The sequence below is a fragment of the Allobosea massiliensis genome (assembly GCF_042655245.1).
GTDB lineage: Bacteria > Pseudomonadota > Alphaproteobacteria > Rhizobiales > Beijerinckiaceae > Allobosea > Allobosea massiliensis.
Genome location: NZ_JBHSLU010000127.1, coordinates 1 through 56,320, shown reverse-complemented (window position 1 = coordinate 56,320; position 56,320 = coordinate 1). Strand labels below are relative to the sequence as shown.

General features: G+C 68.7%; 47 protein-coding genes, 1 tRNA gene and 4 pseudogenes (1 of these 52 cut by a window edge). 30 read left to right on the top strand and 22 right to left on the bottom strand.

The window, feature by feature from the left end:
- The 3 genes in view from ACFPN9_RS27090 to ACFPN9_RS27080 are tightly spaced (at most 4 nt apart) and all read left to right on the top strand, a layout consistent with a single transcriptional unit that may run on beyond the window.
- A protein-coding gene (locus ACFPN9_RS27090; RefSeq protein ID WP_066724017.1) for a rod-binding protein crosses the window boundary here: on the top strand, nt 1-226 show its 3' portion. Its footprint begins 395 nt before the window's first position; only the last 226 of its 621 coding nucleotides appear in the window; its start codon lies beyond the left edge, outside the window; the stop codon is at nt 224-226.
- Between the two features lie 4 nt (nt 227-230).
- Nucleotides 231-710, top strand: coding sequence for a hypothetical protein (locus ACFPN9_RS27085; RefSeq protein ID WP_066724020.1), 480 nt, complete (start codon nt 231-233; stop codon nt 708-710).
- A complete protein-coding gene (locus ACFPN9_RS27080) occupies nt 707-1,162 on the top strand; it encodes a hypothetical protein (protein WP_066724023.1) in 456 nt (151 codons plus the stop codon). The genes ACFPN9_RS27085 and ACFPN9_RS27080 overlap by 4 nt, the downstream gene beginning before the upstream one ends.
- Before the next feature lie 188 nt (nt 1,163-1,350).
- On the opposite strand, the gene fliI is transcribed toward ACFPN9_RS27080, so the two are convergent.
- The 3 genes from fliI to ACFPN9_RS27065 are packed head-to-tail and all read right to left on the bottom strand — an operon-like array spanning nt 1,351 to nt 4,203.
- Complete coding sequence (gene fliI, locus ACFPN9_RS27075) at nt 1,351-2,673, bottom strand: flagellar protein export ATPase FliI (protein ID WP_066724028.1); 1,323 nt, start codon at nt 2,671-2,673, stop codon at nt 1,351-1,353.
- 19 nt (nt 2,674-2,692) lie between these two features.
- Nucleotides 2,693-3,415 (bottom strand): flagellar basal-body rod protein FlgF, encoded by a 723-nt coding sequence (flgF, locus tag ACFPN9_RS27070; protein ID WP_066724030.1) that lies wholly within the window; start codon nt 3,413-3,415, stop codon nt 2,693-2,695.
- A gap of 2 nt (nt 3,416-3,417) precedes the next feature.
- On the bottom strand, nt 3,418-4,203 hold the full coding sequence (locus tag ACFPN9_RS27065; RefSeq protein WP_066724033.1) for a DUF1217 domain-containing protein: 786 nt from the start codon (nt 4,201-4,203) through the stop codon (nt 3,418-3,420).
- A 169-nt stretch (nt 4,204-4,372) separates the two neighbouring features.
- Between ACFPN9_RS27065 and motA the strand changes: the two genes are divergently transcribed.
- The 13 genes from motA (at nt 4,373) to ACFPN9_RS27000 (ending at nt 17,217) form a co-directional block, all read left to right on the top strand.
- The gene (gene motA / locus ACFPN9_RS27060) at nt 4,373-5,275 is read left to right on the top strand and encodes a flagellar motor stator protein MotA (protein ID WP_066724035.1); all 903 of its coding nucleotides are present in this window, start codon (nt 4,373-4,375) and stop codon (nt 5,273-5,275) included.
- Nucleotides 5,275-6,222 (top strand): flagellar motor switch protein FliM, encoded by a 948-nt coding sequence (locus tag ACFPN9_RS27055; protein WP_066724038.1) that lies wholly within the window; start codon nt 5,275-5,277, stop codon nt 6,220-6,222. The genes motA and ACFPN9_RS27055 overlap by 1 nt, the downstream gene beginning before the upstream one ends.
- A complete protein-coding gene (locus ACFPN9_RS27050) occupies nt 6,203-6,517 on the top strand; it encodes a hypothetical protein (protein WP_066724041.1) in 315 nt (104 codons plus the stop codon). Before ACFPN9_RS27055 ends, ACFPN9_RS27050 begins: the two co-directional genes overlap by 20 nt.
- 36 nt (nt 6,518-6,553) lie before the next feature.
- On the top strand, nt 6,554-6,949 hold the full coding sequence (fliN, locus tag ACFPN9_RS27045; RefSeq protein ID WP_245282308.1) for a flagellar motor switch protein FliN: 396 nt from the start codon (nt 6,554-6,556) through the stop codon (nt 6,947-6,949).
- Between the two features lie 13 nt (nt 6,950-6,962).
- Complete coding sequence (locus ACFPN9_RS27040; protein WP_082735390.1) at nt 6,963-8,024, top strand: flagellar motor switch protein FliG; 1,062 nt, start codon at nt 6,963-6,965, stop codon at nt 8,022-8,024.
- 32 nt (nt 8,025-8,056) lie between these two features.
- The gene (gene flhB / locus ACFPN9_RS27035; RefSeq protein ID WP_066724045.1) at nt 8,057-9,121 is read left to right on the top strand and encodes a flagellar biosynthesis protein FlhB; all 1,065 of its coding nucleotides are present in this window, start codon (nt 8,057-8,059) and stop codon (nt 9,119-9,121) included.
- Nucleotides 9,122-9,291: 170 nt separating this feature from the next.
- Nucleotides 9,292-10,545, top strand: coding sequence for a flagellin N-terminal helical domain-containing protein (locus tag ACFPN9_RS27030; RefSeq protein WP_066724048.1), 1,254 nt, complete (start codon nt 9,292-9,294; stop codon nt 10,543-10,545).
- Between the two features lie 162 nt (nt 10,546-10,707).
- Complete coding sequence (fliF, locus tag ACFPN9_RS27025; RefSeq protein ID WP_066724051.1) at nt 10,708-12,333, top strand: flagellar basal-body MS-ring/collar protein FliF; 1,626 nt, start codon at nt 10,708-10,710, stop codon at nt 12,331-12,333.
- The gene (locus ACFPN9_RS27020; protein WP_066724054.1) at nt 12,330-12,995 is read left to right on the top strand and encodes a hypothetical protein; all 666 of its coding nucleotides are present in this window, start codon (nt 12,330-12,332) and stop codon (nt 12,993-12,995) included. Before fliF ends, ACFPN9_RS27020 begins: the two co-directional genes overlap by 4 nt.
- A 29-nt stretch (nt 12,996-13,024) precedes the next feature.
- A complete protein-coding gene (locus ACFPN9_RS27015; RefSeq protein WP_066724057.1) occupies nt 13,025-14,269 on the top strand; it encodes a MotB family protein in 1,245 nt (414 codons plus the stop codon).
- The gene (locus tag ACFPN9_RS27010) at nt 14,266-15,474 is read left to right on the top strand and encodes a hypothetical protein (RefSeq protein WP_066724058.1); all 1,209 of its coding nucleotides are present in this window, start codon (nt 14,266-14,268) and stop codon (nt 15,472-15,474) included. Before ACFPN9_RS27015 ends, ACFPN9_RS27010 begins: the two co-directional genes overlap by 4 nt.
- Nucleotides 15,471-16,688 carry a flagellar hook-length control protein FliK gene (locus ACFPN9_RS27005; protein WP_066724060.1) on the top strand — a complete coding sequence of 406 codons (1,218 nt, stop codon included), beginning with the start codon at nt 15,471-15,473 and terminating at the stop codon, nt 16,686-16,688. Before ACFPN9_RS27010 ends, ACFPN9_RS27005 begins: the two co-directional genes overlap by 4 nt.
- On the top strand, nt 16,636-17,217 hold the full coding sequence (locus ACFPN9_RS27000) for a transglycosylase SLT domain-containing protein (protein ID WP_066724063.1): 582 nt from the start codon (nt 16,636-16,638) through the stop codon (nt 17,215-17,217). The genes ACFPN9_RS27005 and ACFPN9_RS27000 overlap by 53 nt, the downstream gene beginning before the upstream one ends.
- Before the next feature lie 10 nt (nt 17,218-17,227).
- Here the strand turns inward: ACFPN9_RS27000 and ACFPN9_RS26995 are convergent, their stop codons facing one another.
- The 3 genes from ACFPN9_RS26995 to ACFPN9_RS26985 are packed head-to-tail and all read right to left on the bottom strand — an operon-like array spanning nt 17,228 to nt 22,173.
- Nucleotides 17,228-18,340, bottom strand: a complete 1,113-nt coding sequence (locus ACFPN9_RS26995; RefSeq protein WP_066724066.1) for an ABC transporter permease — start codon at nt 18,338-18,340, stop codon at nt 17,228-17,230.
- 3 nt (nt 18,341-18,343) lie between these two features.
- Nucleotides 18,344-21,106 (bottom strand): ribosome-associated ATPase/putative transporter RbbA, encoded by a 2,763-nt coding sequence (gene rbbA, locus ACFPN9_RS26990; RefSeq protein ID WP_066724069.1) that lies wholly within the window; start codon nt 21,104-21,106, stop codon nt 18,344-18,346.
- Nucleotides 21,103-22,173, bottom strand: a complete 1,071-nt coding sequence (locus ACFPN9_RS26985) for an HlyD family secretion protein (RefSeq protein ID WP_066724072.1) — start codon at nt 22,171-22,173, stop codon at nt 21,103-21,105. Before ACFPN9_RS26985 ends, rbbA begins: the two co-directional genes overlap by 4 nt.
- Nucleotides 22,174-22,452: 279 nt before the next feature.
- On the opposite strand from ACFPN9_RS26985, the gene ACFPN9_RS26980 reads away from it, so the two are divergent.
- The 3 genes from ACFPN9_RS26980 to ACFPN9_RS26970 are packed head-to-tail and all read left to right on the top strand — an operon-like array spanning nt 22,453 to nt 26,844.
- Complete coding sequence (locus tag ACFPN9_RS26980) at nt 22,453-24,231, top strand: PHA/PHB synthase family protein (RefSeq protein WP_066724074.1); 1,779 nt, start codon at nt 22,453-22,455, stop codon at nt 24,229-24,231.
- Between the two features lie 7 nt (nt 24,232-24,238).
- Nucleotides 24,239-25,654, top strand: coding sequence for a bifunctional enoyl-CoA hydratase/phosphate acetyltransferase (locus ACFPN9_RS26975; RefSeq protein ID WP_156446628.1), 1,416 nt, complete (start codon nt 24,239-24,241; stop codon nt 25,652-25,654).
- Nucleotides 25,654-26,844: an acetate/propionate family kinase gene (locus ACFPN9_RS26970; protein WP_066724080.1), complete on the top strand. Its 1,191-nt coding sequence runs from the start codon at nt 25,654-25,656 to the stop codon at nt 26,842-26,844. Before ACFPN9_RS26975 ends, ACFPN9_RS26970 begins: the two co-directional genes overlap by 1 nt.
- A 6-nt stretch (nt 26,845-26,850) precedes the next feature.
- Here the strand turns inward: ACFPN9_RS26970 and aptA are convergent, their stop codons facing one another.
- Entirely contained in the window at nt 26,851-28,200 is a 1,350-nt protein-coding gene (gene aptA / locus ACFPN9_RS26965) for an omega-aminotransferase AptA (RefSeq protein ID WP_066724082.1), read from the bottom strand.
- Nucleotides 28,201-28,336: 136 nt separating this feature from the next.
- Between aptA and ACFPN9_RS26960 the strand changes: the two genes are divergently transcribed.
- From ACFPN9_RS26960 to ACFPN9_RS26930, 7 genes are all read left to right on the top strand, one after another.
- Nucleotides 28,337-28,888: a cupin domain-containing protein gene (locus ACFPN9_RS26960; protein ID WP_066724085.1), complete on the top strand. Its 552-nt coding sequence runs from the start codon at nt 28,337-28,339 to the stop codon at nt 28,886-28,888.
- Nucleotides 28,889-28,959: 71 nt separating this feature from the next.
- Nucleotides 28,960-29,403 carry a MerR family transcriptional regulator gene (locus ACFPN9_RS26955; RefSeq protein ID WP_156446629.1) on the top strand — a complete coding sequence of 148 codons (444 nt, stop codon included), beginning with the start codon at nt 28,960-28,962 and terminating at the stop codon, nt 29,401-29,403.
- A gap of 143 nt (nt 29,404-29,546) precedes the next feature.
- On the top strand, nt 29,547-30,434 hold the full coding sequence (locus ACFPN9_RS26950; protein WP_377817931.1) for an alpha/beta fold hydrolase: 888 nt from the start codon (nt 29,547-29,549) through the stop codon (nt 30,432-30,434).
- 306 nt (nt 30,435-30,740) lie between these two features.
- Nucleotides 30,741-34,070 (top strand): helicase-related protein, encoded by a 3,330-nt coding sequence (locus ACFPN9_RS26945; RefSeq protein WP_066724088.1) that lies wholly within the window; start codon nt 30,741-30,743, stop codon nt 34,068-34,070.
- A 28-nt stretch (nt 34,071-34,098) separates the two neighbouring features.
- Entirely contained in the window at nt 34,099-34,410 is a 312-nt protein-coding gene (locus tag ACFPN9_RS26940) for an RNA-binding S4 domain-containing protein (protein WP_066724090.1), read from the top strand.
- Between the two features lie 169 nt (nt 34,411-34,579).
- A complete protein-coding gene (gene fdxA, locus ACFPN9_RS26935) occupies nt 34,580-34,915 on the top strand; it encodes a ferredoxin FdxA (RefSeq protein WP_066724093.1) in 336 nt (111 codons plus the stop codon).
- Between the two features lie 377 nt (nt 34,916-35,292).
- Complete coding sequence (locus ACFPN9_RS26930; protein ID WP_066724096.1) at nt 35,293-35,895, top strand: CarD family transcriptional regulator; 603 nt, start codon at nt 35,293-35,295, stop codon at nt 35,893-35,895.
- 104 nt (nt 35,896-35,999) lie between these two features.
- Here ACFPN9_RS26930 and ACFPN9_RS26925 read toward each other — a convergent pair whose 3' ends face one another.
- From ACFPN9_RS26925 to ACFPN9_RS26915, 3 genes are all read right to left on the bottom strand, one after another.
- Nucleotides 36,000-36,869 carry a dienelactone hydrolase family protein gene (locus tag ACFPN9_RS26925; protein WP_067253714.1) on the bottom strand — a complete coding sequence of 290 codons (870 nt, stop codon included), beginning with the start codon at nt 36,867-36,869 and terminating at the stop codon, nt 36,000-36,002.
- A gap of 123 nt (nt 36,870-36,992) precedes the next feature.
- Entirely contained in the window at nt 36,993-38,432 is a 1,440-nt protein-coding gene (locus ACFPN9_RS26920; protein WP_066716202.1) for a M48 family metalloprotease, read from the bottom strand.
- A 45-nt stretch (nt 38,433-38,477) separates the two neighbouring features.
- Complete coding sequence (locus ACFPN9_RS26915) at nt 38,478-39,278, bottom strand: hypothetical protein (protein WP_066716201.1); 801 nt, start codon at nt 39,276-39,278, stop codon at nt 38,478-38,480.
- Between the two features lie 28 nt (nt 39,279-39,306).
- Here ACFPN9_RS26915 and ACFPN9_RS26910 point away from each other — a divergent pair.
- A tRNA-Arg gene (locus ACFPN9_RS26910) sits at nt 39,307-39,383 on the top strand.
- A gap of 35 nt (nt 39,384-39,418) precedes the next feature.
- On the opposite strand, the gene ACFPN9_RS26905 is transcribed toward ACFPN9_RS26910, so the two are convergent.
- The 3 genes from ACFPN9_RS26905 to ACFPN9_RS26895 form a co-directional block, all read right to left on the bottom strand.
- Nucleotides 39,419-39,691, bottom strand: coding sequence for a DUF6894 family protein (locus ACFPN9_RS26905; RefSeq protein WP_066716198.1), 273 nt, complete (start codon nt 39,689-39,691; stop codon nt 39,419-39,421).
- A gap of 35 nt (nt 39,692-39,726) precedes the next feature.
- A complete protein-coding gene (locus tag ACFPN9_RS26900; protein ID WP_245282307.1) occupies nt 39,727-40,443 on the bottom strand; it encodes a Crp/Fnr family transcriptional regulator in 717 nt (238 codons plus the stop codon).
- 81 nt (nt 40,444-40,524) lie between these two features.
- Entirely contained in the window at nt 40,525-41,139 is a 615-nt protein-coding gene (locus tag ACFPN9_RS26895) for a pyridoxamine 5'-phosphate oxidase family protein (RefSeq protein ID WP_066716196.1), read from the bottom strand.
- A 115-nt stretch (nt 41,140-41,254) separates the two neighbouring features.
- On the opposite strand from ACFPN9_RS26895, the gene ACFPN9_RS26890 reads away from it, so the two are divergent.
- Nucleotides 41,255-42,157, top strand: a complete 903-nt coding sequence (locus ACFPN9_RS26890) for a LysR family transcriptional regulator (RefSeq protein ID WP_066716195.1) — start codon at nt 41,255-41,257, stop codon at nt 42,155-42,157.
- A gap of 20 nt (nt 42,158-42,177) precedes the next feature.
- Here the strand turns inward: ACFPN9_RS26890 and ACFPN9_RS26885 are convergent, their stop codons facing one another.
- From ACFPN9_RS26885 to ACFPN9_RS26865, 5 genes are all read right to left on the bottom strand, one after another.
- Nucleotides 42,178-44,466, bottom strand: a complete 2,289-nt coding sequence (locus ACFPN9_RS26885; protein ID WP_377817930.1) for a glycoside hydrolase family 31 protein — start codon at nt 44,464-44,466, stop codon at nt 42,178-42,180.
- 168 nt (nt 44,467-44,634) lie between these two features.
- Nucleotides 44,635-45,699 (bottom strand): ABC transporter ATP-binding protein, encoded by a 1,065-nt coding sequence (locus ACFPN9_RS26880; protein ID WP_377817929.1) that lies wholly within the window; start codon nt 45,697-45,699, stop codon nt 44,635-44,637.
- Nucleotides 45,700-45,701: 2 nt separating this feature from the next.
- A complete protein-coding gene (locus ACFPN9_RS26875; protein ID WP_066716188.1) occupies nt 45,702-46,754 on the bottom strand; it encodes a carbohydrate ABC transporter permease in 1,053 nt (350 codons plus the stop codon).
- Nucleotides 46,751-47,764 carry a carbohydrate ABC transporter permease gene (locus tag ACFPN9_RS26870; protein ID WP_066716186.1) on the bottom strand — a complete coding sequence of 338 codons (1,014 nt, stop codon included), beginning with the start codon at nt 47,762-47,764 and terminating at the stop codon, nt 46,751-46,753. The genes ACFPN9_RS26875 and ACFPN9_RS26870 overlap by 4 nt, the downstream gene beginning before the upstream one ends.
- Nucleotides 47,765-47,770: 6 nt before the next feature.
- Nucleotides 47,771-49,048, bottom strand: coding sequence for an ABC transporter substrate-binding protein (locus tag ACFPN9_RS26865; RefSeq protein ID WP_066716184.1), 1,278 nt, complete (start codon nt 49,046-49,048; stop codon nt 47,771-47,773).
- A 141-nt stretch (nt 49,049-49,189) separates the two neighbouring features.
- Here ACFPN9_RS26865 and ACFPN9_RS26860 point away from each other — a divergent pair, with 141 nt between their 5' ends.
- On the top strand, nt 49,190-50,218 hold the full coding sequence (locus tag ACFPN9_RS26860; RefSeq protein ID WP_066716182.1) for a LacI family DNA-binding transcriptional regulator: 1,029 nt from the start codon (nt 49,190-49,192) through the stop codon (nt 50,216-50,218).
- A gap of 253 nt (nt 50,219-50,471) precedes the next feature.
- Here ACFPN9_RS26860 and ACFPN9_RS26855 read toward each other — a convergent pair.
- A pseudogene (locus ACFPN9_RS26855) lies at nt 50,472-51,383 on the bottom strand (IS3 family transposase); the annotation flags it as partial.
- Here ACFPN9_RS26855 and ACFPN9_RS26850 point away from each other — a divergent pair.
- A pseudogene (locus ACFPN9_RS26850) lies at nt 51,382-51,975 on the top strand (IS110 family RNA-guided transposase); the annotation flags it as partial. The pseudogenes ACFPN9_RS26855 and ACFPN9_RS26850 overlap by 2 nt on opposite strands.
- A gap of 236 nt (nt 51,976-52,211) precedes the next feature.
- Here the strand turns inward: ACFPN9_RS26850 and ACFPN9_RS26845 are convergent.
- The 3 genes and pseudogenes from ACFPN9_RS26845 to ACFPN9_RS26835 all read right to left on the bottom strand — a co-directional run.
- Nucleotides 52,212-52,565: pseudogene (locus ACFPN9_RS26845) on the bottom strand (transposase); the annotation flags it as partial.
- A 53-nt stretch (nt 52,566-52,618) separates the two neighbouring features.
- Nucleotides 52,619-54,541: a copper resistance system multicopper oxidase gene (locus tag ACFPN9_RS26840; protein ID WP_066722755.1), complete on the bottom strand. Its 1,923-nt coding sequence runs from the start codon at nt 54,539-54,541 to the stop codon at nt 52,619-52,621.
- Nucleotides 54,542-54,608: 67 nt separating this feature from the next.
- Nucleotides 54,609-55,796, bottom strand: a pseudogene (locus ACFPN9_RS26835) (IS3 family transposase).
- Between the last annotated feature and the right edge of the window lie 524 nt (nt 55,797-56,320).

The window sequence follows — 56,320 nt, the reverse complement described above, 5'->3', positions numbered from 1 at the left end:
CGGGCTGGGCCTGCGCGCAAAGGTCGAGGCCGCCATCGCCGCCCGCAACAACACGGGATCCGCCGACGGCGCCGTCGCCGCCGCGCACAAGCTGCTCGACGGCCGCATCGCCGGCGCCAATGCGCGCGACCTCGCCATTCCGCTCTCGGTCGAACAGCGCTTCCTCAACCTGACCAAGCCGGCCAGCTCCGGTGGCGTCGCCCGCTCCAACTTCCGACAGGCCTGACCCCATGACCGAGCTGTCCGATACGCCCCTTTCCGCCGAGGTCGCGGCCCTGCTCCCCGCACTTGTCCCGCCGCCCGTGGCGATGCAGGAGGAGCCCGCGGCCCCCAGCGCCGCCTCGCGCGCCATGTGGGCCGTGCTCGACCGCCTCGAACAGGCGATCGACCACGAGACCGGCGAGCTGATGGCGCTGCGCAGCGCCGACTTCAACCGCCTCAACGAGATCAAGAGCCGGCTGCTGCTCGACGCCAGCCGGGCGCTGCGCGCCATGCGCGACGAGGCCGGCGACGGCCCGCTGATCGCGCGCCTGTCGACGCTGCGGCTGAAGCTGGAGCACAACCGCATGGCGATCGGCATGCATCTCGAGGCGGTGCGCGAGATCGCCTCCGCCATGACGAGCACGCTGATCGACGCCGAGTCGGACGGAACCTATTCCGCCACCTCGCGCCTCGCGGCCACCTCGGTCCCGCGGGCCCGCGCTTCATGACCACGGCGCAGCTGCTCGTTCTCGGCGCCTGGGTCTGCGGGGTCACGCTGGTCTCGGGCCACATGGCCCTGACCTGGCGCGCCGAGACGCCGCCGGCCGCCGAGACGCCGTTCTTCGAAGGCCTCGAATACGAGGAAACCGCGCTGATCCATGTGCCGATCATCGCGAATGGCGATGTGCAGGGCTATGTCGCGGCGCAGTTCGTCTTCACCGCCGATGCCCGCACGCTCCGCCAGATGACCGTGAAACCGCACGCTTACGTCCGCGACGAGGCGCTGCGGGCGATCTACTCCAACGGCAAGGTCGATTTCTCCCGGCTGGAGCGCGTCGACATCGACGCGCTGCTGAAGACGGTCAAGACCGGGGTCAACGCCCGTCTCGGTGGCGAGCTGGTCAAGGACATGCTGGTCAAGGAATTCAACTACGTCCGCAAGGACCAGCTGCGCGGCTGAGAGCGGCTGCGAGGCGCATCGGCGCCACCCCACGCATCCGCTACGCGCGCCGTCATCCCGGCTGGAGCGCCGGGATCCATCGGAGGGCCAGGCGCCCTTCGATGGATCCCGGAGCGGCGCCGCTGGCGCGGCTTGACCGGGATGACGGCGCGGATGGCCCTGATGGCGCAGGAAGGAAACCCCTGCCCTCACCCTTGCAGCGTGCTCGCCAGATCCTTGAAGGCATCCGTGCTGAGCGCTGCGCTCATTTCCTGGTGCAGGGCCTCGTAGATCTTCGGCACCAGCACGATCGCCTTGTCGAGCTCGGCATCGGCACCGGCCTGGTAGCCGCCCATCAGCCGCAGGTCGCGCGTGTCCTCGAAGCGCGAGATCAGCGCCTTCATCCGCGAGGCGAGCCCGCGCTGCTCCGGCGTCCAGACATGGTGGGCGAGGCGCGAGACCGAGCCGAGCACGTTCACCGCCGGATAGCGGCCCTGGTCCGCGATGGCGCGGTCGAGCACGAGATGGCCGTCGAGCGTGCCGCGGATCGAATCCGCGACCGGGTCGTTGTGGTCGTCGCCGTCGATCAGCACGGAGAAGATCCCGGTGATCGTGCCGGTGCCTTCGACGCCGGGCCCCGCCCTCTCAAGCAGTTTCGGCAGCGTGCTGAAGACGCTCGGCGTATAGCCGCGGGCGACCGCGGGCTCGCCGGCCGCCAGCGCGACGTCGCGCGCGGCATGGGCGAGGCGTGTCACGGAATCGAGGATCAGCAGCACGTCCTCGCCCTGGTCGCGGAAGTATTCGGCGACCGCCATGGCGGTGTTGGGCGCGAGACGGCGCATCATCGCGCTCTCGTCGCTGGTCGAGACGACGGCAACCGCCTGGGCGCGCATCGGGCCCAGCGTGTCGTCGAGGAACTCGCGCACCTCGCGGCCGCGCTCGCCGACGAGGCCGATGACGATGGTGGTGAAGCCCGGCGCCCGCGCCAGCATCGAGAGCAGGCTCGACTTGCCGACGCCGGAGCCGGCGAAGATGCCGATGCGCTGGCCGGCGCAGAGCGGCGTGAACAGGTCGACGACCTTGACGCCGGTGCGGATCGGCCGCGTCACCCGCGCCCGCTTCATCGCCTCGGGCGGCGGCCCCTCGGCCGGCATCGCGACGTCGCCGGCCGGCAGCGGCCCGCCCTCGTCGATGGGCTCGCCGAAAGCGTTGACGACGCGGCCCTTCCAGCCCTGGGAAGGGCGCAGCACGAGCGGCCCGGCGAGGCTGGCGCGGGCACCGAGCCCGACGCCGACCGTCGTCGCGAAGGGCTTCACCAGCACGCCGTCGCGGTCGATCCGGATCGCCTCGCCCAGCTCGGCGCGGCCTTGGGTCGAGAGCGCGATGCGCTCACCCAGCCGCACGAAGCGCGAGAGGCCGCCGACGCGCAGCGCCGCCGGCGTGACCTCGCTGACGCTGCCGCTGACCTGGACCAGATCATGCGGCTGCGGCCCGCCGGCCAGGGCCTGTTCGAGACGTGTCAGGGCGTTCATGGGGATGCCGTCCGACCGCTCAGCTCTCGCCGAGCGAGCGGATGGCGCCATCGACCGCCTTCTCGCCCTTGTCGATCGCATTGGCGGCGCTCTCGAAGGCGCGCGTCACCGCGATCAGCTTGGTCATCTCGCGGATCGGGTTGACGTTCGAGCCCTCGACGAAGCCCTGGCGCACGCCGTTGCGGACGAAATCGAGGATCGGCGTCGCCGGGCGATCGGGGATCACGCCGGAATTGTCGTGGCGCTGCAGCTTGGCAGCGGGGTCGATGGAAAAGAGGCCGATCGCGCCGACCTGCTGGTTGCCCTGCCAGATCATGCCGTCGCGCGCGATCACCAGAGGCCCGCCTTCGGGGTCGAGCTGCATCGGCGCGCCGCCGGCATCGAGCACCGGATGGTCCGAGAGCGTGCGCAGTTCGCCCTGCGGCGTCATCTTCATCCGCCCGTCGCGGGTGTAGACCGTGCCCGCGGGCGTATTGATGGCGAGCCAGCCCTCGCCCTCGACGGCGACGTCGAGCGGGTTGCCGGTCTTGTCGAGCCCGCCCTGGAGGCGGCTGATATAGGTCTCCCCCGCCGAGGCGAAGGAGACCGCATCCGGCCCCTTCTTCGACAGGAAGGTGCTGAACTTGACCTCCTCGGCGCGGAAGCCGGCCGTGTTCATGTTGGCGACGTTGCGCGCCAGCGTCTCCATGCGCTTCTCCAGCACGAGCTGGGAGGACAGGCCGACATAGATCGAGGACTGCATGGTCACACGCCTCCGAGGCGGAGATTCTGGATGCTGAACAGGACATCGGTGCTGACGCCCGCCGCGACCGGCGGGCCGACGAGGATGGTCAAAGCGTTGTTGGCCGCGCTCTGGCTGGCGCCGATATCGGCGAGCGAGGTGAAGCGCAGCAGGAAGCGCTGGACGCCCTCGGCGTCCTTCAGCTGGTCGAAATCGAGTTTCTTCGAGATCATCTCCGCCTGCTTGTCGATCGGCATCATCGAGGTCGAGGCGGGGATGCCCAGCGCCGTCTGCACCACCTTCAGCAGCGCCGGATCGGCCAGCACCTCATAGGCGTTCTTGAGGCCAGGCGCCTTGCGTTCGAAATAGAGGGCGAGCCGGACATTCTCGTTCTGGCTGCCCTGCTGCTCCTCGAAGACCTGGCGGACATAGCGCTCGGTCATCGGCTTCTGCGTGCGGTCGAAGCTCGTCGTCGCCGTGCCGTAACGGGCGAAATTGAAGGTCGTCGCCAGCTCCTTGTAGCGCGGGTCGGTCAGCTTGTTGGCGAAGCTGGAGGACGAGTCGACGCCCTCGGTCAGGACCTTGCGGATCAGCCCCTTGGCGTAGGTCATCTCCTCCAGCCCGAAGGCTTTCATCGCGTAACGATAGATCCGGTCGTTGCCGAGGAAGTCGTCGATCGATTTGATCTTGCCGATATTGGCGAGATAGTAGGCGCTCTCATTGGCCGTCTGCGGCACCGCGGCCGCCCGCTCCAGCGATTTGGGCAGGTTCCGCGCCACGGCCTGGAACGCCATCGTCGTCGTGGTCATCGTCGCAATCCCGGCAGTGATCCGGGCCTGCGCCCGGACCTTCGTGAGACGTCACGCTCCCGCGCAAGGCTTGCGCGGACCTGACCTTTGTCCCGCGACAGTCGTTTCAGCCTCGCGCAAGCCAGCTCCTCTAGCGCTTCACTTGCAGATTGCGAGAAGGAGCGGCGTCTTGAGCGTATTGGTCGGACTGTTGATTGCGATCGGCTCGCTCATCGGCGGGTTTGCCGCGATGGGCGGGCATGTCGCCGTGCTCTGGCAGCCCTGGGAACTGGTGATCATCCTCGGCACCGCCATCGGCACCTATTTCGTCGCCAACCCGATGAAGACGGTCACCGACACCGGCGCGGCGGTGATGGAGGCGATGCGCAACACCACGCCGAGCCAGGCGCATTACTTCGAGGTGCTCGGCGTGCTCTATGCGCTGATGCGCGAGCTGCGCAACAAGGGCCGCGCCGAGATCGAGCAGCACATCGAGACGCCTTATGAATCGGCGCTCTTCGCGGCCTATCCCAGCGTCCTCGCCGATGCGCAGCTCACGACGTTCATCTGCGACTATTTCCGCCTGATCATCGTCGGCAAGGCGCAGGCCCATGAGGTCGAGGCGTTGCTGGACGAGGAGATCGGCAGCCAGGTCCAGGACCGGCTGAAGCCCTATTATGCGCTCGGCACCGTCTCCGAGGCCCTGCCCGCGCTCGGCATCGTCGCCGCCGTGCTCGGCGTCATCAAGGCGATGGGCGCGATCGACCAGTCGCCCGCCCTGCTCGGCGGCTTCATCGGCGCGGCCCTGGTCGGCACCTTCGCCGGCATCTTCTTCTCCTACGGGGTGATCGGGCCGATCTCGCTCAAGATCAAGGCAGTGCGCGAAAAGCAGCTGCGCGTCTACATCGTCGTCAAGCAGACCCTGCTCGCCTTCATCAACGGCGCCGCGCCCCAGGTCGCGCTCGAATATGGCCGCAAGGTCATCTCCGCCGCCGAGCGGCCCTCCATCGACGAGGTCGAGGACAAGACCATCAGCGGCGCTGGCCAGCGCGCGGCGCCCGCCAATGACCGCGCCCAGAAGGAAGCCGCCTGATGAGCACCGCCGCCCAGGCCATCCGCGAGGACAAGCTCCTCGAATCGACCGGCATCTCGATCGACCGGCTGCCCATGCTGCGCATGGTCTTCGACCGGCTCGCCACCGGCTGTGCCGACGCCGTGCGCCAGATGTCGACCTCGCCGACCTATTTCTCCGTCGCCAACGTCCAGAGCCAGCGCATCGGCGACGCGCTCAACGCCCACGCCCACAACACCATCGCCGGCATCTTCCACTCGCCGGAATGGGATTCGCGCATCCTGATCGGCTTCGACCGCGACTTCGTCTTCACCCTGATCGAGGTGCTCTTCGGCGCCGACGGCAGCGAGCGCCCCTACAAATACGAGCCCGACTTCCCGGACGACGAGCGGCCCTACACGCCGATCGAGATCCAGGTCGCGCAGGCGCTCTGCGAACTGGCGGCGCAGAACCTCAAGGCCGCCTTCAGCCCGGTCGCCGATGTCAGCTTCATCTTCGAGCAGATCGAGACGCGGATGTATTTCGCCGCCATCGGCAGCCGCAGCAACCTGGCGGTGAAGTCGCAGCTTCTGGTCCAGGGTCTCGACAATTGCGGGCAGATGTTCGTCATCATCCCGCAGACGGCGCTGAACCCGATCCGCCAGAGCCTGACCCGCGTCGTCTCCGGCCACACCACCGTCAAGGACCAGCGCTGGACGCGGCAGATCCAGACCGAGGTCCACAAGACCGAGGTCAGGCTGCAGGCGATCCTCGAGGAGCGCCCGATGACGCTGGGCGAGATCAGCGCCCTCAAGATCGGCCAGGTCATCGAGCTGCAGGCCTCGCCGCGCTCCCCCGTCCGCCTCCAGTGCAACGACGAGACCGTCTTCTGGTGCCAGCTCGGCCAGCGCGACGGGTCCTATGTCCTGCGCGTGCAGGACAGCGCCAACCAGGAACAGGAGTTTTTCGATGATCTTCTATCTCGGTGAAGCCGTCCTCTTCGTGGCCCTGCTGCTGACCAGCCTCCAGGTCTTGCGCATGCGCCGCGAGCTGCAGCGCATGCGCGCCTACCATGCCGAGTTTCAGCAGGTCTTTGGCAAGACCGAGACCGCGCTCTCCGCCATCCAGGCCACCATCCGCGAGCTGCATGCCAGCGGCCGCGACGTCGTCGAGGAACTCGGCCAGCGCATCGATGCCGGCCGCCGCCTCGCCGGCGAGCTCAAGCGGATCGGCGCCGGCCTCGACGCGCCCCATGCCGCCGGCCGCAAGGCCAACGCCGCCTGACGGCCGTTTCCGATCGCTTCCCGCCGGGAGACCACCATGAAGAAGCCGACCAAACCGATGAAGCTCTCCGACCTCGCCCTCTCCGAGGAGCAGGCCGATGTCGCCCTGATGGAGCCGCAGGCCACGGCCGAGCCCGAGGCTGCGGAAGCTCCGCCGCCCGCCGACGACCCGCTCAATCTCGAAGCGGTGATGCGCATTCCCGTCACGATCCAGGTCGTGCTCGGCAGCGCCTCAATGCAGGTCGCCAATCTGATGAAGCTGCGCCGTGGCGCCGTGGTGCCGCTCGACCACCGCGTCGGCGAGCCGGTCGACGTCGTCGTCAACGGGCGCATCGTGGCGCGCGGCGAGGTCGTCATCGTCGAGGACGACAACAGCCGCTTCGGCGTCTCGCTGACCGAGATCGTCGGCGTCCAGGCCAAGTTCGAAGAATGAGGCGAGACGCACGATGACGGCGATCGCGAAGGACAACCGGGCCGCAAGCCCCGCCATGCCCGCCCCGGCGGGCAAGACGGCGGCGCTCGGCGGCGCCGGCAAGGCGGCCGTGCTCGTGCTCGCCATGGGCAAGCCGCTGGCCGGACGGATGCTGAAGCATCTCGACACCGCCGAGGTCCGCGCGCTGATGCGGCGCGCCTCCGAGCTCGGCCCGGTCGCCGCCGACGACATCGCCGATCTCGTCGACGAGTTCAGCGACCAGTTCTCGCGCGGCATGAACCTGGTCGGCTCGCCCAGCGAGGTGCAGAAGCTGCTGACCGGCGTGCTGCCGCCCGAGGAGATCACCGAGATCATCGGCGAGACCGCGGAGGCCGCCAACCGCTCGATCTGGGACCGCATCTCGCAGATGCCCGAGAGCGCGCTCGCCGGCTATCTCGCCAAGGAGCACCCGCAGACCGCGGCCTATGTCCTGTCCAAGCTCAAGCCGGCCTGCGCCTCGCGCGTGATGACGCAGTGGCCGGCCGACAAGCGCCACGAGCTGATGCGCCGCATGCTGAACCTCAAGCCGGTGGCCGAGCAGCCGGCGGCCATCGTCGAGAAGGCGCTCTACGAAGGCTTCACGCTGAACCTCTCGCGCAACAAGGGCGCCGACACCCATGCCCGCATGGCCGACATCCTCAACAAGATGGACAGCCAGGACATGGAGGAGGCGCTGGGCAGCCTGCAGCGGATCCGGCCGGAATCGGCGGAGATGCTGAAGGGCCTGCTCTTCACCTTCGACGATATCGTCAAGCTCTCCGCCCGCGCCCGCATGGCGATCTTCGACCAGGTCCCGACCGACCGGCTCGTGCTCGCGCTCAAGGGCACGGAGGCCGCCTTCCGCGACCAGATCCTGTCCTCGCTCGCGGCCCGCGCGCGCCGCATCGTGCAGCAGGACCTCGAGAACGGCGAGCCGGCGCTGCAGCGCGACGTCGTCGACGCCCGCCGCGCCATCACCGACATCGCGCTGGAGATGGCGAGCCGCGGCGAGATCGAACTCAACCCGGACCGCGAGGAGGGCGCCTATTTCCAATAATCGGCAGGATGCCGACGGGGAGGTGACGATACGTGTCCGAACAGGACCAGGAGAGCAAGACCGAGGAAGCCTCCGAAAAGAAGGTGCGCGATGCCGTCGAGCGCGGCAACACGCCCTCCTCCAAGGAAGCTCCGATCTTCGCCGCCATCGCGGCGACGCTGATCGCCGGCGTCTTCCTGATGCGCGACGGCGCGGCCGCCATGGCGCGCCATCTCTCCGACTTCCTGGCCGACCCCGCCGGTTTCGACATCTCGACCAGCGGCAACACGACCGCGCTTCTGCTCCACGCCGCGATGCAGGCCGGCCTCTTCCTGTGGCCCGTCTTCGCGCTCTTCCTCGTCTTCGGCCTGAGTGCGGCCTTCCTGCAGCATCCGCCCCAGCTCGCCCTCGAACGGATCACGCCGCAATGGTCGCGGCTCTCGCCGTCCAAGGGCTTCACGCGGATCTTCGGCAGCCAGGGCCTCGTTGAATTCGGCAAGTCGTTGGCCAAGTTCGCCGCCATCACGGTGACCGTCTGGCTGATCCTCAAATCGGACAAGAACACGGTGGTGACGGCCATGCTGAGGGACCCCAGCGCCCTTCCGGAACTGATCCTGACCATCGCGATCCGCCTGCTCTCGGCGGCTTGCGTGGCCACGATCGTGATCGTCGCGATCGACCTGGTCTGGACGCAGAAATTCTGGCGCCGCTCGCTGCGCATGACCAAGCAGGAGGTCAAGGACGAGCACAAGCAGGCCGAAGGCGACCCGATCCTGAAGTCGCGCCGGCTCTCGCTCGCCCGCGACCGCGCCCGCAACCGCATGATGGCGGCCGTGCCCCGCGCCACCGTCATCATCGCCAACCCGACCCATTACGCCGTGGCGCTGCGCTATGTGCAGGAGGAGGGCGGCGCTCCCCTCGTTCTCGCCAAGGGCACGGACCTGATCGCGCTCAAGATCCGCGAGATCGCGGAAGCCAACGACATCCCCGTGGTCGAGGATCGCGCGCTCGCCCGCTCGCTCCACGCCGCCGTCCAGCTCGACCAGATGATCCCGCCGGAATTCTACAAGGTCGTCGCCGAGCTGCTCTGCCTCGTCTATGCGAAGAAGGTGGCGTGACGGCGCGCAGCGGCCCACCAGCCCCGCGCAAGCTTCGCCCGCTACACCAGACCCATGGCAGGTTGACCCGATGGGTGCGTCCCCGGCGTCAAAGGCATGAAGCCGCCCTGCCATCCCGGTGCAAACCCGGAATGTTCCCACCAATCCCTTCCAGATTGAGGAACATCATCATGACCAGCCTGCTCACCAACACCTCCGCGATGACTGCGCTGCAGACGCTGACGCAGACGAACAAGAACCTCGCCCAGTCGCAGAACCGCATCGCCACCGGCCAGCGCGTCTCGACCGCCTCCGACAACGCCGCCTACTGGTCGATCGCCACGACGATGCGCTCGGACAACAAGGCGCTCGGCGCGGTGCAGGACGCTCTCGGCCTCGGCGCCGCGACCATCGACACGATGTATACCGGCCTGAACGGCACGGTCGAAGTCGTCTCGGAGATCAAGGCCAAGCTCGTCGCGGCCCGTACCCCCGGCGTCGACCGCGACAAGATCCAGAGCGAGATCAAGGAGCTCCAGAGCCAGCTCAAGAACACGGCGGACTCCGCGGTGTTCAACGGCGAGAACTGGATCTCGGTCGACTCGACGGCGTCGAGCTACAACGCCACGAAGTCGGTCGTCTCGTCCTTCTCCCGCGCCGGCGGCCAGGTCCAGGTCGACACCGTCACCGTCGATCTGAACGCGATCAAGCTCTACGACGCGAACCTCGACACGGCCTATGCGGCGCAGACCTTCCCGACCGCCACCACCGCGGCCCGCGATCCCCTGCTCGACGTCGGCGGCAACATCACCGTCACCGTCGGCGCGGCTCCGGCTCTCAACATCGCGGTGGCCGCCGGCACCTCGCTGAAGGACATCGCGAAGGAGATCAACAAGCTCGGCGTCGAGGGTCTGTCGGTCGGCATCAACGCCGCCGGTGACGCCCTGGCGTTCAAGAGCCGCAACGATGCGAACGTCGTGATCGACGCCAGCGTCGCCGGTCTCGGCGCGGCGGTGACGCTGACGGCGCTGGCTGCCCCGGTCGACAGCAACAAGGGCATCCTGGACAAGACCTACGATGCCTATACCGGCACCGCCTGGGAGACCTTCTCCGTCGCCGACATCGACATCTCCAAGCTGACCGACAATGCCACGGACCTCGCCAAGCTCGAGACCTACATCTCGGCCGTCGACGATGCCCTGGGCACGATCACCGATGCCGCCACCAACCTCGGCGCCATCAAGAACCGCATCGGCCTGCAGCAGGACTTCGTGAAGGCCCTGAAGGACTCGCTCGATCGCGGTATCGGCCAGCTCGTCGATGCGGACATGAACGCCGAATCGACCCGCCTCCAGGCGCTGCAGACGCAGCAGCAGCTCGGCATCCAGGCGCTGTCGATCGCCAACTCCGGCAGCCAGAGCATCCTGTCGCTGTTCCGCGGCTGACGCGAAAGGCACCTCCAAACGACAGACAGGGCCGCGCTCTCCCCCGGGAGCGCGGCCTTTTCCGTCGTCGCCCGGCGGGACGCCGCCTGAACCCGCGCAATGCTCGCGCAAGGCTCGCCCAGCACAGTGGCGTCATCACCTGCCACGCATGAAGGAACGACGATGCCGGGCCGGCAATACGCGGAAGAGATCTGGCTCAACCTCCAGCAACTGGGTCCGAAGCGACTGGCCGCTCTGGCCGCGATCGGCCTCTTCGTCTTTGCCGCGATCGGCATCAGCGCCTATCAGCTGAGCCGGCCCGAGCTGACCGTGCTTTACAGCGGGCTGCAGCGCGAGGACGTCAACCGCATCGGCGCGGCGCTGCAGGAATCCGCCGTCGTCTTCGACGTCAATTCCGAGGGCACGCAGATCCTGGTCAAGCCGTCCCAGGCCGCCCAGGCCCGCATGCTGCTGGCCGAAAAGGGCCTGCCGCGCAGCACCAGCGGCGGCTACGAGCTCTTCGACAAGCTCGGCTCGCTCGGCCTGACCTCCTTCATGCAGGAGGTCACCCGCGTGCGCGCCATGGAGGGCGAGCTCGCCCGCACCATCCAGCTCATGCGCGGGGTCAAGGCGGCGAGCGTGCATCTCGTCCTCGCCGACAAGGGCTCGTTCCGGCGCGACCAGCAGCCGGCCTCCGCCAGCGTCGTCGTGCGGACCGAGACCTCGGGCGCCGGCCATGTCGCGCAGGCGATCCGCCATCTCGTCGCCTCGGCCGTGCCGGGCCTCTCGGCCGAGAAGGTGACTGTGCTCAATACCGACGGCACCCTGCTCGCGACCGGCGGCGAGCCCGGCCAGATGGCCTCCTCCAAGCTCGCGGGCCTGCAGCAGAGCGTCAGCCGCGAGATCCAGGACAATGTCCGCAAGGCGCTGACGCCCTATCTCGGCCTCGAGAATTTCGAGATCAGCGTCGCCACCGAGCTGAACACCGACCGGAAGGAAACCAGCGAAACGGTCTTCAACCCCGATTCCAAGGTCGAGCGCTCGGTCCGGGTCGTGCGCGAGAACGACACCTCCCAGAACGCCGCGACGCAGGAGCCGACCACGGTCGAGCAGAACGTGCCGGAGCGCGCCGTGCGCGCCGATGGCGGCCAGCGCTCCAGCGAGGAGAAGCAGCGCCGCGAGGAGCTGACCAATTACGAGATCTCCTCCAAGCGCATCCAGACCGTCAGCGACGGCTACTCGGTCGCCAAGATGTCGATCGCCGTGCTGATCAACCGGCCGCGCCTCGTCGAATCGCTCGGCGCCTCACCCAGCCCCGAGGCGATCGAGGCCAGGCTGGAGGATGTCCGCCAGGTCGTGGCCTCCGCCGCCGGCGTCAACAACCAGCGCGGCGACGCGGTCAAGGTGCTGGCGGTCGACTTCCTCCAGGGCAGCCGCACGCTGGAGCCGACGCCGCCCGTCGGCGTCGCCGAGGCGCTGCTGCGCCAGTCGGGCACGCTGATCAACGCGGTCACCATCCTCGGCCTCGCCGCGCTGATCATCTGGTTCGGCCTGCGGCCCTCGATCAACGCCATCCTCAAGCGCCCGGCGCCGGCCGCCGTCGCCGCGATCACCGAGGACGCGACCGTCTCGGCCGTCGATCCCCAGCTGCAGATCGCCGGCGGCGAGATCGGCCTCAACCTGATCGGCGACCTCACCAACGCCTCACAGCGCTCGCCGCTGCGCAAGCTGGAGCAGCTGATCGACTTCAACGAGGCCCAGGCCGCCGCGATCCTGAAGCGGTGGATCCATGAGGGAGAGCGCGCGTGAAGCACCGGTCCGCCGCCGACTTCATCCCGAGCTTCGAGATCGACGAAAGCGAGCTCGCCCTCCTGCCGGAGGCCGGCACGGCCGCGCCCGAGCCCGAGATCGAGCTGCCCGCCTTCCTGCCACGCACCCCGCGCGAACCGCCACCGGATCTCGACGCCATCTTCGAGAACGGCCGCCAGGCGGGTCTCGCCGAGGCCCGCGCCGAAGCGCAGGCCGCAGCCGCCCGCCAGACGCAGGCCGCCGAGGCGGCCCTCGAACAGGCGCGGCTCGCCTGGGCCGAGGCGGTGGCGACGCCGCTGGCCGCCGAGCTGCCCCGGGCGCTCGCAGCTCTGGGCGAGAGCCTCGCCGAGACGACCGGGCGGCTGCTGCGGCCCTTCCTCGAGCGTGAACTCAGCGACGCCGCGAGCCGCGCGCTGATCGACCAGATCCGCCCGCTGCTCAGCGGCGGGGACGGGGCCGTGATCCGCGTCAGCGGCCCGGCCGACCTGCTGGCGACCCTGCGCGGCGTCTTTCCCGCCGGGACGGCGGTCGAGTTCGCCGAGACCGAGGCGGTCGATGTGTCGATCGTCCTCGGCGAGACCGTCATCGAAACCCGCATCGCGGCCTGGGTCGCGCGGCTCCGCGGCCAGGGCCCGGATCGCCGCCGCCGGCCCGCCGCCTGAACCCGCACGTCCGCATCGGAGGCCGCTCCATGGACACCGACCGCCAGGATTTCATCATCCTCCGCCGCAGCGCCGGCCGCCCGACGGATCAGATCAAGACCGGCGTCTGGAAGATCGCCCATGCCGACTTCATGACGGCGATGATGGCGCTCTTCCTCGTGCTCTGGCTGGTCAACTCGACCAATCGCGAGACGCGCCAGACGGTCGCCCAGTATTTCAACCCGATCAAGCTTTCCGACACGACCTCGGACCGCAAGGGCGTGCGCAACCCGCAGGACGCCGAGCCCGGCGAGGTCGACAGCACCAGCCGCCATGACGGCGACGAGGTCGGCGCCGCCAAGACCGGCTCCGACCGGCGGCCGAGCGCGACGCTGAAGGATCCACGCCAGGGCAAGGCCGCCTTCGAGGATCCCTATGCCGTTCTCGCCGAGGTCGCCGCCGCCAAGCCCGAACCCGGTTCCGACCGGGCCTCGACGCTGACGCTCGGGGCTACCGGCAAGCCGGGGATGAATGGCGGCGAGGCAATGCGCGACCCCTTCGACCCGAACTTCTGGCGCCAGACGCCCCAGACCGACAGGCCCGAGCGACAGCAGGCCTTCGCGGGAGACGCCGCCCCGGCGCCAGCGGCCGCGAGCGAGTCCGCCCCGAAGCCGCAGCCCTCGGGCGAAGCCATGACAACTGTCGCCGCGAACCCGCCCGTCGCCGACCCACCTTCGGGGGTGGCGGTGGCAACCCCGGCCGTGTCTCCCGCGATGTCGCCGCGCCCGGGGCTCGCGGCCACTGCCACGACCACCACCGCCATGGCGTCGCGCGCCGACGAGGCGATGGCCTCGGCCATTGCCTCGGCCATCGCCAGGGGCGGGCCCCAGCGGGCCGACCAGCCGCAGGTCGATGTCCGCAAGACCGACGAGGGCGTGCTGATCAGCCTGACCGACAACGCCAATTTCGGCATGTTCGGCATCGGCTCGGCCGAGCCGCATCCGCAGACTGTGGCCGCGATGCAGCGCGTCGCCGCCGTGCTGAAGGAGCGCGAGGGCGCCATCGTCATCCGCGGCCATACCGATGCGCGGCCCTTCCGCGATGGCCGCAGCGACAACTGGCGGCTCTCGACCTCGCGCGCCCATACGGCCCAGGACCTGCTGGTTCAGGGCGGCATCAGCCAGTCCCGGATCGAGCATATCGAGGGCCATGCCAGCCGCCGGCCGCGCGCCAGTGACCCCAACGCCGCCGAGAACCGCCGCATCGAGATCCTGATCCGGGAGAAGCGCGCATGAGGCGCCTGTTCCTGCTGGCCGTCGCGCTCGCGCTGGCGACACCGGCCCTGGCGGCTCAGGAGTCCGCGCCGGCGCCGGCCCCGCCCTATCAGCTCGTGCGCACCCTGCAGTCGCTGCAGAACGAGGCGGCCGCCGGCAACCGGGCCGCCCACGCCGCCCAGACCAAGCTGCTGCGCGATCTCGAACAGGCGATGGCGGCGCAGCCTGCCGCGGTCTGGGACGATCCCCGCAACACCCGCGCCGCCGTGCAATATGTGCTGAGCGGCGGCCAGCCCGGTCCCCTGGCCGAGCTGGTCAGGCGCGGCGAGCCGGTTGGGCTGCCCAAGGGCCTGGCCGAGGGCGCGCTCGCCTATGTCATGGGCGATGGCGCCCGGGCGAAGGCGCTGCTGATGCCGCTCGACCCCGCCGGCCTGCATGAATCGCTGGCCGGCCATCTCGCCCTCGTCCAGGCCACGCTGATCCTGCGCGACGACCAGAAGCGGGCGCTGCAGCTGCTCGACCAGGCGAGGCTGGCCTCGCCCGGCTCGCTGGTCGAGGAGGGCGCGCTGCGCCGGGCCGTCTTCATCGCCGCCGAGATCAACGATCTCGACCGGCTGGAGAAGGGCACCGCCCAGTACATGCGGCGCTTCGACCGCTCGGTCTATGCCGAGCATTTCCGCCAGAGCTTCGCCACCGGGCTGGTGCGCTTCGACATCGGCCGCGACCCGGCCAAGTTTCCCAAGCTGGTGGCGACGTTGCGCGCCTTCGACCGCGAGCAGCAGCGCGCCGTGCTCCTGATCATCGCCCGCGACGCACTGGTGCGCGGGCGCTTCGAGCAGGCGCGCCTCGCCGCCGAGGAGGTGGCGCGGATTCCCGGCGCCGATCAGGCCACCGTCACGCGCGCCTCCTTCTACCGCGCCGCCTCGCGCATCGGCCTCGACCGGAGCGGCGGCAGTCTCGACACGCTGAAATCCATCGACGCCAAACGGCTGCCGCCGGACGAGCAGGACATCCTGCGCACCGCCCTGCGCGTCGCCGCCGAGATCGTCGATGCGCCCCCCGGCGGCGCCCAGACTCCCGCCCCGGCCGTCACCGCCGAACCCGCCGGTCTCGACCCACGGATGAAGCGCCTGCTGTCGGGGGCCGAGCGCAGCCTCGCCGAGGCGCAGAAGCTGCTCGCCGACCCCGTCTTCACCCCCGTCCGCTCCGGAGAAGCCCGGCCATGAGCCAGGTCGAGACACCCGTTCTGCCATCCCCCCGCGGCGCCGAGGCTGCGAAGAACCCCAAGACACGCCTGACGGCCGGCGGGCGCGAGGAGCGTGGCCAGGCCTTCCGCTCCCTGCTGCAGACGCTCGACAAGGGCGCCGGCAAGGGCGTTGCCGAGAAGCCCACGGAGCCGGGCCGCGCGGAGCCCGGGGACAAGGCCGAGGCCTTCCCCGCCGAGCGCCTCGCCGATCTCCTGGCCACCGCCCCGACGGAACCGACCATCCCCACCGACGGCGCGGCCGATGCGGCGCGGCTCCTGCTCGGCGCAGCCCAGCCCCCCGCCCCGGAGACGCGGCCCGAACCACGTCGCGAAACCGGCCCGCGCCGCGACGGATTCGCCGCGCTGAACGGCGTTCTCGCCCGGGCCGCCACCGGCGCGGCCGATGCCCTGGAACCGGCCCCGCGGCCCGCGACGGCAGAGGCAGGTATCGCGCTGCCGACGGAGGAAGTCGCCCTGCCCGATCTGCCGGACGCGACGGGCTTGCTCGATCCGAAGCCGGCCGCCGCCGAGGTCACAGCGAAGGACGCAGGCCCGGACAAGCCCTTCACCATCGCCGTTATCCGGCAGGAGACGCATCTGCCGCCGGTCATGCGCCTCTCGCCGCTGCAGCAGGTCGCCGAGCCGATCCGGCAGGCGGCCTCCGAGCTTTCGGCGTCGCGCGCGGAGGAGGTTCCAGATCTCGGGACGGCGAAGCCCGGCGGCATCGCCGAGCCGACGAAGATCCTGCACATCCAGCTCAGCCCGGTCGAACTCGGCAGCATCGTCGTCAAGCTGCGCATCTCGCAGGGCGGCATGGAGGTACGACTGGAGGCCAGCCGCGCCGAGACCGCGCAATTGCTCGCGAATGACCGCGAGGCCCTGCGCGAGATCGTGCGGGCGAGCGGCCATGCGCTCGATCAGGTCTCGGTCGAGACCGTCCATGTCGAATCGGCCGGCGCCGATCCACGCCCGGGCCAGGACGCGCCCCGCGACGGCACGCGCGAGGAGGGGGCCGGCCGCAACGGCCGCGGCTTCGACCCCTCGCGCCAGCAGGACAGGCAGAACGACCGGCAAAATGACCGGCCATCACCGCAACGACAGGACGCCCGCAACGAGGCCCTCATCAGCACGGAGGACACCCATGATCGCCGCGAAAGCCATCGCCCTGGCCGCGACCCTCTTCGCTATCTCTAGCCTGTTCACGCCGGCCGCCGCCCAGACGGTCTGCGAGGAGCATATGATCCGCGTCTCGAAGGCCTATGACATCCCCGTCGGCGTGCTCTATTCGGTCGGCCTGACCGAAAGCGGCAGGCGCAATTCGCTGCAGCCCTATGCGCTCAACATCCATGGCCGCGCCTTCTTCGGCGCGAGCAAGGAGGAGGCGCTGGCCGAATTCCAGGCCTCGCGGGCCCGCGGCAAGAAGCTGATCGACATCGGCTGCATGCAGATCAACCATCATTACCATCGCGACCAGTTCCCCAGCCTCGACGCGATGTTCGACCCGGCGCTGAACGTCGAATACTCGGCCAAGTTCCTGAAGCGGCTGAAGGCCCGCCATACGAGCTGGACCATGGCGGTGGCGCGCTATCACGCCGGGCCGCACAACAACCCGGCCCAGCATCGCTATGTCTGCACCGTCATCCGCAACATGGTCGCCACCGGCTTCGGCCAGTGGACCGACAATGCGCGCTCCTTCTGCGGGGCCAAATACGCCCGCTCCTGAGGCGCCGCCCTCAGCGCAGGAAACGCCGGAAGCGCCGCAGCGACACGGCAAAGAGCGCCGCGCCGATGCCGATCAGGGCGAGCAGCTGCGGCCAGACCACGTCGAGCCCCGCCCCGCGGAACAGCACCGCCTGGGCGAGGATGACGAAATGGGTGTTGGGCGCCGCCAGCATGATCGTCTGCACGATCTCGGGCATGCTCTCGCGCGGGGTCATGCCGCCCGAGAGCATCTGCAGCGGCAAGAGCACCATCATCAGCAACAGCCCGAACTGCGGCATCGAGCCGGCGATGCTCGCCAGGAAGATGCCGAGCGAGGTGGTGGCGAAGAGCAGCAGCGCCGCGCCCAGCAGGAAGAGCGGGATGCTGCCCTCGATCGGCACGCCCAGCATCCCCTGGACCACGACGATCAGCGACAGCGCCGAGGCGGCGAGCACGACCAGCCCCATCGACCAGACCTTGCTCGTCATGATCTCGAAGGGCGTCACCGGCATCGCCAGCAGGTGTTCGATCGTGCCGTGCTCGCGCTCGCGGATCAGCGCCGCGCCGGTCAGCACGATGGACAGCATGGTGATGCTCAAAACCACGTTCATCACCGCGCCGAACCAGCCCTTGTTGAGCTCCGGATTGAAGCGCAGGCGCTGGACGAGCTCGACCGGCGAGGCCGCCGTCCCGCGGGCCCGCTGACTGAACTCGGTGATCTCCGCCCCGACGATGCTCTGGATGTAGACATTGCCGCTGAAGGCCTGGGTCATCCGCGTCGCGTCGACATTGAGCTGGATCGCAGGCTTGCGTCCGGCGAGCAGGTCGCGCTGGAAATTGGGGGGAATGTCGAGCGCGAAGGTGTCGAGCCCGGCATCCATGCGCCGGTCCATCTCGGTGGCGGTGATCACCCGCGGCGGCGTGAAATAGGGCGGATAGAACGCCGTGACGATGCGCGAGGAGAGCGGCGAGCGGTCCTCGTCGACGATCGCGATGGCGGCGCGGTTGAGCGTCTCCGGCACCGCCTTGGTCTGGCTGTAGATCGCCAGCGTGAAGCTGTAGACGATCAGCACCAGCAGGGTCGTGTCGCGCAGCAGACCGCGGATTTCCTTGATCCCGAGATGCAGGATGTTCGCCGGCCGCATCGCTCACCGCGCCTGTTTCTTGAGGAGGAACGTGGCCAGCCCGAGCAGCACCGGCACGGCGATCAGCAGGGGAACGAAGCTGCCCCCGAGATCGCCGAAGCCCAGCCCCTTGGAGAAAGTGCCGCGCGAGATCGTCATGAAATGCGCGGTCGGATAGATCCGTCCGACCAGCGCGCCCACCCCCTGCAGCGAGGAGACCGGGTCGGTCATGCCGGAAAACTGCGTCGCCGGCAGCAGGGTCAGGATCGTCGTGCCGAAGATCGCCGCGATCTGGCTGGTCATGAAGCTGGAGATCAGCAGCCCCATCGCCGTAGCCGCCACCACATAGACGAAGGCAGCAGTGGCGAAGGCGAGGAGATCGCCCGTGAAGGGCACGCGGAAGACGAAGACGGCGAAGAGCGTCAGCAGCAGCGCATTGGCGAGCGCGAGCGCGATATAGGGCAGCTGCTTGCCGAGCAGGAATTCGAACCGCGTCACCGGGGTGACATAGAGGTTGATGATCGAGCCCAGCTCCTTCTCCCTGACGACGCTGAGCGCCGAAAGCATCGCCGGGATCATCAGCAGAAGCAGTGGGATCACCGCCGGCACCATCGCGACGAGGCTCTCGATATTGGGGTTGTAGCGATAGCGCGTCTCGATGCGGAACGAGGCGCTGGCCGCGTCCTCGCCGAGAAGCAGGCGCATCTTCTGCGTCAGCCAGGCACTGTGCAGGCCCTGGACATAGCCCTGCACGGTCTCGGCCCGCTGCGGCATCGCCCCGTCGATCCAGGCCGCGACCGCGACGGGACGTCCGCGCGCGAGATCTCGCCCGAAGCCGGGCGGAATCTCGATGGCGAGCGCCAGTTCGCCGCGGCGCATCCGCCGGTCGAGATCGGCATAATCGCTGATCGGCGCGGTCTCGACGAAGTAGCGCGATCCGGCCATCCCCAGCGCGTAATCGCCGCTGGCGAGCGTCCGGTCGTGATCGAGCACGGCGAAGGACAGCTTCTCGACGTCGAAATTGATGCCGTAGCCGATGACGAACATCAAAAGCAGGCTGCCGACCAGCGCCAGCGTGGCGCGGATCGGGTCACGCCTGAGCTCCAGCGCCTCGCGCCGCGAGTAGCTGAGCATCCGGCGCGGATCGAACAGGCGGCGCTCCGCATGGGGAGCGGCCACCGCCACGGCGGTAGGCTGCGGAGCCACCGGCGCGGGTTGCGGCGGCGCCCCTGCCTCCCCGATCGCCTCCTCCAGATAGCCGATGAAGGCGTCCTCCAGCGTGGCGCTGCCGCGCTGCGCGACGATCGCCGCCGGCGTGTCGCTGACCAGCACCTTGCCGGCATGCATCAGCGAGATGCGGTCGCAGCGCTGCGCCTCGTTCATGAAATGGGTCGAGATGAAGATGGTGACGCCGTCGCGCCGCGACAGATCGGCCAGGATCTGCCAGAGCCCGTCGCGGGCGACCGGATCGACGCCAGAGGTCGGTTCGTCGAGGATCAGGATTTCCGGCGCATGGATCAGCGCCACCGCCAGCGACAGGCGCTGGCGCAGGCCGAGCGGCAGCGCGTCCGGCAGCGCATCCATCACGGAAGCGAGGTCGAACCGCTCCACCATCTCGGCCACGCGGGCCGGAATGCTCTCCGGCGGCAGCCGGAACAGGCAGGCGTGCAGGTCGAGATTCTGCGCCACCGTCAGCTCGGAATAGAGCGAGAAGGCCTGCGACATGTAGCCGACGCGCTGGCGCACGCGCATGTCGCGCGGGTCGACCTCCGCACCGAACAGCCGGGCCCGGCCCTCGCTCGCGGCCAGCAGCCCGGTCAGCATCTTCATCGTCGTCGACTTGCCGCAGCCGTTCGAGCCGAGGAAGCCGAAGATCTCGCCGCGCGGGATCCGGAAGCTGACCCGGTCGACCGCGACGAAATCGTCGAAGCGCATCGTCAGATCCTCGGCCTCGATCGCGATCTCGGCATGGGTCTCCGCGTCGCGCGGCGCAATGACGACGGCATGGTGGAGCTTGCGCTTCTCCTCCGGCAGCAGCGCGATGAAGGCCTCGTCGAGCGTAACAGCGCCGGTCTGCGCCAGGAGGTCTGCCGGCGCACCCGTGGCGAGGACGCGTCCTGCATCCATCGCCACCAGCCAGTCGAACCGTGCCGCCTCTTCCATATAGGCGGTGGCGACGACGACACTCATGCCGGGTCGCCCGGCGCGGATCGTGTCGATCAGCTCCCAGAACTGGCGCCGCGACAGCGGATCGACGCCGGTGGTCGGCTCGTCCAGGATCAGCAGATCGGGATCGTGAATCAGCGCGCAGCACAGGCCGAGCTTCTGCTTCATCCCGCCCGAAAGCTTGCCCGCCGGCCGGCCGGCGAAGGGCGCGAGCCCCGTGCTCGCCAGCAGCTCGGCGATGCGCCGTTCGCGCTCGGCCCGGCCCTGCCCGAACAATCGCCCGAAAAACTCGACGTTCTCGAACACCGACAGCGTCGGATACAGGTTCTTGCCGAGGCCCTGCGGCATATAGGCGATGCGCGGGCAGGCCGCGCGCCGATGCGCCGCATTCGCCATGTCGCCGCCGAGGACCGTGACCGAACCCGTCTGGATCATGCGCGCGCCGGCCACCAGGGACAGCAGGCTCGATTTGCCGACGCCGTCGGGACCGATCAGCCCGACCATGCAGCCCGATGGAAGATCGACGGTCACGCTCTCGAGCGCCCGGGTCTGGCCGTAGCTCAGGCCGACGCCGGCGAGGCTGACGACCGGCGCCCCGGCCGCGGCCGGAAGCGCGCTCATTGAACCAGGCCGGTCTGGAGGCGCTGCGGCCAGGCCGCTTGCGGATCGAGCTGGACATAGGCCACGCCCGGCAGCCCGGTCTTCACCTGCTGGATATGCTTGCGCAGCAGCTCGGGCGGGATCCGCGCCTTGATGCGGAACATCAGCTTCTCGCGCTCCTGCGTCGTCTCCACCGTCTTCGGCGTGAACTGGGCGACATCGGCGACGAAGGAGATCGAGGCCGGGATGACGAGCCTCGGCGCCGCGTCGAGCACGATCCGCGCCGGGGCGCCGATCGCGACGCGGCCCGCCTGCCCGGTCGGCAGGAAGAAAGTCATGAACACGTCCTGCAGATCGACGAGATTGAGCACGCGCCCGCCTGCCGCCACCACCTCACCCGGCTGGGCGACGCGATACTGGACGCGCCCGTCGCGCGGGGCCTTCAGCGCGCTGTCGTCGATATCGGCATCGAAGCGCCGCACCGTCGCCTGCGCGGCCGCCACCGCGGCCTGCGCCCCGACGACCTGCGATACCGCCGAGCTGATGGCAGCGTCACTGGCAGCGAGCTGCGCCTTGGCGGCGCCGACGGCGGCCGTGGCGCCCTGGGCCCGGGCCCGGTCGTCGTCGAGCACCTGGTCGGAGACATTGCCGCGCTCGGAGAGCTGTTCCGACCGGCCGAGCTTGCGGCGGGCGGCATCGAGCTCGGCCTCGCGCTGGGCGACGACGGCGGTCGCCGCAGTTTTCTCGGCCTGCCGCTGCACGACAAGGCTCTTGGCCGTATCGACCGCGATCACCGCCCGCTCATACTGCGCCTGCGCCTCGGCGCGTTGGGCCTCCAGCGTCTCGGTGTCCATCCGCGCGACGATCTGGCCGGCCGTGACGAAGTCGCCCTCATTGGCCAGCATCTCCTTGATCCGGCCGGAGACGCGCGCGGCGACGTCGATCTCCACCGCCTCGATACGGCCATTGCCGCTGGCAAGCCCCTCCGGCAGGTCCCCGGCACGCAGACGCTGCCAGGCGAGATAGCCGATTCCGGCTGCGAGGAGGGCGACGACCGGCAGCAGCCAGCCGGCTTTCGGGAGTTTCATCGGATCGGCCTTCCGCGGACGGGACGACGGGCAAACCGCATCCGCGGCGCAGCGGCACCACGGAGGGTCGGAGAAAGACTTGCGCGGGGACGGCTTCGCCCGTCTCGTCCCCGCGACTGCAGGGTCCGACGGGCGCCGCCCGTCAGCATTGATCGAGGTCAACACGCGCGGCTGGCGGTGCAGCTAGCGTGGCGACAACCTGCGACGATGCCTGTGGCGGTGAAGCCGATCGGCCGGTCGGTCCGGTGCACTCAGATGGTCGAGGTTGAAGGATTGCCGATGACCGTCCCTGATGCGCTCCTGCCCTCGCCCACCGGGACGCAGGCCGATGCGCTCGGGCTGGAGGCCTTCGCCGCGATCGACCGGATGCGCGAGGCGCTCAGCGCCCAGTTCAGCGGCGGCCTTTCCCCGGCGGCACTGGCGCTGGCTTGCCTCGACTGGTCGACCCATCTCGCGGCCGCGCCGGGAAAGCGCGCGGAACTGGTCTGGAAGGCGGCCCGCAAGGCGACGAAGCTGGCCGGCCATCTCGCCGCCTGCGGCCTCGGAGCCGGGGATGGCGCCTGCATCGAGCCCCTGCCGGGGGACGAGCGCTTCGCCGGTGAAGCCTGGCGGCACTGGCCCTACAATCTGTGGGCACAGTCCTTCCTGCTGACGCAGCAATGGTGGCACAACGCCACCCGCGAGGTGCCGGGGGTGACCCCGCATCACGAGGAGGTCGTCGCCTTCGTCGCGCGCCAGCTGCTCGACATGATGTCGCCCGCCAACACGCCCTTCACCAATCCGCAGGTGGCGGCCCGCACGCTCGAAACCGGGGGCGCCAATCTCCTCGCCGGCTTCCGCAACGCGCTCGAGGACGCAGGCCGCGAGGCCTCGGGCCAGGGGCCGGTCGGCAGCGAGGCCTTCGTCGTCGGGCGCGACGTCGCGGCGACGCCAGGCAAGGTCGTCTTCCGCAACCATCTGATCGAGCTGATCCAGTATGCGCCCGCGACGGAGACGGTGCAGGCCGAACCGGTCCTGATCGTGCCGGCCTGGATCATGAAATACTACATCCTCGATCTCTCGCCGCGGAACTCGCTGATCCGCCATCTCGTCGCGCAGGGGCACACGGTCTTCTGCATCTCCTGGCGCAATCCGACGGCGGCCGACCGCGATCTCGGCCTCGACGACTACCGCTGCCTGGGCGTGATGGCCGCGCTGGACGGGATCGCCACGATCCTGCCGGGCCGGGCGATCCATGCCGCGGGCTACTGCCTCGGCGGCACGCTCCTGACCATCGCCGCCGCCGCCATGGCGCGGGCCGGCGACCGGCGCCTCGCCTCGCTGACCCTGCTGGCCGCGCAGACGGACTTCACCGAGCCCGGCGAGCTCGCCCTCTTCATCGACCACAGCCAGGTCCGCCTGCTCGAAAGCATGATGTGGAACCGCGGCTATCTCGCCTCGGACCAGATGGCCGGCGCCTTCCAGATGCTGCGCTCGAACGACCTCGTCTGGTCACGGCTGGTCCACGACTATCTCATGGGCGAGCGCACGCCGATGAACGACCTGATGGCCTGGAACGCCGACGCCACCCGCATGCCCTACCGGATGCATGCCGAATATCTGCGCCGGCTCTATCTCGACAACGAGCTCGCGACCGGCCGCCTGCTCGTCGACGGCCACCCCGTCGCCCTGCAGAACCTGCGCCTGCCGCTCTTCGCCGTCGGCACCGAGCGCGACCATGTCGCGCCCTGGCGCTCGGTCTACAAGATCCACGCCCTCGCCGACACCGACGTCACCTTCGTCCTGACCAGCGGCGGCCACAATGCCGGCATCGTCAGCGAGCCCGGCCACCCGCACCGGCACTATCGCATCGCGACGCGCCGTCACGATGATGTCCGGATCAGCCCCGATGAATGGCTCGAGCAGGCGAGGTCCTGCGAGGGCTCCTGGTGGGAAAGCTGGGTCGCCTGGCTCGGCGAGCGCTCGACCGGTCGCGTCGCGCCGCCTGCGATGGGTGCCACAGAGGCGGGCCTCGCGCCCGTCGCGGACGCGCCCGGAACCTATGTGCTGCAACGCTGAGGACGCCATGGACCAGATCATCCTCAGGAACCGCACCTTCGACGAACTGGCCGTCGGTGAGAGCGCCTCGCTCCAGCGCAGTGTCGGACGCGACGACATCGACCTCTTTGCCGCCGTCTCGGGCGACCTCAACCCGGCGCATCTCGATGCCGGCTTCGCCGCGGGCGAACGCTTCGGCCATATCGTCGCCCACGGACTATGGACCGGGGGCCTGATCTCGGCCCTGCTCGGCACCCGCCTGCCCGGCCCGGGCACCATCTATCTCGGTCAGGACCTGCAGTTCCGCCATCCGGTGGCGCCGGGCGACACCATCACCGCCACCGTCCGGGTCCGCGAGAAGCGCGCCGACAAGCGCATCGTCGTCCTCGATACCACCTGCACCAACCAGGACGGGGCACAGGTGCTGGCCGGCACCGCCACCGTGATCGCGCCGCAGGCCAGCGTCGCCTGGCCGAGCCCGCATCTGCCCGAGGTCGCGCTGCGTCGGCACGACCGCTATGACGCCTTCGTGCGCGACGCCCGTGCCCTGCCCTGGCTGCGCGTCGCGGTGATCCATCCCTGCTCGCCGGAGGCGATCATCGCCGCCGTCGAGATCCGCGACGAGGGCCTGCTGGCGCCGATCCTGGTCGGGCCGGAGGCGAAGATCCGGGCCGCCGCCGAGGCCGCCCGCGTCTCGCTCGACGGCATGCCGATCGAGGCCGTCGAGCACAGCCATGCCGCCGCCGCGCGCGGTGTCGAACTCGCCATGGCCGGCAAAGTCTCGATCCTGATGAAGGGCAGCCTGCACACCGACGAACTGCTCGGCGCGGTCGTCGCGGCCGGTTCGGGCCTGCGCACCGAGCGCCGCGTCAGCCATGTCTATGCGATGAGCGTGCCGGCCTATCCCAAGCCGCTGATCGTCACGGACGCCGCGATCAACATCCTGCCGACGCTCGAGCAGAAGCGCGACATCTGCCAGAACGCCATCGACCTGCTGCACACGCTCGGGATCGCGGAGCCGCTGGTGGCGGTCCTCGCCGCGGTCGAGACCGTGAATGCGCGGATGCCCGCGACGCTCGACGCCGCGGCGCTGACGGTGATGGCCGCCCGCGGCCAGATCACCGGCGCCCGCGTCGACGGGCCGCTCGCCTTCGACAATGCGATCAGCCCCGAGGCCGCCCGCACCAAGGGCATCATCTCGCCCGTCGCCGGCCAGGCCGACATCCTGCTGGTGCCCGATCTCGAGGCCGGCAACATGCTGGCCAAGCAGCTGATCTATTTCGCCGGCGCCGACGCGGCCGGCCTGGTGCTCGGCGCGCGCGTGCCGATCGTCCTGACCAGCCGCTCGGATTCGCTCAAGACCCGCATCGCCTCGGCCGCGCTCGCCAAGCTCGTCGCCTCGCGGCGCGGGCCCGGCATTCCCGCCAAGGGAGCCGGTGCGTGATGGGGAGTGACGACGGCCGCATCCTGCTGACCTTCAATGCCGGCTCCTCCACGGTGAAGCTCGGCCTGTTCGCGCTCGGGCCGCAGGGCCCGCGGCGCATCGGCAAGGGCATGATCGACTTCCGCCGCGCGCCGCTGCGCTTCGAGCTGACGGAGGGACCCGACCGTTTCGACATCGCCCTGGAATCCGGGCCAGGAGAGGAACTGGACGACGTGCTGAGCGAAGCGCTGCGCCGGCTCTCCTGGCATGTCGATCTCGACGCCGTCGCGGGCATCGGCCACCGCATCGTCCATGGTGGCGACGGTTTCGCCGGTCCCGTCCGCATCGACGAAGCGGTCGTGACCGCGCTCGAAGCCCTGACGCCGCTGGCGCCGCTGCATCAGCCGCAGGGCCTGCGGCTGGTCCGGGCCGTCGCACGCCTGCGGCCCGGCCTGCCGCAGACCGCCTCCTTCGACACCGCCTTCCACCGCAGCCAGGCCGACCTCGTCCGCCGTTTCGCGATTCCCCGTGCGCTGCACGACCAGGGCATCAAGCGCTACGGCTTCCACGGCCTGTCCTACGCCTTCGTCGCCGCCGAACTCGCCCGCCGGCGCCCCGATCTCGCCGAGGCAAAGGTCGTCGTCGCCCATCTCGGCAGCGGCGCCAGCCTCTGCGCGCTGGAAGGCGGCCTCAGCCGCGACACCAGCATGGGCTTCTCGGCGCTGGACGGCATCCCGATGGCGACACGCTGCGGAGCGATCGACGCGGGCGTGCTGCTGCATCTGCTCGGGCCGAGGGGCCAGAGCGTCGCTGAGGTCGAGGACCTGCTCTATCGCCGCTCCGGCCTGCTCGGGGTCTCCGGGATCAGCGCCGACAGCCGCGAACTGCTCGACAGCGAAGCGCCGGAAGCCGCGGAAGCGCTCGATCTCTTCACCTTCCGGATCGCCGGCGAGGTCGCACGGCTGGCGACGACGCTCGGCGGGCTCGATGCGCTGGTCTTCACCGCCGGCATCGGCGAGCACCAGCCGCGCATCCGCGCCGCGATCGCCCGCCGCCTCGCCTGGCTGGGGCTCACGCTGGACGAGAGCGCCAACGCCGGCAACGCCGCGACGATCTCGGCGCCGGGCAGCCGCGTCGAAGCCTTCGTCATCGCCACCGACGAGGAGCAGATCATCGCCGAGGAGGCCTGCGCGCTCCTCGGCGCCGCCTGAACCGGCTCAGGCCAGCCGCTCCAGCGCACCGCGCAGCAGCGAGACCATCTCCTCGATCTGGGAGGGCTCGCAGATCAGCGGCGGCGACAGCGCGATAACGTCTCCGGTGACGCGGATCAGCAGCCCCTTCTCGAAGCAGTCCACGAAGGCCTCATAGGCGCGCGCGCCGACGGCGCCGGGCCGCGAGGCCAGTTCGATGCCCGCGACGAGGCCGATGGTTCGGATGTCGATGACATGCGGCACGCCGCGCAGCGCATGCAGCGCCTCCTCCCAGAGCGGCGCAAGAGCCTGCACCCGCGTCAGCAGCCCCTCGCCGGCATAGATGTCGAGCGTGGCGAGGCCCGCCGCGCAGGCCACCGGATGCCCGGAATAGGTGTAGCCGTGGAACAGCTCGATCGTGGCTTCGGGCCCGTTCATCAGCGCGTCATGGACCTTGCGCGCGGCGAAGACGGCGCCCATCGGGATCGTGCCGTTGGTGATGCCCTTCGCGGTCGTCATCAGGTCCGGCATCACGCCGAAATATTCACTGGCGAAGGGGGTGCCGAGTCGGCCGAAGCCGGTGATGACCTCGTCGAAGATCAGCAGGATGCCGTGGCGCGTCGCGATCTCGCGCAGCCGCTCGAGATAGCCCTTGGGCGGCACCAGAACGCCGGTCGAACCCGCCATCGGCTCGACGATCACCGCCGCGATCGTCTCCGCCCCGTGCAGCGCGACCAGCCGCTCGAGATCGTCGGCGAGTTCGGCGCCATGGTCGGGCTGGCCCTTGCTGAAGGCGTTGCGCTCCAGATCATGCGTATGACGCAGATGGTCGGCGCCCGGCAGCAGCGGGAAGACGCGGCGGTTGTTGACCAGCCCGCCCACCGTGATGCCGCCGAAGCCGACGCCGTGATAGCCGCGCTCGCGACCGATCAGCCGCGTCCGCGTGCCCTGGCCGATGGCGCGCTGATAGGCGATCGCGATCTTCAGCGCGGTGTCGACCGATTCCGAGCCCGAGCCGGTGAAGAAGATCCGGTCGAGCTTGCCGGCGCCCTCGCCCGGCGCGATCGCCGCCAGCCGCTCGGCGAAATCGAAGGCGATCGGATGGCCCATCTGGAAGGACGGCGCATAGTCGAGCGTCGCGAGCTGGCGCTCGACGGCTTGCGTGATCGGCTGGCGGCCATGGCCGGCATTGACGCACCAGAGGCCGGCCGTGCCGTCGATGACCTTGCGCCCGTCCTCGGTGGCGTAGTGCATCCCCTGCGCCGAGGCGAGCAGGCGCGGCGCCGCCTTGAACTGCCGGTTGGCGGTGAAGGGCATCCAGTAGCTGTCGAGCGAACGGGCGTTCTGCAGGGCCTGCGGTGGCGTGGCGATGGTCATGGGTGATCTCCTCTTCCGGCAGGGAGCACCGTTTGACCAATCCGAACAAGTCTGTTTCGGATTTCCAGCAAGCGCTTGTTTTTGCTGAAAACAAAGTGAGAATGGTGCGGATATCGACCAGGGAGACCACGCCCCCGTGAGCGACACCGACATCGGCGCGCGGCTGCGCTATCTGCGCACCCGCCACGGGCTATCGCAGCGGGCGCTGGCGAAGCGTGCCGGCGTGACCCATTCCACCGTCTCGCTGATCGAATCCAACGGTGTGAACCCCTCCGTCGGCGCGCTGAAGCGCATCCTCGACGGCATCCCGATCGGCCTCTCCGAATTCTTCGCGCTGGAGCCGGACCGCCCGCGACAGGCCTTCTACCGCGCCGACGAACTGGTCGAGATCGGCAAAGGCGGCATCTCCTACCGCCAGATCGGCGAGAACCTCTTCGGCCGCGCCCTGCAGATCCTGAAGGAGCGCTACGAGCCCGGCACCGACACCGGCCGCGTGCCGCTCTCGCATGATGGCGAGGAGGGCGGCATCGTGCTCTCCGGCCGGCTAGAGGTCTCAGTCGACGACGAGCGGCGCATCCTCGGCCCCGGCGACGCCTATTACTTCGAGAGCCGCCGGCCGCACCGCTTCCGCTGTGTCGGCCCGGTCGCCTGCGAGGTCGTCAGCGCCTGCACGCCGCCCTCGTTCTGATCGAGGTTCTTGACCACCACCCGTCACGCGCCCACCTTGAGCTTCAGTGACTAGAGCTTTGGAGTGAGCCGATGCCGACCGCAACTGTCGAGCGCGTGATGCCGATCGGGGCGCTGGCCGAGCGCACCGGGGTCAAGGTCGAGACCATCCGCTATTACGAGCAGGTCGGCCTGCTGCCGCCGCCCGAACGCTCGGGGGGCAACCAGCGGCGCTATGGCCGGCGCCATGTCGAGCGCCTCGCCTTCATCAAGCATGCCCGCGACCTCGGCTTCGCGGTCGAGGCGATCCGCGCTTTGCTCAGGCTCTCCGACAATCCAGCCATGGCCTGCGACGAGGCCCATGCCATCGCGGTGGCCCATCGCGACGAGGTCCGCCGCAAGATCGCGCGGCTGCGCTCGCTTGAGGCCGAGCTGGAGCGCATCGCCGCGACCTGCTCCGGCGGCGTCGCTGCCTGCGACTGTGCCGTCATCGAGGCACTGGCCGACCATGGCCGCTGCAGCCACGCCGCGCATTGACGCTGCGGCTCTCGCCCTCACCGGGCAAGAGCTCCCAACGTCGCCTGTGGAGAAGCGCAATCCCGGGCTGCAACAACCCGCGCGGGCATTGCGGCCAAAGCCCGTCGAACGCTAGCCTCGCCTCAATTCTGTCGGGAGCCACTATGTCCAGCGACTTCGCCACGCCGCCCGGCCTGAGGCATCGCCAGATCGCGGTCCGTGACACGACGCTGCATGTTGCCGAGGTCGGTTCCGGGCCGCCGGTGCTGCTGCTGCATGGCTGGCCGGAGTTCTGGGCGACCTGGCTGCCCCTGATGAACCGGCTCCATGGCGGCTTCCGGCTGATCGCGCCGGATCTGCGCGGATTCGGCGACAGCGCCAAGGCGGCCGCCCCCCGCAGCGATGTCGGCGCCAACAGTCATGCCGACGACATGGCGTCGCTCGTCGTCGCGCTCGGCCTCGACTCGGTGGGCGTGGTCGGTCACGACGTCGGCGCCTATGCGGCCCAGGCGATGGCCCGGCGCCATCCTCAGCTCGTCGAGCGGCTGCTCTTCTTCAACTGCCCGACCCAGAGCATCGCCGGGCGCTGGGTCCATGACGGCCATGTCAACGAGGTCTGGCACCAGTCCTTTCAGCAACTGCCGCTGGCGGAGGCGCTGATCGGGCTCAGCCGGCAGTCCTGCGCGCTCTACTTCTCCCATTTCCTGACGCATTGGTGCCATCGCAAGGATGCCTTCGATCCGGCGCTGGAACTCTGGATCGATAATTTCATGAAGCCTGGCAATCTGCGCGGCGGCTTCGACTGGTATCGCAGCCAGAATGCCGCGCGGCTGGCGGCGATCGACGGACATCCGACGCCCTCGGTGCGCATCCACCAGCCGACGCGGGTGCATTGGGGCCGCCATGACCCCGTGCTGAAGTCGGAATGGGCCGCCTATGTGCCCGAACATTTCGACGACGCAGAGATCACCTTCTGCGAGAGCGCCGGTCATTTCGTCCATGTCGAGGCGCCCGACGAGGCGGCAGAGATCTTTGCCGATCTCTTCGGCTGAGCGCCGCCTGCTCTTCAGACCCTCGTTTCCCGACGAACCATGCCTAGATAGGCTCTGCGGCGGATGACGGGCGTCCGGTGCGCGACCATCGGAGGACAGGCGATGCCGAGACAGCGATCCCGACCCGGAAGGCGCAACGCGGCCCGACTTGCAGGCTGCGAGAACAAACCCCGATTCCCACCGCGTCAGCGATTCGGGCCCGCTTCGTTCGGGACTCGTTCCGCCTCCTAGTTCCTGCTGGCACCATGCCGCAGCGGCCCGCTTGAGGGACGCCCGGCCCGGCACTCACCACGATCGGCGTCGGCCTTGCTCCCTCCACGCTCCCTGCCGCCTTCGGCCCGCTCCAACGGCGTCACCGCCGTCCTCGGGCCGACCAATACCGGCAAGACCCATCTCGCCATCGAGCGGATGGTCGCCCATCCGACGGGCATGATCGGCCTGCCGCTGCGCCTGCTGGCCCGCGAAGTCTATCAGCGCGTCGTCGAGAAGGCCGGTGTCGAGGCGGTGGCGCTCGTCACAGGCGAGGAGAAGATCAAGCCTGCGCGCCCGCGCTTCTGGGTCTGCACCGTCGAGGCGATGCCGCGCGATCTCGCGGTCGATTTCGTCGCCATCGACGAGATTCAGCTCGCCGCCGATCTCGACCGCGGCCATGTCTTCACCGACCGGCTCTTGAACCGCCGCGGCCGCGCCGAGACCATGCTGATCGGCGCCGGGACGATGAAGCCGGTGATCGAGCAGCTCATCCCCGGCGTCAACGTGGTGACGCGTCCGCGGCTCTCGCAGCTGATGTTCGCCGGCGACCGCAAGATCACAAGGCTGCCGCCGCGCTCGGCCATCGTCGCCTTCTCGGTCGAGGAGGTCTATGCCATCGCCGAGCTGATCCGCCGGCAGAAGGGCGGCGCGGCGGTGGTGCTCGGCGCGCTCAGCCCGCGCACCCGCAACGCGCAGGTCGAGATCTACCAGTCGGGCGACGTCGACTATCTCGTCGCCACCGACGCGATCGGCATGGGGCTCAACCTCGATGTCGACCACATCGCCTTCGCCGCCGACAAGAAATATGACGGCCACCACTTTCGGAAGCTGCACCCCGCCGAGTTCGGCCAGATCGCCGGCCGGGCCGGGCGCCATCTGCGGGACGGCACCTTCGGCACCTCGGGTCGCTGCCCGGCTTTCGAGGCCGATCTCGTCGAGGCGATCGAGAATCATCGCTTCGAGCCGATGCGGCAGCTGCAATGGCGCAACACGGATCTCGACTTCCGCTCGGTCGCCCAGCTTCTCGACAGCCTGAACCTTCAGCCGGGCGAGGCCGGGCTGACGCGCGCTCTGATCGCCGAGGACATGAACACGCTGGAGATCCTCGCGCGCGATCCCGACATCAAGGCGCTGGCGCAAGGCAGGCCGGCGGTCGAGAGGCTCTGGGAAGTCTGCGGGCTGCCCGATTATCGCAAGATCGCACCGCAGCAGCATGCCGACCTCGCGACCACCCTCTATCTGCGCCTGATGCGCCATGGCCGACTCGATATCGACTGGTATCGCACCCAGCTGGCGGCTCTCGACCGCACCGATGGCGAGATCGACACGCTCTCCGCACGCATCGCCCAGGTCCGCACCTGGACCTTCGTCGCGAACCGCCCCGACTGGTTGCCCGATCCTGAGCATTGGCAGGGGGTGGCGCGTCTTGTAGAGGACAAGCTCTCGGACGCTCTGCACGAGCGTCTGGCCAGCCGATTTGTCGACCGGCGCACCAGCGTGCTGCTGCGCCGTTTGCGGGAGAATGCGATGTTGGAGGCTGAGGTCACCACGACGGGCGACGTGCTCGTCGAGGGCCAGCACGTCGGAATGCTGCAGGGCTTCCGCTTTACGGCGGACCCGAAGGCCGGCGGGCCGGAGGCGAAGGCCTTGAACCTGGCCGCCCTGAAGGCGCTGGCGAGCGAGATCGAGGCACGCGCCGCGCGCGTCGTCCTCGCCGCGGACGACGCCTTTGTGCTCTCGCATGACGGGCTGCTGCGCTGGGTCGGCGAGCCGGTCGCCCGTCTCGTCGCCGGCGAGAAGGCGATCGAGCCGCGGCTGCGCCTGCTCGTCGAGGAACATCTCACGGGTCCGGCCCGCGAGCAGGTCGAGGCGCGGCTGCAGCTCTGGCTGAAGAACCACATCACCCGCCTGCTCGGCGCGCTGCCGCTGCTGGAGGAGGCCTCGACCCTCACCGGCATCGCCCGCGGCATCGCCTATCAGGCGGCCGAGGCGCTCGGCGTGCTCGAGCGCGCCAAGGTCGGCGAGGAGATGAAGGCGCTCGACCAGGAGGGGCGCGCCGCGCTGCGCCAGCTCGGCATCCGCTTCGGCGCCTTCCACCTCTATCTCCCGGCCCTGCTCAAGCCTGCGCCCCGCGCGCTGGCCGCCCAGCTCTGGGCGCTCAAGCATGGCGGCCCCGAATTGTCGGGGCTGGACGACATCGCCCATCTCGCCGCCTCGGGCCGGACCTCCTTCCCGGTCGACAAGGCGGTGCCGAAGGGGCTCTACCGCGCCGCCGGCTACCGCGTCTGCGGTGAGCGGGCCGTGCGCGTCGACATTCTGGAGCGCCTGGCGGACCTGATCCGTCCTGCCATCGCCTACCGCCCCGGCGTCACGCAGGGCACCCCGCCTGCGGGCTCGGCCGATCAGGACGGCTTCGTCGTCACCGGCGCGATGACCTCCCTCGTCGGCTGCGCGGGCGAGGATTTCGCCTCGATCCTGCGCTCGCTCGGCTATGTCTCGGTCAAGCGGCCGGGTCCCGCCATCACCGTGCCGCTCGCCGCGGCCCCCGTGAAGCCCGCGGCTGCCGAGACCGTGGCCGAAGCGCCCGTCGAAGCCGGTGAGGCTGTCGCCTCCGGCGAGACGGTCGAGGCGCAGGCCCCTGCGACAGCCACCGACCTGGACCAGGCGGCGGCGGACGTCGTCGCCTCGGACGCGCCGGCTGCCGAGACGCCCGACGCCCCGATCCTGACGGCGCAGGAGCTGGAGCCGGCCCCAGAGCCCGTGCCGGCCGATCTGCTCTCGGCCCTGCCCGCGACGGCGGCGGAACCGGTCGCCGAGCCTGCCGCAGAGGCGCCCGCCGCCGCCCCGGCGGCTCCGGCCGAACCCGAGATGATCGAGGTCTGGCGCCCGCACCGCCACCAGGGCGGCCGGCGCCCCGAGCCCGCGCGCGGTGCCCGCGAGGGCGCCCCCGGCGAGCGCCAGCCCGGCGGACGCCGCGGCGACCGGCCCAACCGCGGCCCGCGCCCCGGCGGTCCGCGCCGCGAGGGCGAGGCACCCGTCCCCGCCCAGGCCGCCTCCGGCGATGCCGCAGCCGCGACGCCCCGTCCGGAGCGTGAGCCGCGTCGCGACGACCGGCGGCAGGATCGGCGCGACGACCGGCGCGGACAGCGGCCTGACGGCCCGCGCCCGGAGGGTGGCGGCCGGCCGGAGCAAGGCCGTGGCCCTCGGCCCGATTTCAAGCGCGACGGACGCCCCGGTGGCGGCGGCCAGCGCCGCGACGACCGCGGCGGCGAGCGCTTCCAGCAGCCGCCGCGCCCGCGGCCGGCCGATCGCGAGCCCGATCCGGATTCGCCCTTCGCCAAGCTGGCGGCTCTCAAGGCCCAGATGGAAGGCCGCAAGGGCTGACGCAATGCCGGGCCGCCCCTGAGACGCGATGCGCGAGGACCGCCAAAGGCTCGACAAATGGCTCTGGTTCGCGCGCTTCGCCCGGACGCGCCCCGCCGCGGTGCGTCTCGTCGAGGAGGGCCATGTCCGCCTCGACGGTCGCCGGATCCTCAACCCGGCCCAGGGGCTGAAGCTCGGCGACGTCCTCACCCTGGCCTTGCCGCACGCTACCGCCGTGGTGCGGGTTATCGGCCTTGGCGAGCGGCGCGAGGCGTATGAAAGGGCAAAACTGCTTTATGAACGCCTCGACGAGGGCGGGCGCGGCGATCCGCCTCTTGCCGAGGACGAGGGCGGCAGCTAAAACGAAATTCATTTGTACACAAACGATCCCCGCGGAAGCTCGGCGGGGTGCGCCGTGGCGGGACGGGACAAAAGAGAGGGTCCTGCTCTCGGGACGACCCAAACGGTCTTGAACCGGACGGGTTTGAGCGCTTTATGGGCGGCGCTGGGAGACGGGAAGGACCTGCGACATGACCTATGTGGTCACCGAGAATTGCATCAAGTGCAAGTACATGGACTGCGTCGAGGTTTGCCCGGTCGACTGCTTCTATGAAGGCGAGAACATGCTCGTCATCCATCCCGACGAGTGCATCGATTGCGGCGTCTGCGAGCCGGAATGCCCGGCCGAGGCGATCAAGCCGGACACCGAGCCCGGCCTCGAGAGCTGGCTGCAACTGAACGCGAAATACGCGGCGAGCTGGCCCAACATCACCCAGAAGAAAGACGCCCCGCCCGACGCCAAGGCCTTCGACGGCGTCGCCGGCAAGCTCGAGCAGTTCTCGCCGAATCCCGGCGAGGGCGACTGACGCGGACCGCGCTCCGGACCTCGACCGCGGCGTTAACCACAGAGCCGCTGTTCGGGCGGGGCTTGCGCCGAGCTTGCGTTTACCTTTGATTCGGCGTGTTTTTTATGCTACATCATAGCACCAGTCGCATTCGTTCCGCATGCCCCTGCGAGGTTTTTCACAAACGGGGCGCCCCCAGCCAGAGATGATGAGAGCCGCCGGCGTCGTTGCCGGAGCTTCCCCTGTCTTTGTCTCGGCGGCATATCAGAAACGACCGGCTGAGGGAGCGTGGGGCGAGGGCGAAAGCCTGCGTCCCAGGCAGAGTGTTTCCGGTCGGTCGGCCGGAGATTGAGCATCGCGAGCCCGCGTCCAGCGGTCCGGTCAGGAGTCTTAACGGCATGTCCACGGTGAAGAAAGCTGTCGTGCGCCAGGGTTTCAAGACGGGCGAGTTCGTCGTCTATCCGTCTCATGGCGTCGGCCAGATCACGGCGATCGAGGAGCAGGAAGTCGCGGGCTTCAAGCTGGAATTGTTCGTCGTCAGCTTCGCCAAGGACAAGATGACGCTGCGCGTCCCCACCGCCAAGGCCGCCAGCGTCGGCCTGCGCAAGCTCGCCGATGCCGAGAGCGTCACCAAGGCGCTCACCACGCTGACCGGCCGCGCCCGCGTCAAGCGCACCATGTGGTCGCGCCGCGCCCAGGAATATGAGGCGAAGATCAACTCGGGCGATCTCGTCGCCATCGCCGAGGTCGTGCGCGACCTCTATCGCTCCGAGGCGCAGCCGGAGCAGTCCTACTCGGAGCGCCAGCTCTACGAGGCCGCCGTCGACCGCATGACCCGCGAGATCGCGGTGGTCGATGACGTCACCGAGACCGAGGCGCTGAAGAAGATCGAGGCGCAGCTCGCCAAGTCGCCCCGCCGCCCGGCCAAGGGCGAGGTGGTGGAAGCCGCCGAGGGCGATGTCGAGGGTGACAACGACGACCTGCAGGAAGAGGCCGCCTGATCGGGCCCTCTCCTTCGCGAGACCAGACGAACCCGGCGGGCGACCGCCGGGTTTTTTCATGTCAGGAACCCTTCGCTACAACGTTCCGGAGCGGTCCGGAGCCGTTACGCCGCCCCCGTCTCCGCCGCCAGGAAGGCGACCGCCTTGTCCCAGGCCTGTTTCGCCGCCGCGGCATTGTAGCGCTCGGCGCTGGTATCGTTGTGAAAGGCGTGGTCGACGTCGGGATAGACGATCACCTCATGGCGGATGCCGGCGGCCTTGAGCGCCGCCTCATAGTCCGGCAGTTGCTGGACGAGGCGCGTGTCGCGCGCCGCATGCTGGATCAAAAGCCGCGCCTTGATCTGCGGCACCTTCGCGAGGTCGGGCGAGCGGCCATAGAACACGACGCCCGCCGCCAGCTCCGGCACCGAGACGGCGAGGTCGTTCACCACCCCGCCGCCCCAGCAGAAGCCGACCGCCCCGGTCTTGCCCGTCGCATCCGGCCGGGCGGCGAGGAGCTTCAGCGCCGCCCGGCCCTGGCGCAGCACGTCGTCGGCAGCGAGCTTGGGAAACAGCGCACGCGCTTCGTCGGGATCCTTCGGCGTCCCGCCCAGCGGCGTCAGGAAATCGAGGCCGAGCGCCGTGAAACCCGCCAGCGCCATCCGCCGCGTCACATCCTCTATATGCGGGTTGAGGCCGCGATTCTCGTGGATGACCAGCACGCCACCGCGGCGGCCGGCCGCCTTGGGCGCGACGAGATAGCCCCTGAGGGCGACACCATCGACGCTCGTCTCCAGCCGCTCGCTCGTCAGGCGGCCATCGTCGGGCGCGATCTGCTGGGCCTGGGCGTAATTCGGCTCGAGCACAGCGAGCGCCGCCTCGGCCGCCGTAGCGGACCCGGCCAGCACCATCAGCCGGTTGAAGAAGACCCGACGGTCGAGCGGCTTGTGGGTGTATTCGTCATAGAGTTCGACGATGCGACGATCGAGCGCCATGGCCATCTCCCGCTGCGACGAGGGCCACCCGCCCCGCCGCCGATCGCGCCAGCTTAGCCGCTCGCGCCCGCAGGTCACGGCCCGACACCGCGCATCGCGCCTTCGTGAAAGAGCGTCGCCCCGCTACTCAGCGACGATCTTGTAGCGCTGGCCCGGGACGAGGGCGCCGCCCCGCTCGATACCGTTCAGCACCATGAAGAGCTCCTGCGCCCGCTCCTGCTCCGGCATGCGCGCTGCCATGGTCGCCGGTGTATCGCCGGCGGCAGCCGTCACGATCCGCACCGTCACCGGCCGCACCGCCTGCGCCTCCTCCGGACTCAGCACCCGGAAGCCCGACAACAGCGCCCGCATCGGCCGCTCCGGATCGGCGCCGCCTTTTGCCGCGAGGATAAATCGATAGACGCGATTGCCCGCCTGCACGGCGGCGAGGCGGAAAATCCAGTCCGTGCCCTTGCCGACCGCGATGACACCCGGCTGGCCGGCGATCTCAAGCGGCTCGATCGCGCTCGTCTCGACACCCTCGATCCAGCCGGCGGCGACATAGGATTCCAGTGTCTGATCGGGCTTGAGCGTCACCGAGTCGAAGCGCAGCGCCTGCGCCCCGTTGGCGCTCAGCCCGATCACCATGTCGCGCGCCGCCTCGAGGCTGAAGCCCTCCGGCGCGGTGAAGCCGATCCGCAGCGCACTGTTGACGTAGCGCCGGCCCCGCACGACGCCGTCCCGCGATTCGTCGCCATAGGCGATGCCGTCGATCGCGGCGAGCCAGCGTCCGGCATCACGCTCGCCGAGGCCCGGCGCGCCGATCTGCCGGGCCGAGGCTGTGACGGCAGCGATCCGCTCAGGCGTCTGCGGGTGGCTGGAGAGCATGTCGAGCCGCTTGTCGTCGGCGGTCTGGTTCTGGCCGCTGTTGCGAAACGCGGTGTTGCGCCCCAGCGCCGCCAGGAAGCGACCGGCGCCATAGGGGTCGTAGCCGGCTCGCGCGATGGTCCGGACGCTGATCTGGTCGGCGTCGAGCTCCTGCTGGCGCGAGAACTTGGCGAGCGAGAGTTTCGACACGGCCTTGACCGCAGCGCCCTGCTGCGGATCGTTCAGCACCTGAGACACGACCTGGCTGACCAGCGCCGATTCCAGCTCGCGCTCCGCCCGCTCGACCGCATGCTGGGCGGTGACGTGGCCGATCTCATGGGCGAGCACGGAGGCGATCTCGGAGGTGTCGTTGGCCAGCGCCAGCAGGCCGCGGGTGACGTAGAGCCGGCCGTTCGGCAGTGCGAAGGCATTCACCGCCGGCGAATTCAGAATGGTGATCTCATAGGTGCCGATCCGGCCCTCGCCGGCCTTGGACAGACGCTGCACCACCTCGTCGAGCAGGGCGCGGGCGCGCGGCGCGCGATATTCGCCGCCGAAGGCCGCCAGAAGACGCTGATGCTCGCTTTCCGAGGCGCGCTGGATCGTGCTGACCCGCGGCGCGATCTCGCCGTCGGAGGCCTGCTGCGGCGGCAGCAGCACGCTCTGGTCGCCCGCGCAGCCGAGCAGCAGCAACGCCGGCAACGCCAGCGCGGCCATCCTGGCCCTCGGCCACCGATCCTGTCGCCAGAAGGCCCGCATGCGTCAGTCGATCAGGTCCAGAGCGAGCGGGGACGCCACGTCGAGCAGCAGGCCGTCCCGCCCCGAGAGGACGCCGCGCGCGCGCAAGCGTTTACCGCCGAGCCCGCTCGCGGTCCAGCCTGCGTCCTTCAGCTCGCGCCAAAGCGACTTCGACAGCACGATCGAGGCGGCCTCCCCACGCCGGCGCGAGAAATTGACATAGGTTCGCTGACCACGCTCCGCCACGGAGGCGACGCGCCCGGTCAGCAGGACCAGACGCCCCTCATGCGCCCGGAGCGCGGCGAGATCATGGCTGTCCAGCGCGATTTCGGCCGAGGACGCAGCAGGCACAGCCGGCGGGGGTTTCGCGTTGGCGGCGGCCTGACGGCGACGCGCTCCCGCGGCGAGCGCCGGCGGCGGCGTACAGCGGGCCGGGCGCGCCTCCGGCAACGCCATCGCGGCGCCCTCCGCGACGAGCGCCTCGGCCAGTCCGCGCGCCGGCTCCGCGCCGCTTTCAAAGAGCCGTGCGGGCAGGCGCCCCCAGCGATCCGCTTCGCCCAACAGCACGAGAGCGAAATCGGCTCCGCGCCGACGCAGCACGCCCGCGGCGAAGCGCTGCGCCTCCGCATCGTCCTGCCGCGGCGCCAGGCCGACGAGCCGCAGCCGGCGCCCATCCGCCAGCACCGGATCGCCGGCCTCGTCCACACCGGCGAGCCGCACCACCGGGCTGTCGGGCGACAGCTCCGCACAGCCATCCGCCGGCTCGGCGGCGGCCGCGAGCGCGGGCAGGAGCAGGAAAGCGGCAAGAAGAGGCTTCACCGTCATGCCGATTATGCTACACGGATCGACGCGCGTCCCGGTAGCTCAGCAGGATAGAGCAACGGTTTCCTAAACCGTAGGTCAGGGGTTCGAATCCCTTCCGGGACGCCAGATCTGCCGCTGCCGGCTCTCCCCCATCAGCCGTCTCACAGCTCGGACGTCCGCCCGTCTTCCTCGTCGCCACCATCACGCCAGGCGCCCGTCAGGGTAAGGCTCGCGCTGTAGATGACCCGCCCGCCCGCGTCGCGCACGCGGACAGCGAATTCGCGCTGATCGCCGTCGGGCAGAACCTCGCGGACCATGTCGGGCAGGGCATCGAGGGCGAGATAACGCGCCGCTTCGTCCCCCGTCAGCTCGACGCCGTCCTGGTCGATATGGGAGAAGCTGCCATCGGAGCTGTCGATATAGTAGCGGGGCATCTGGCAGCAATCTCCGGGCAGGGGCATCGGTTCCGTCAGCGCGGCATCCTGATCAGGTTGAGATAGGTCGGGTCGAACTGGGACATCCGCGCCAGCCCGTCGAAATCGAGGATGCTGACGGCGCTGCCCTTCCAAGACACAAGGCCGGTCGCCCGCAGATCCTGCAGCGTGCGGTTGACGTGGACGAGCGAGAAGCCGAGCGCGTCGGCCAGTTCGTTCTGCGGAACCGGAAACTCGAAGCGGCCTTCGCTGGCGAGCCCGACGGCCTCCAGCCGCAGATAAAGCTCGCAGATCAGATGGCCGAAATGGGCCGTCGCCGAGCGCCGCCCCGCAGAGGTGATCCAGGCGCGCTGAATGGCCCCGTCGACGACGGTGGACAGCCAGAGCAGCCGGCCGAGATGAGGCGATCGCTCCATCACCCGCAGCAGATCGCGATGCGGCACATAAGCCGCCTCGCAATCGGTGAGAGCGACGACGCTGTGGTCCATCACCTTCAGCAGAAAGGCATGGAGATCGACGAAGTCGCCGGGGATGTGGAGCGCGGTGATCTGGCGCTTGCCGTCATCGAGCAGCACCTCGCGCGCTGTGACGCCGCTCAGAACCACGCAGCTCTCGGTCGGTCGCGAGTGCTGCGCGACGAGTTCCTCGCCCTTGCGCAGCTGGCGGCGCCGGAAACTCAGCCCGTCGAGCAGCGCCGCCTCTTCGAGATCGATCTCGTCGCGCAGGGACAACGACGTGACGAGGGCGTGCAATGGTCCTGTCTTGCCCATCTCGGCCATGAGCGGTTCAACGCGGCGGCCGCGGCATCGTTCCCCGCGCAGCCGCAGCGACGATCAGGCCAAGGTCCGCGCCTTCGCCAGCTCCGCCTCCAGCAGCAGGATTCGCCTGTCGCGTTCCGCCAGCGCCGCCGCGACGTCTTTGGCGGGAATCAGCTGCGGAATGTGTTGCGGACAATTGGCGTCCCAGGCCGCGATCGTGAACAGCACCGCCTGCTCCGGCGTGCCCGCATAGCCTTCGGGCCGCAGCCTTTCGAGCAGGGCGGGATCGTCCTCGACCACCCGCGCCGTGCCCCAGATCTTGATCCGCTGCCGGCGCGCATGATCGATCAGGAAGATATGGGCCTTGGGGTTCTCGGAGAGATTGCCCTGGCTGACATATTGCCGGTTGCCGCGGAAATCCGCGAAGCCGAGCGTCCGCTCGTCGAGAACGCGCAGAAACCCGGCCGCCCCACCGCGATGCTGGATATAAGGCTGGCCATCGGCGCTGGCTGTCGCCAGGAAGAAGCTGTCGCGCCCGGCGATGAAGGCGGCCAGCTCCGGCGTGACCGTCGTCTTGAAGCCGCCGCGCTCTTCCATTCGACGATAACCGCCGCGCGAGCCCTTGCGCTGCTGCACCGCCTTGACGGCAGGAGTAAAGGCGACGTCGCTCGAAATCCTGTCTTGATCCATGACACCCTCCCTGGCCCCCACGCGATCGGCGGCCACGGCGAGAAAATGACAATTGCGCGCTGAGCGGATAATATGGTCAATCTGCACTTCATTATTGCGCCAGGCGGAGCAATTGATGGACCGCTTCGCGACATTGCAGGCTTTCGTCAAGGTCGCCGAGGCCAAAGGCTTTGCCCCGGCTGCCCGAGGTCTGGGCCTGTCTCCGTCCGCCGTCACGCGGCTCGTCGCTGCGCTCGAGGACCGGCTCGGCAGCCGCCTCCTCCAGCGCAACACCCGCGCCGTCACCCTCACCGACGAGGGCGAGCGCTATCTGCCGCTGGCGCGGCGCGTCTTGGCTGATCTCGACGAGGCGGATGCGTCATTGCTCGCGACGCGGGCCGAGCCGTCGGGCCGCCTCGTCGTCGCCGCGCCGCTCGCCTTCGGGCGCGCCCATGTCGGCCCGCTGCTCTCGGCCTACCTCTCGCGCCATCCCGCGGTGCAGGGGGAGTTGCGGCTCGGCGACCGCATCGTCAATCTCGTGGAGGACGGGATCGATCTGGCCGTCCGCATTGGCGATCTCGGCGATTCCAGCCTCAAGGCCAGGCGTGTCGGAGCGACGCGGCGCGTGCTGGTGGCCGCACCGTCCTATCTGGCGGCGCATGGCGAGCCGATCCGGCCGGACGAGATCTCGGCCCATCGCTGCATCCATTTCGCCGGCTTCAACGCAGTGCCCGAATGGGTGTTCGAGCGGCAGGGCCAGCGGCAGCGCATCGCCTTCTCACCGCGTTTCGTGACAAACGCCGCCGAAACGGCGGTTCAGCATGCCATCGACGGCGGCGGGCTGACGCTGGTTCTGGCCTATCAGGCGGCACCGGCGATCCGGGAGGGGCGGCTGCGCGTGCTCCTGCCGGACCATGAGCGTCCGCCCTCGCCGATCCAGATCGTCTATCCCTCGGCGCGGCTGCTCTCGGCCAAGGTGCGCGCCTTCATCGACATGGCGGCGCGTGAGACGCGCTGGTCCTTTCTCGACCTTGGCTGAAGCGATGGACGGCGCTGCGCTCAGAGCAGGCCGCCCTCCTCGACCGAGCGGATGCCGATGCGATCAACCGCGCCGCCGCCCGACGATCCCGTCTCGATGGCAAGTTCGCCGTTGCGGACGCGTAAGCGGATCGTCGGCGTGCCGTCGCCGCGCCAGTCGGCCGTCTCCCCGTCGTCCTCGTAGAGCTCGCCGGTCGCGCCCTCGACCAGCCCGCAGGTCAGGACCTCGCGCTCTGCGCTGATCCCCGTGGCATCGCCCAGCGGGATCAGCGCGCCCGCCCGCAGGAAGACCGGCAGCCGTCCGAGCGGCGCCGCGACGGTCGCCAGCTTGCCGCCTGCGAAATGCCGGCCATCATGCCCATCATACCAGCCGCCCGGATGAGCCGGCAGATAGACGATGCGCTGCGTCGCGCCTTCTTCCAGCACCGGCGCGACCAGCACGTCCGGCCCGAGCATGAAAGCGTCGTCGGTCCGCACGGCGGTCGCATCCTGCGGGAAATCCCAAAGCAGCGGCCGCACGGCCGGGATGCCGTCACGGCTGGCGCGCCACATCTGGGTGTAGAGATAAGGCATCAGCCGGTAACGCAGCGCGAGCGCCTGACGCACCTGCGGCACCATCTCCGGATACATCCAGGGCAGGTTGACCACGCCGTCGTCGTTCCAGGAGTTCATCACCATGCGCGGCCACAGCGCGCAGAATTCGTTGAAGCGCACGAAGAGCTCCGGCCCCGGCGTGGGCCCATGGAAGCCGCCGACGTCGTGGCCGATCGAGAACATGCCCGACAGGCTCATGTTGAGGCCTTGCGTCAGGTTGTAGCGCAGCGTCTTCCAGGCGGTCTCGTTGTCGCCGGACCAGGTCTGGGCATAGCGCGAGATGCCGGCGCAGCCGCCGCGGGTGATCGCATATTGCCGCTTGCCGGGCGCCCGCGCAGCCTGGGTCTCATGCGAGAGCTTGGTCATCAGCAGCGCCTGGGCGGGGCGCGCCAGCGCCTGCCGGAAGGGACGCCCGTCGCCGTCGCAGAGCGCGTCCTCGTCCCAGATCTCGTATTCGTTGTTGTCGTTCCAGACGACGGAGAAACCGTAATCGAGCAGCGCCGTCTCGATCCCGTTGCGCCACCAGGCCCGGCCCCTGGGGTTGGTGTAGTCGAGATGGAAGCCCAACCCGTCCCAGAACTGCGCCACGGCCGGCTCGCCACTGTCGCCGTCCCGCACGAGGAAGTCGCCGGCGAGCGCCTCCTGCAGGCGCGGATGGTCGTCGAGCAGGCAGGGCTTGAGATTGGCGACGGTGAAGATGCCCGCCTCGTTCAGCCGGGTCATCGTCGCCTTGGGATCCGGGAACTTGTCGCGATTCCAGTTGAAGGCGTAGCGGCGATGGCCGATCTGCGTGTAGCCCGAGCCGAAATGGAACGAGTCGCAGGGGATGCGATGCGTCTCGAGCTTGCCGATGAAGTCGCTGATGCGGGCATCGGCATCGGGTGCATCCGCGATCGCCATCGAGGTCACGCCGAAGCCATAGGACCAGAGCGGCGCGAAGGCCTGCCCGCCGGTCAGCCAGGAGAAGCGCTTGACCACGTCCGGCACCATCGGCCCGGCCATCACATAGTAGTCGAGATCGCCGTCATCGCCTTTCCAGGAGCGGAACAGGCCGTGGTAATTGTCGAGCGTACAGCCGAAATCGACGCTGCCGGTCGAGAGGTTGTCGTAGAAGACGCCATGCGCGCCCACAGGCCCGTCGACGATGAAGAAGGGCAGCATCTTGTAGAGCGGGTCGGATAGCTCGGCATCGAAGCCGCAGGGATCGACCGCGTCGATCGCGAAACGCCGCCCCGTCCGGTCGAGCGGGCCGGCCTTGTCGCCCAGCCCGTAATGCCGCTCGGTGTAGTCGCGCGCCATGTAATGCGCGAGCGCGCCGGTGCGCGGCGACATCAGATAGGCCTGGGTCGTGCGGTCCTGCAGGAAAGGCTTGTCTTCCCCGGCGCGGAACCAGGCGATGCCGAAGGGCGAGAGCGTCACCTCGGCCGACAGCCCCGCCGTCGACAGCACGACCTTTCCATCGCTTTTGACGAGACTCGCCTGCGGGCAAGCGAAGCCTTCGAGGCTGTCGCGCGGGCGCCCCTCATAGGGCGGCTCCAGCCCGCCGGGCGCGATCGACCAGCCCCGGTCCAGCCGGTAGCCATCGCGCGGCTTCAGCGTCACGCGGCCGATATCGCCCTCCAGGATGCGGACGGCCAGCGTCGCCCCGAGGCCAACATCGAACAGGGCAGCTTCGCCGTCGCGGCCGAGATAACGGCCTTGCGTGAGGGCTTTCATGGGATGGTCTCCGAATCAGAAATTAAATCCGCGCCGTCGTCCCGGGCGACCGGAGGGAGACCCGGGACCCATTCCGGAACCTCACCTGCACGCGCTCCGGAATGGATCCCGGATCGGCGCCGCTGTGCGGCTTGTCCGGGGTGACGGTGTGTTTCCAAGACAGTCGATTCAACGGCGAACCGCCCGGCCCGCCTCGTCGAAGAGGTGGATCTGGGCCGCGGGCAGCGCGAGCTGGACGGTCTCGCCGCGCTGATGGGCGCTCTGGCCCTCCAGCTTGAGGGTGATCTGCGGCAGGCCGGGCGAGGCGCCATAGAGATAGCTTTCGCCGCCGAGACGCTCGACCAGTTCGATCGACAGCGGCAGACCCTCGCCCGACGCGAGCCGCACATGCTCGGGCCGGATGCCCAGCGTCGCGGCCGCGCCCGGAGGGACCGCCCCCGTTTCGCAGGCGATCTCGTGGCCATGTTCGCCGAGACGAACGACGCCCACCCGCGCCACGACACCGGGCAGGAGGTTCATCCGCGGCGAGCCGATGAAGCCCGCGACGAAGAGGTTGTCCGGCCGGTTGTAGAGCTCGAGCGGCGTGCCGACCTGCTCGATCCGGCCGCCCTGCAGCACGACGATGCGGTCGGCCAGCGTCATCGCCTCGACCTGGTCGTGGGTGACGTAGATCATCGTCCCGCCGATCTCGGCATGCAGCGCCGCGAGCTCCTTGCGGGTCGCGACGCGCAGCTCGGCATCGAGATTGGAGAGCGGCTCGTCGAACAGGAAGATCTTGGGGTCGCGCACGATCGCACGGCCGATCGCGACGCGCTGGCGCTGCCCGCCCGAGAGCGCACGCGGCTTGCGCTCGAGATAGTCGGTCAGCCGCAGCATCGCCGCCGCGCGCCGCACGCGCTGGTCGATCTCGCCGCGCGGCAGGCCCATATTCTCCAGCGCGAAGGCCATGTTCTTGTAGACGCTCATATGCGGGTAGAGCGCATAGGACTGGAACACCATGGCGAGCCCGCGCTCGGAGGCCGGCAGGCCGGTGACGTCGACGCCGTCGATCATGACGGAGCCGGCCGTGACCTCCTCCAGCCCCGCGATGACGCGCAGCAGGGTGGATTTGCCGCAGCCCGAAGGCCCGACGAAGACGACGAATTCGCCGTCGCTGACGGTGAGGTCGATGCCGTGCAGCACATGCGTGGCGCCGAAGGATTTGCGCACGCCGGAAAGGGTCAGGCCGGCCATGACTACTTCATTCCCGTATTGGCGATGCCGGTGGTGATGAACCGCTGCAGGAAGACGAATACCAGCGCGACAGGCAGCAGCGTCACCACGGTCATCGCGAGCAGGTAGTGCCACTGCGTCTGCAGCTCGCCCTGGAAGGCGTTGAGGCCGATCTGCAGCGTGTAGGATTCGGTCTTGGTCAGAACCGCGAGCGGCCAGAGGAACTCGTTCCAGCGCCACATCACCGAGAAGATCGCCAGCACGGCGAGTGCCGGCATCGCCAGCGGCATGACGATGCGCCAGTAGATCTGCCACTCGGAGGCCTTGTCCATGCGCGCGGCCTCGATCAGGTCGCGCGGGAGCGTCAGCATGTATTGCCGCAGCAGGAAGACGCCGGTCGGCGTCGCCGCGCCCGGCAGGATCACCGCCCAGAGCGAGTTCACCAGCCCGAGTTCGGTGATGACCAGATAGACCGGGACGAGGATGATCGTGATCGGAATCATCAGCGTGCCGATCACCATCAGCATCACGGTATTCTTGCCGCGGAATTCGTAGATCGACAGCGCATAGGCCGCCATCGAGTTGATGATCAGCGTGATGATCGTCGCCACCACCGTGACGAAGACGGAGTTCCACAGGAATCGCGTGAAGGCGAAGCGATCGAGCGGCTCGGTGTAGTTCTCGGTCGCGAGCTTGAACGCCCGCACCGGCGTGCGCCTGTCGATCGGCACGCGGATCACCTCCGCCGGGTTGGCGGGGTCGACCATCTGCGCCTGGATGCCGATGCGCCGCACCTGCGCCAGCACCCGCGTCGTGCCGTCCGGCATCGTCACCTCGAACAGCGGCAGCGGCTGGGGGTGGCCGGGGACCGCGACCTCCTTCTGCGACATCGGCAGCAGCGAGGGCGGGAATTCGAGCAGCCCGGCCTGCGTCTTGAACGAGGACAGGGCGAGCCAGACCACGGGCCCGAACATCAGCACCACGCCGAGCGCGAGATAGGCGTAGGCCGCGACATCGGTCCAGTGCCAGCGGCCGGGCTTGCGGCGCGCCGTGGCGAGGCGGGTCACGAGGCTCATGCCTCACCTCTGCGGCGGCTCGCGGCGAGCTGGGCCAACGTCAGCGCGAAGAGAACGACCCCGAGCACGACGGAGGCCGCCGCGGCCAGCCCGAAATTCTGGACCTGGTTGGAGAAGGCCGTCTCGTAGATGTAGTGGACCACCATCAACGTCGCGGTGCCGGGCCCGCCGCCGGTGAGGACGAAGACCTCGTCGAAGGTCTGCACGCCTTTGATCAGCGCCAGCACGATCACGACGATCATGTTGGGCCAGAGCAGCGGCAGCGTGATGCGCCAGAACACGCGCCAGCGCGGCGTCGCGTCCATCTCGGCCGCCTCGTAGAGATCGGCGGGGATGGCCTGGAGACCGGCGAGCAGGATCAGCGTGTAGAAGCCCATATGGGCCCAGACCGAGACGAAGACGACCCAGAACATCGCCCAGCTCGGATCGACCAGGAACAGGATGCGCTCGCCGCCGAGCGAGGTGATGCCCGCATTCAGGAGGCCGTCGCGCTGCAGGATCCATTTCCAGGTCAGCGCCACGACGACGGGCGAGAGCAGAACCGGGAAGAAATAGACGGCGCGAAAGAAGCCGCGCGCCTTGATCTTCATGTTCAGCACCACCGCCGTCACCAGCGAGAACAGCACCATCGCCGTCACCTGGAAGACGGTGAAACGGGCCGTGTTGGCGACGCCGCGCCAGAAATGGTCCTCGCGGCAGGAACCGGGATCGAGGAAGGAGCCGCAGTCGAACAGATAGGCGTATTGCTGCGCCCCGACATAGGGCCGCTGCGAGGGAAACAGCTCCGTGCCGCCGGTCACCGAGAAAACGACGTTGATGATCAGCGGCAGGAAGACGAACAGGCCGAAGAAGCCGATATTCGGCAGGAGGAAGACATAGGCCATCCGCCGCTCGCCGATGAGACGCTGCAGCGCGCTCATCGGCCAGTCGACGAGCCGCATCAGCAGGGACAGCGGCACGGCGAAGAGGCGTGCGGCGCCGCGAGGCGCCGCCGTATCGGCGGAGGCCATGCGGGCTTACTTCTTGTTGCGCTCGGCGATCTGCTGCTCGACGTCCGAGGCGATGCGCTTATAGGCCTCGTCGAGGCTGGTCTCGCCCGAGATCGCCTGGCCCACCCGGCTGATCGCCGCATTGAAGATGATGCGGTTGTTGACGTAGCCCTGCAGCTTGTAGGCGACGGGCGAGAGGTTCGCGACCTGGTCGGAGAAGACCTTCAGCGCGGCCTTGGCCTGGGCGCTGGCGTCCTTGTAGTCGAGGCCCTTGGCGGCAATGCCGAGATGGCCCGGCACGAACAGCGAGCGGGCATAGAACTCGCTCAGGACGGGCTCGCTGGCGAGATACTCCATCACCTTGGCGACGGCCTCGGGGCTCTTCGTCGCCTTGATCGCGACGAGGCCGGCGCCGCCCGGCATGCCGGTGCAGGCGGCCGCGCCGCAGGGCGAGGGCGCCGCCACCCAGTCGAAGGCGTTGCCGACGGTCTTGTCGAACTGCGCGATCTGCCAGGAGCCCGAGACATACATCACGACCTGGGCGTTCTTGAATTCGTCATTGGCGCCGCGATAGGCCGCGCCGGAGACCGAGCCCCAGAGCTCCTTGGCCATGACGCCGTCCTTGTGCCAGTCGAGCACGCGCTGCGCCGCGCGCTTGAAGCCGTCGTCGATCACCGCCGGCTCGCCCTTGGCGTCGAAGACCTGCGCGCCCTCGGAGATGGCGAGACCGAAGAAGCGGTGGCCGGAGCGATCCATCGCGATCGGGAACGGCGCCTGCACCTTGGTCGCGACCGCCTTGGCGGCCTTGGCCCAGTCGTCCCAGCTCGCCTTGGCGCCGGGCATGGCGATGCCGGCCTGCTCGAACAGCGTCTTGTTGACGAGCGGCCCGGTGACGGTGAGCTGCGTCATGAAGCCGGTGATGGCCTTGTCGTCGCCGGCCGGCCGCATCCAGGGCAGGAACGGCCCGAAATTCTTGTCCCAGTAGGCGGCGTCCTTGAGATAGGGCCGCAGATCCAGCGCATAACGGGCGATGCCGCCGAGATCGACAACGCGGGCGATGTCGGGACCCTGGCCGGAGGCGAGCTGGACGGGCAGGTTCTCGGTGATCGCCTTGTAGGGCACCTGGTCGAGGACGACCTTGATGTCCTTGTTCTGCGCCTCGAAGCGCTTCAGCAGGTCGGAAACGACCTCGCCCTCATTGCCGTCGGAATACCAGGCGATGCGCACCGTGGTCTGCGCCTGGGCGGCGCCGGCGATGAGGCTCGCGCCGAGCGCGAGCGCGGACAACCAGTGTTTGCTCTGCATGTGCGTCCATCCCTGATCGTTGGCGGCGCCTCTCGGGCGCTCTGCCCAAATTAAGGCAAACGTTTGCCTTGCTTGTCAACGCGAGAAATCTGCATGATGGATTCAAGACGCCGCCCGAACCGGCGTCCCTGCCACGGACCCATGACGACCAGACCCGCCCGCGCCGAAACGCCCCTCGCCTCGCTCGCCACCGTCGCCCGCGCGGCGGGCGTCTCGGTCGCGACGGTCTCACGCATCGTCAACGGCAAGCGCGGCCGCGCCTCGGCCGAGACGGTGGCCCGCGTCGAACAGGCGGTGGCGAGGCTCGGCTATCGCCCCAACCCCGTAGGCCGCGCGCTGAAGCAGCGGGCGAGCCGCGTCGTCGCCCTGCTCGCGCCCAATCTCGACAACCCGGCCATGGCGGCGATCGCGGTCTCGACCGAGGCCGCGCTGCGCGACGCCGGCTACGTCACCATCCTCTGCGACACCCATGACCGGGCGGAGCTGCAGGACGAATATCTCGCCGCCATGCGCAGCCAGTTCGTCGCGGGCTATGTCATGGTCAGCGCCGTCGCGAGCCGGGGCCTCGAGGCCACGCTGCGGCGCGGCGACCCCATGGTCTTCGTCGCCCGTCGCAGCCCGCTCGGCGGCGGCGCCTTCGTCGGCATCGACGACCGCGCCGCGGGGGCGGAGGCCGCCGACCATCTGCTCGATCGTGGCGTCGCGCGCCCGGCCGTGCTGATGGCGGCGCAGAACGCCTCCAGCACCGGCGAGCGCGCGGCCGGTTTCATCGCCCGGCTCGAGCAGCGCGGGCTCGCGCCGCAGGAGATCCGCCGCGCCAGTGCCCAGGGGCTGAACCATATCGAAATCGGCTATGCCGCCGCGCGGGCGCTGGTCGCGGAGGGCGGCTGGCCGCAGGGCCTGTTCTGCGTCAGCGACCTGATCGCCTACGGCGCCTATCGCCTCGCGAGGGAGGCCGGTGTCGCGGTGCCCGGCGACTGCCGGATGGTGGGGGTCGACGGCAACGCGATCAATGCCTGGCTGGCGCCCTGGCTCACATCGATCCGTATTCCGTACGAGGCCTTCGGCGGGCATATCGTCGCCCAACTCGGCCAGCTCTGGGGCGGCGGCACGGGCTCCCATGTCCATGTCCGGCACGGCCGCATCGGCGACGAGCCGCCAGCCGCCTGAGACGACAGACAGCACAGCGGAAGACATGGACTGGGAAGTTTGTGCGTCCGGCTGACCGGAGAGCCAGGCCGGACCGGATCATATCACGGTCAACAGACTGGGAGATAATGGCGCGCCATTCAGGATAAAACTGCGAACACTTATGTATTTGAAATATCGATATAATTTAAGCCGATCTTGTGTCCGTCGTCAGATGATTTGAGACTGTTTCGGCGTCTCAGGAACGGAGGTTCTGGCTCATCTGGGTTTGAGGTTATGCGGCCTGCAGCTGATGCTGCAAGCGTCTCTCCTGGATGGTCTGGTGCTTGATCCTTTCGCGTTCGGTGAGGATGGCTTGCCCGCGGCTGAAGTAGACATCGGCGGGCGTTAGGTTGCCGAGGCTCTCGTGGTATCGGGCATGGTTGTAATGCTCGACGAAGGCGGCGACCTGCCGTTCGAGATCGCCGGGCAGATAGTAGTTTTCCAGCAGGATGCGGTTCTTCAGGGTCTGGTGCCAGCGCTCGATCTTGCCCTGCGTCTGGGGATGATAGGGCGCGCCGCGAACGTGTTTTATGCCCTTGCCGTCGAGCCAGGTGGCGAGGTCGGCTGAGATGTATGAGGCGCCGTTATCGCTCAACAGTCTCGGCTGATGTGCGACCGTGATCTGGTCGAGCCCCGATGCCGCCAACGCCAGATCGAGCGTGGCGGTGACGTCGTCAGTGCGCATCGTGGCGCAGAGCTTCCAGGCGACGATGAAGCGGGAGAAGTCGTCGAGCACGGTCGAGAGATAATACCAGCCCCAGCCCGTGATCTTCAGGTAGGTGAAGTCGGTCTGCCAGAGCTGGTTGGGCGCCGTCGTCTTGTCCTTGAACTCGGGCGCCGCCTTGATGACGATATAAGCCGGGCTGGTGATCAGATTATGCGCTTTCAGCAGCCGATACACCGATGCTTCCGAGACGAAGTAGCGCTTTTCGTCGGTGAAGCGCACCGCCAGCTCGCGTGGGCTCAGCTCCGTCTCGCGCAGCGCCAGGTCGATGATCTCGGCCCGGATCGGGGCGGGGATGCGGTTCCAGACACGATCTGGCCGCGAGCGATGATCTGCGAGCGCCTCGACCCCGCCGGTGAGATAGCGATCGTACCAGCGATAGAACGTGGCGCGCGGGATGCCGAGCTTGTCCAAGGTGCGCGGGATCGTGATGGCGAAGGGACGGCGCAAGCTCGAACTTCGACTGGATCAACTCCTTGCTGGCGAGGTGGCGATCAGCCGTCGGATCAGACAGCTCGTCGAGGACATGCGGGCCCAGTGGCGCGCCCTTGACGAGCGGATCGGCGCCTTCGATGCCGAGTTCGTTGCGATCGCGCGCGAGGATGCCGCAACGAAGCTCCTGGCGACGATCCCGGGGGTCGGCCCGTTGAATGCGACCGCCTTCGTCGCCTCGGTGGGAAGGGCGGAGACGTTTGGCCGGGGCCGGGATCTTGCCGCCTGGCTCGGCCTGGTACCTCGCCAGATGACGACCGGCGGCAGACCTAAGCTTCTCGGGATCAGCAAGCGCGGCAACGGCTACCTTCGCAGGATGCTGATCCACGGCGCGCGAGCGGCATTGCCGTCCCTGGCGAAGGGGCGGACGTTGCTCGGCGAATGGCTGCGGGGATTGCTCGCGCGAACGCATATCAACACCGCCGTGGTCGCGCTCGCGGCGAAGATGGCCAGGATCATCTGGGCCGTGTTGAGAAGCGGGCGCCCCTTCCAGGTGGAGGCGATGCCATCGGCTGGATGATCAGAGTTCGGCCTTAGGGGAGCGTCCTTCAGGCCAGCGTTGTCTGTGAGTGGATTGGAAAGATGGCCTGACAGTCGAACGGCGTGCCGTGATCCTGATCAAAAAAATGGCGTTAGACGCCGACGGCTTTATGAGGATCGGTACGCGCGAAAGCTCCATCTTGGCCGAGGCACGACCTCGAGACCGGATACGTTGGCGCAGACTGAAGAGCCGGAAAGAAATCCCTTGCAGGCGGGGCGAGCCATACGTTTTTTAAGCAGGCGGTTTTCCAGGGTGAGATCGGCCACGGCCTCCTTCAGCGCCTGCGCCTCGCGGCGCAGCTCCTTCACCTCGTCTGACGTCGCGGCGCGAGCCGTGTCACCGGCGAGACGGCGCTTGCCGGCGTCGAGGAACTCCTTCGACCAGCCGTAATACATCGACGAGGCAATCCCCTCGCGCCGGCACAGCTCGGCGATGCTCTCCTCGCCGCGCACGCCTTCCAGCACGATGCGGATCTTCTCTTCGGCCGAGAACTGCCGACGCGTCGCTCGGCGAATATCCTTCACGACCTGCTCTACCGGTGCTTTCTCCGGCCCGGATTTCTGTCTCATCTGCGCTCCTGAATGGCTGCGATGATCCAGAAATCCTCCCTTCCCGAAAACCCCTAAACTGTCTCAAGAGCGCTGACGGCAGACAAGCGGAAGCGGGCCCGCTCGCCGTAGCGCAGCACGATCGGCTGCGCCTCGCTGAACTTGCGGCCGTTGATCGACCAGATGTAGCGCTGCATGTTGCCGGTCAGACGCATCTCGATGATGCGGTCGTAGGGCTTGTAGGGATAAGGCTTGATCGCCTTGAGATCGCGGTAGGACAGCACCTTGGCGCCGGGCGGCGCGCCCGTCCGGTTCACGAGGGGATCGGGCATGGCGTTCTCAAGCGTCGGACCTTCGTTCGGCATGTCCTCGCCCCCCTGGAGCACCTTGGCCTGCGGTCCTTGCTGCAGTCCCCCGTTCAGGGCCGCGAACATCCCTTGGTTCTGGCCGGGCGAGGCGCCCGATCCCATGCCCGGCATGCCGCCGTGATCCATACCCGGCATGGAGCCACCGCTTCCGCCCTGCATCGCGCCATGGTTCATGCCCTGCCTCTGCGCCCCGGCCGTCGTTCGAGCCTGACGCCCCTGGCTCATCCCCGGCATGGCGCCGTGGTCCATTCCCGGCATCGCAGGAGAACCGGCCGGCTTCCTCGCCGTGGCGCTCCTGCCGCCCTGCCCCGCACGGCCCTGGCCCATGCCCGACATGCCGCCCTGAGGCATTGATCCGGCCTGCATGCCGGCCATACCGCCGTGCCCGCCTTGCTGGCCGCCCATACCACCCATGCCGCCCATGTTCATGTCGCCCATCCCGCCGATCGCCATCGCGAGGGGGCTCTCGGGCTGCACATGGCCGGGCATGTCCTGCTCGGGCTGGGGCGTCCCCCGGTCGCCACCTTTGGGGCCCGGGTTCATGAGCATTTCGGACATCTGCGTGAGCGGGCGGACGCGATGGGGCGGCAGTTCGCCCACCATCCCGGGCCGTGTCGCCAAGGTGGCGCGGGCGAAGCCGGTGCGGTCCAGGGGCTCGGCCACGATGGTGTAGGCCCGATCCTCCGTCGGCTGCACGATCACGTCGTAAGTCTCGGCGTTCCCGAAACGGAACTCGTCGATCGGCACCGGCTGGACGTTCTGGCCGTCTGCCTGAACGACCGTCATCTTCAGCCCCGGGATGCGCACGTCGAAATAGGTCATCGCGGAAGCGTTGATGAAGCGCAGCCGGATCCGCTCGCCGGGCTTGAAGAGGGCCGTGAAGTTGCGCTCCGGTGTAAGGCCGTTCACCAGGTAGTGGAGACCACCGACATCCGCGATGTCGGTCGGGTCCATGCGCATCACCCTCCAGGCGACGTGGCTCCTGATGACGGCCTCCCGTGCCTCGGCGTTCGGAGCTTTGCCGAGCTCCTGGAACAGGCTCACGAGGGTGCGCTGGTTGCGGTTGTACCAGCCGCTTTCGCTTTTCAGGTTCTTGATGATCCGCTTCGGGTCCTCGTCGGTCCAGTCCGAGAGCATGATCACGTAATCGCGGTCATGCTTGAACGGCTCGCGCTCGCGGGGCTCGATGATCAGGGGGCCGTAAATCCCGAGCTGCTCCTGCTCGCCGGAGGAATGGCTGTGGTACCAATACGTTCCCGCCTGCCGGATTTTATAACGGTAGGTGAACGTCTCGCCCGGCTTAATGCCGTTGCCGAATCCCGGCGAGATGCCGGGCACGCCGTCCATCTCGGCCGGCACGATCAGGCCGTGCCAGTGGATCGAGGCATTCTCTTCGAGGCGGTTGGTGACGTTGATCACCACCTCCTCGCCCTCCTTGAACCGCAGCGTGGGCCCGGGAAGCTGGCCATTGATGAGCATTCCGACGCGCTCGCGTCCCGTGACGTTCACCGTGCGGCGCTCGAGCACGAGATCGTAGGTCCCGGCATGGGCGGAAACAGGCACAAGAACCGTGAGCGCGAGCGCGGCCCCGAGAAGGCAGGCGGAAAGGCGGGGGAATAAGTTCGTCATGATCTGATCCTCGAGGCTCTGACTTGGACGCGCGGCCGATGATGAATTCTGACGTTGCCCCCAGTTTCTATCCAGCCTTGAGTTCGTTCCGGCGGTTGGTTTGGCCCTCTCGGGCGGGTTGAGCGGCGGGGGCAGACGCGGAGCTATTCACGTAGCGTAGCGTTTGATCCCGCCGCGGCTGGAACGTGGCCGCGAAGTCGATGGGCGTCTGCCAACCGAGCTTCGAGTGTGGCCTTGTAGTGTTGTAGTCGAGTTGCCACCGCAAGAGCGCGGCTCTGGCCTGGGCCAGGCTGGAGAACAGTGTCTCGTTCAACAGCTCATCCCGCAGGCGGCCGTTGAAGCTTTCGATGAAGCCATTCTGCATCGGCTTGCCGGGCGCGATGTAGTGCCACTCGATCCTTGCCGCGTCAGCCCAGGCCAGGATGGCGTTGGAGGTCAGCTCGCTGCCATTGTCGCTCACGATCATCTTGGGCCTGCCGCGCTCTGCCAGCAGCCTGTCGAGTACGCGCGCAACCCTCACACCCGATAGCGAGGTGTCCGCTACCAGTGCCAGGCACTCGCGGGTGCAGTCGTCGACGATCGCCAAGATCCGAAAAGCACCTGCCGTCCGTCATCTGGTCGGCCACGAAGTCGAGCGAAGCGCTCGTTCGGTCGCATCGGGATCATCATCGGCGCCCGTGTCCCGATCGCCCGCTTGCGCCACCCCGGCGGCGGACCGTCAGGCGCTCCTCGCGGTTGAGCCGGAATAGCCGCTTGTGGTTGACCTCGAAGCCTTCGCGCCGGAGCAGCACATGCAGGCGCCTGTAACCGAACCGTCGCCGTTCCCGGGCGATGGCCTTCATGCGCTCGCGCAGCGAGGCGTCATCCTCGCGTGTGGGTTTGTATCTCACGGTCATGCGGCAAAAGCCGGTGGCTTTACACGCCCGCCGTTCGCTCATCCCATGGGTGCCCATGAGGTGGGCGACAGCTCTCCGCTCGGCAGCGGGCGTCACCACTTCTTTCCCAAGAGATCCTTCAACGCGACGTTGTCCAGCATCGCGTCGGCCAACCTGCGCTTCAACTTGGCATTCTCGTCCTCGAGCGCCTTCAGCCGCTTGGCCTCGGATACGTCCATCCCGCCGAAACGGGCCTTCCACTTGTAGATGCTCGCGTCGCTGACCCCGTGCTTGCGGCACAGGTCCGAGACCGGGATTCCGGCCTCGTGCTCCTTCAGGATCCCGATGATCTGCTCTTCCGTGAAGCGGCTGCGCCTCATGTTCTGGTCCTCGCAATGGGCCAGAACGAAGTTCAAACTGGATTATCTCAGAGGGGCAACGTCAATTCGCCCTGACGCTATGGACGCGGTCGCTAGCGGTAAAGACGGAGACCCGCTTGAATCTTTGATTCAGGTCGGTTCAATGCGCGAATGCCGCCCTGTGTGTCTTGGCCGCAACTCGTTCTGTTTTCACGCGTTTTTGCGTGCGGCGCCGTCGGACGAGGGCATAGAAAACATATAGACGGGGACCGGCGAGGGTTCTTACGGCTTGCAGAACTGAATTCTCCGACTGATGCTTCCCAGCACCGGCCACGCTGCAGCGCGGCCCTGATGGCTTGCCACTCCAGCGGCCGCGCACGACGATCCTTGCTCAGATGAGCAGGCAGCGGTTCGCAGGGCAGGAATGGCGAGCGGTTGTCGAGAAGACAGGTCGTGTCCCATAGCGTGGTGTAGCTGACGGTGGTCACCGGCGATTGCCGGTTAGGTTTGGGTTGTGAACGCCAACCCTGAACCGAGAGATCCCC

Excerpts from the sequence above, each read along its gene's own strand:
- ACFPN9_RS27085 (WP_066724020.1), top strand. The coding sequence starts at position 231 with ATGACCGAGCTGTCCGATACGCCCCTTTCCGCCGAGGTCGCGGCCCTG.
- ACFPN9_RS27080 (WP_066724023.1), top strand. The coding sequence starts at position 707 with ATGACCACGGCGCAGCTGCTCGTTCTCGGCGCCTGGGTCTGCGGGGTC.
- fliI (WP_066724028.1), bottom strand. The coding sequence starts at position 2,673 with ATGAACGCCCTGACACGTCTCGAACAGGCCCTGGCCGGCGGGCCGCAG.
- flgF (WP_066724030.1), bottom strand. The coding sequence starts at position 3,415 with ATGCAGTCCTCGATCTATGTCGGCCTGTCCTCCCAGCTCGTGCTGGAG.
- ACFPN9_RS27065 (WP_066724033.1), bottom strand. The coding sequence starts at position 4,203 with ATGACCACGACGACGATGGCGTTCCAGGCCGTGGCGCGGAACCTGCCC.
- ACFPN9_RS27055 (WP_066724038.1), top strand. The coding sequence starts at position 5,275 with ATGAGCACCGCCGCCCAGGCCATCCGCGAGGACAAGCTCCTCGAATCG.
- ACFPN9_RS27050 (WP_066724041.1), top strand. The coding sequence starts at position 6,203 with ATGATCTTCTATCTCGGTGAAGCCGTCCTCTTCGTGGCCCTGCTGCTG.
- fliN (WP_245282308.1), top strand. The coding sequence starts at position 6,554 with ATGAAGAAGCCGACCAAACCGATGAAGCTCTCCGACCTCGCCCTCTCC.
- ACFPN9_RS27040 (WP_082735390.1), top strand. The coding sequence starts at position 6,963 with ATGACGGCGATCGCGAAGGACAACCGGGCCGCAAGCCCCGCCATGCCC.
- ACFPN9_RS27030 (WP_066724048.1), top strand. The coding sequence starts at position 9,292 with ATGACCAGCCTGCTCACCAACACCTCCGCGATGACTGCGCTGCAGACG.
- fliF (WP_066724051.1), top strand. The coding sequence starts at position 10,708 with ATGCCGGGCCGGCAATACGCGGAAGAGATCTGGCTCAACCTCCAGCAA.
- ACFPN9_RS27015 (WP_066724057.1), top strand. The coding sequence starts at position 13,025 with ATGGACACCGACCGCCAGGATTTCATCATCCTCCGCCGCAGCGCCGGC.
- ACFPN9_RS27010 (WP_066724058.1), top strand. The coding sequence starts at position 14,266 with ATGAGGCGCCTGTTCCTGCTGGCCGTCGCGCTCGCGCTGGCGACACCG.
- ACFPN9_RS27005 (WP_066724060.1), top strand. The coding sequence starts at position 15,471 with ATGAGCCAGGTCGAGACACCCGTTCTGCCATCCCCCCGCGGCGCCGAG.
- ACFPN9_RS27000 (WP_066724063.1), top strand. The coding sequence starts at position 16,636 with ATGATCGCCGCGAAAGCCATCGCCCTGGCCGCGACCCTCTTCGCTATC.
- ACFPN9_RS26995 (WP_066724066.1), bottom strand. The coding sequence starts at position 18,340 with ATGCGGCCGGCGAACATCCTGCATCTCGGGATCAAGGAAATCCGCGGT.
- rbbA (WP_066724069.1), bottom strand. The coding sequence starts at position 21,106 with ATGAGCGCGCTTCCGGCCGCGGCCGGGGCGCCGGTCGTCAGCCTCGCC.
- ACFPN9_RS26985 (WP_066724072.1), bottom strand. The coding sequence starts at position 22,173 with ATGAAACTCCCGAAAGCCGGCTGGCTGCTGCCGGTCGTCGCCCTCCTC.
- ACFPN9_RS26980 (WP_066724074.1), top strand. The coding sequence starts at position 22,453 with ATGACCGTCCCTGATGCGCTCCTGCCCTCGCCCACCGGGACGCAGGCC.
- ACFPN9_RS26975 (WP_156446628.1), top strand. The coding sequence starts at position 24,239 with ATGGACCAGATCATCCTCAGGAACCGCACCTTCGACGAACTGGCCGTC.
- ACFPN9_RS26970 (WP_066724080.1), top strand. The coding sequence starts at position 25,654 with ATGGGGAGTGACGACGGCCGCATCCTGCTGACCTTCAATGCCGGCTCC.
- aptA (WP_066724082.1), bottom strand. The coding sequence starts at position 28,200 with ATGACCATCGCCACGCCACCGCAGGCCCTGCAGAACGCCCGTTCGCTC.
- ACFPN9_RS26955 (WP_156446629.1), top strand. The coding sequence starts at position 28,960 with ATGCCGACCGCAACTGTCGAGCGCGTGATGCCGATCGGGGCGCTGGCC.
- ACFPN9_RS26950 (WP_377817931.1), top strand. The coding sequence starts at position 29,547 with ATGTCCAGCGACTTCGCCACGCCGCCCGGCCTGAGGCATCGCCAGATC.
- ACFPN9_RS26940 (WP_066724090.1), top strand. The coding sequence starts at position 34,099 with ATGCGCGAGGACCGCCAAAGGCTCGACAAATGGCTCTGGTTCGCGCGC.
- fdxA (WP_066724093.1), top strand. The coding sequence starts at position 34,580 with ATGACCTATGTGGTCACCGAGAATTGCATCAAGTGCAAGTACATGGAC.
- ACFPN9_RS26930 (WP_066724096.1), top strand. The coding sequence starts at position 35,293 with ATGTCCACGGTGAAGAAAGCTGTCGTGCGCCAGGGTTTCAAGACGGGC.
- ACFPN9_RS26925 (WP_067253714.1), bottom strand. The coding sequence starts at position 36,869 with ATGGCGCTCGATCGTCGCATCGTCGAACTCTATGACGAATACACCCAC.
- ACFPN9_RS26920 (WP_066716202.1), bottom strand. The coding sequence starts at position 38,432 with ATGGCCGCGCTGGCGTTGCCGGCGTTGCTGCTGCTCGGCTGCGCGGGC.
- ACFPN9_RS26915 (WP_066716201.1), bottom strand. The coding sequence starts at position 39,278 with ATGACGGTGAAGCCTCTTCTTGCCGCTTTCCTGCTCCTGCCCGCGCTC.
- ACFPN9_RS26905 (WP_066716198.1), bottom strand. The coding sequence starts at position 39,691 with ATGCCCCGCTACTATATCGACAGCTCCGATGGCAGCTTCTCCCATATC.
- ACFPN9_RS26895 (WP_066716196.1), bottom strand. The coding sequence starts at position 41,139 with ATGGATCAAGACAGGATTTCGAGCGACGTCGCCTTTACTCCTGCCGTC.
- ACFPN9_RS26890 (WP_066716195.1), top strand. The coding sequence starts at position 41,255 with ATGGACCGCTTCGCGACATTGCAGGCTTTCGTCAAGGTCGCCGAGGCC.
- ACFPN9_RS26885 (WP_377817930.1), bottom strand. The coding sequence starts at position 44,466 with ATGAAAGCCCTCACGCAAGGCCGTTATCTCGGCCGCGACGGCGAAGCT.
- ACFPN9_RS26880 (WP_377817929.1), bottom strand. The coding sequence starts at position 45,699 with ATGGCCGGCCTGACCCTTTCCGGCGTGCGCAAATCCTTCGGCGCCACG.
- ACFPN9_RS26875 (WP_066716188.1), bottom strand. The coding sequence starts at position 46,754 with ATGAGCCTCGTGACCCGCCTCGCCACGGCGCGCCGCAAGCCCGGCCGC.
- ACFPN9_RS26870 (WP_066716186.1), bottom strand. The coding sequence starts at position 47,764 with ATGGCCTCCGCCGATACGGCGGCGCCTCGCGGCGCCGCACGCCTCTTC.
- ACFPN9_RS26865 (WP_066716184.1), bottom strand. The coding sequence starts at position 49,048 with ATGCAGAGCAAACACTGGTTGTCCGCGCTCGCGCTCGGCGCGAGCCTC.
- ACFPN9_RS26860 (WP_066716182.1), top strand. The coding sequence starts at position 49,190 with ATGACGACCAGACCCGCCCGCGCCGAAACGCCCCTCGCCTCGCTCGCC.
- ACFPN9_RS26840 (WP_066722755.1), bottom strand. The coding sequence starts at position 54,541 with ATGACGAACTTATTCCCCCGCCTTTCCGCCTGCCTTCTCGGGGCCGCG.